The following is a 49,023-nucleotide window of genomic DNA, read 5'->3' on the forward strand; positions in this document are numbered from 1 at the left end:
GGAGGAAGCTCTGGATGGAGTGGTTGCGCACGGCGGCGCCCTTCGTCGTCGTCCCAGTGGTGGTCGTCGCGGGGGACGGCGCCCGGCCGGGTGGCCGGGCGCCGGGTCGGAGCCGGATCAGCACGCGATCCTCAACGGCGGATCCGGGCCATCTCCGGGTCCACCAGTGGCTCGGCGGCCACCGTGGCCGGGATGCGGCGGCCGAAGTACTCGATCTCGACCGCGGTGCCCGGGGTCGCGCTCGCGGGCAGCCAGGCGTAGGCGATGGGCGCTCCGACGGTGTGCCCGAACGCCGCACTCGTCACGTAGCCCGCCGGGCGGCCGTCGAGGTACACCGGCTCGTGGCCGAGCACCACGCTGCGCCGGTCGTCCACGACGAGGCACGCCAGCCGGCGGGTGACCGTGTCGGCGCTGACGCCGGCGAGCGCGTCCCGGCCGACGAAGTCGCCCTTCTGCGGCCGCACCGCGAACCCGAGGCCCGCCTCGTACGGGTTGTGCTCGGTGGTCATGTCGTGGCCCCAGGCGCGGTAGCCCTTCTCCAGCCGCAGGCTGTTGAACGCGGCCCGGCCGGCGGCGATGACACCCAGGTCCTGCCCGGCCTCCCAGAGCACGTCCCACAGCCGCAGCCCGTACTCGCCGCTGGTGTAGATCTCCCAGCCGAGCTCGCCGACGTAGGACAGCCGCATCGCGGTGACCGGGATGCCGCCGATCCGCGCCGGCATGGCCCGGAAGTACTTGAGGCCCTCGTTCGAGAAGTCCTCTCGCGACAGCGGCTGGACGAGGTCGCGGGCCAGCGGCCCCCACACCCCGATGCAGCAGGTGGCGCCGGTGATGTCGCGGACCTGGACGCTGCCGTCGGCAGGCAGTTGCCGGCGGAGGTAGTCGAGGTCGAGGTTGCCGTTGGCGCCCACCTGGAACCGGTCCGCGCCCAGCCGGGCCACGGTGAGGTCGCTGCGGACGCCGCCCGCCTCGTCGAGCGCGAGGGTGTAGGTGACCGACCCGACGGACTTGTCCATCTTCCCGGTGGTGAGCCGCTCCAGCAGTGCCAGCGCGCCCGGGCCGGTGACCTCGAGCCGCTTGAGCGGGGTCATGTCGTACATCGCCACGCCCTCGCGGGTGCGCCACGCCTCGGCGGCGGCGATGGGGGAGTGAAACTGCGCCGACCAGGCGTCGCGCTCCGGCGGCACCCACGCCTCGGGCAGCTGCGCCACCAGCGGGGCGTTCGCCTCGTACCAGTGCGGTCGCTCCCAGCCCGCGGCCTCCAGGAACACCGCCCCCAGCTCCTTCTGCCGGGCGTGGAACGGGCTGACCCGCAGGTTCCGCGGCGACTCCTTCGGCTGCAGCGGGTGCAGCACGTCGTAGATCTCCACGAAGTTCTGCTGGGAGGTCTCGCTGACGTAGTCCTCGCCGAGCTGGACCTCCTCGAAGCGGTGCACGTCGCAGCCGTGCAGGTCGACCTCGCTGCGGCCGTCCACCAGCAGCTGCGCGACGGTCCTGGCCACGCCGGCGGAGTGGGTGACCCAGACCGCCTCGGCGATCCAGAACCCCGATACCTCCGGCGACTCGCCGATCAGCGGGCCGCCGTCCGGGGTGAACGAGAAGATCCCGTTGAAGCCCTCCTCGACCTTGGCCGAGCGCAGGGCGGGCAGCAGCGCGGCGCTCTGCTCCCAGGACGGGGCGAAGTCCTCCTCGGTGAACGGCAGCATCGACGGCATCGCGGACGCGGTGATCTCCCCGTCCTCGTCGAGCTCGGAGAGGCGCACCGGCATGGGCCGGTGGGCGTAGCTGCCGATCCCGAGCCGGTCGACGTGCTCGCGGAAGTACAGGTCCTGGTCCTGGTGACGCAGGATCGGCAGGCCCGCCTCCATGCGCTCGTCGCCCCGGCCGACGAGCTCGGCGATCTGCCCGGTCTTCACGTACTGGTGGGCCAGCGGCAGCAGCGGCACGGTCATGCCCACCATGGCGCCCACGGCCTGGCCCCAGAACCCGGCGCAGCACACCACGATGTCGGCCGGGAGCACACCGTCGGCCGTGCGCACGCCGGTGACGCGCCCGCCCGACTGCTCGATGCCGGTGACGCGGGTCGACCCCTGGAACACCGCACCGCGGGCCTGCGCCCGCCGTGTGAGGGCCGCGACCACCCGCGGGGCCTTCGCGAGGCCGTCGGTGGGGATGTGGAAGCCGCCGAGCACGCGGTCGCGGTCGAGCAGCGGGTGCAGGCGGAGGCACTCGTCGGTGTCGACGATGTGGCTCTCGATGCCCCACGACGTCGCCCAGCCGTGCCTGCGCTGCAGGTCGGCCATCCGCTCCGGGGTGGTGGCGACCTCCAGCCCGCCGACCTGGTTGAAGCACCAGGCCCCGTCGAGGTCGAGGCCGGAGAACTTCTCGACGGTGTAGCGCGCGAGCTCCGTCATCGTCTTCGACGCGTTCGTCTGGAACACCAGGCCGGGCGCGTGCGAGCTGGACCCGCCGGTGAGGGGCAGGGGGCCCTGGTCGACGACGGTGACCTGGTCCCACCCGCGGGCGGTCAGCTCGTCGGCCAGGTTCGTCCCCACGATCCCGGCTCCGATGATCACGACACGTGGCGAACTGGGCATCAGGCTCCCCTCCCGGGGTCGGTCGTGCTGGTGTCGGTGCAGTACTCGGTGGCGGCGTCCAGCAGCCAGGCGGCCAGGTAGCGGGCGAACGACGAGCGGACGAGCACCTGGTAGTGCGTGCCGGTGTCGTCGAGGGCGAGCAGGACGACGCCGGCCAGACCGAGGGTCGTCTGGGCGGCGGAGCCCGGGCCGAACACGCGGGGGTGCAGGTCGAGCGCGCAGCCGGTGGCGAGCACGTCGCGGACGTGGGCGCCGCGCAGCGACAGGGTGGTGCGCTGCGCCGACACGTCGATCACGACGCCGGCATCCCCCACGGTCCCGCGCAACCCGGCGTCGAGATCCTCGGGCGTGGCGAACGGGCTGGTGACGAGCCACTCGTGAGGGCCCAGCCAGATCACCGACGCCGTGTCGCCGCGCACCCAGGTGTTCGGCGTGGTCGGCAGCGCGACGCCCAGGTGGGCGGCGACCGCCCCAGAGACAGCCCCAGCGGCCGGCCCCACCGGGTCGAGGCGCAGGTCGGCCATCGCGACGAACGGCTCCGCGACGACCTGCACGCCGTCGGGCAGGGCCGCGAAGCGCTCCGACCACCCGTGCAGGGGACTGGTTCGGGCCAGCGTCTCAGCCGTCACGGCGGGCTCCTTCCGGGTCGACGAGGACGGATCCGGTGACCTCCACGGGCACCAGTGCACCGCCCAGCGGGACGTGCAGGGTCTCCCCGATGCGGCTGCGGCCGGCCTTGACCAGCGCGAGGGCGAACGGGCGGCCCAGCTCAGCGCTGCGGTAGCTGGACGTGACGTGGCCGAGCATGGGCACCGGGGGCTCGGGCAGGGTGTCGAACTCGACGATCTGCGCGCCCTCGGGCAGCACGGTCTGCCGGTCCAGCGGCAGCAGCCCGACCAGCTGCTTGCGCAGCGGGTTCTGGTTCTCCTGCCGGCGATGAGACCGCTTGCCGATGAAGTCGGGCTTCTTCTTCGAGACCGCCCAGGCCATCCCGAGGTCGTGCGGGGTGACGGTGCCGTCGGTGTCCTGCCCGATGATCGGGTAGCCCTTCTCGGCGCGCAGCACGTGCATCGTCTCGGTGCCGTAGGGGGTGATCCCGTAGGGCTGCCCGGCCTCGACGAGCCGCTCCCACACGGCGGCGGCGTACCAGGAGCTGACGTTGACCTCGTAGGCGAGCTCGCCGGAGAAGCTCACCCGCGCGATCCGGACGGGCACTCCGTCGAGGTGGGTGTCGCGCCAGGCCATGAAGCCGAATGCGTCGTTCGAGGCGTCCACCTCGGGGAAGACGGCGGCGATCACGTCCCGGGAGCGCGGCCCGACCACGGGGAACGTGGCCCACTGCTCGGTGACCGAGGTGAGGTGCACCCGCAGGTCCGGCCACTCGGTCTGGACCCACTCCTCCATCCAGTCCAGCACCTTCGCCGCGCCACCGGTGGTGGTGTAGACGAGGAAGCGGTCCTCGGCAGCACGCAGCACGGTGCCGTCGTCGATGACCATGCCGTCGACGCCGCACATGACGCCGTAGCGGACCATCCCGACCTTCAGGCTGCTCATCAGGTTCGTGTAGATGCGATCGAGCAGCACCGCGGCGTCCGGGCCCTGGACGTCGATCTTGCCCAGGGTGGAGCCGTCGAGGATGCCGACGCCGCTGCGGGCCGCGGCGCACTCGCGCAGGACGGCTGCCTCCATGTCCTCGCCGGGCTGCGGGTAGTACCGCGGCCGCTTCCACTGCCCGACGTCCTCGAAGACCGCACCCTGCGCCACATGCCAGTCGTGCAGGGCGGTGATGCGCTCGGGGTCGAACAGCGCGCCGCGGTGGCGCCCGGCCAGCGCGGCGAACGCCACCGGCGTGTAGGGCGGGCGGAACGTGGTGGTGCCCAGCGCCTCGATCGGCGCGCCCAGCAGCTCGGCGGTGATCCCGGATGCGATGACGCCCGAGGTCTTGCCCTGGTCGTGGGCGGTGCCGATGGTCGTGTAGCGCTTGACGTGCTCCACCGAGCGCATCCCGGCGCCGACGGCGCGGGCGATGTCGGCCACCGTGGCGTCGCGCTGCAGGTCGACGAACTGCGTGGCGGTGTCGCCGTCGGGCACCCGCCACAGCACCAGCGACGGCGTGCGCTCGGGGGCGGGCTCCGGCGTCGGAAGGCGTCCGCCCTCGGCACCCGCGGCCCGCTGCCCGTCGCGCAGGCAGCCCGCCAGGTCGAACACCCCGTTCGCGGAGCCGGCGACGGTGACCCCGGGCAGCTCCTCACCGGGCACGAACGCGCCGAGGGTGGCGTCGTAGCGCAGCTTCCCGCGGGCCTGGCTGAACAGGTGCACTGCCGGGTTCCAGCCGCCGCTGACCAGCAGCAGGTCGCAGGCGATCGCCTCGTCGCCGACGAGGGCGTGGGTGATCCGGTCGCCGCCACGGGTGCCGGTGACGACCTGCCCGGCGCGCGCCGGGATACCGCGGCGCTCGCACTCCGCGCGCCAGTGCGCCGGGGCCTGTGGGGGACGGCAGCCGGCGGAGCCGGCGGGGTGGGTAAGCGCAGCGCGGGCGTCGACGACCGCGTGCACCCGGGCGCCGGCGTCGGCGAGGTCGACCGCCGCGGCGTAGGCGCTGTCGTCGGTGGTGAACACGACCGCGTCGCGCCCGGCCAGCACGCCGTAGCGGTGCAGGAACGTGCGGGCACCGGACGCCAGCATGATCCCGGGGCGGTCGTTGTCGGAGAAGACCACCGGCCGTTCGTGGGCGCCGGTCGCGACCAGCACCTGCTGGGCGCGGATCCGCCAGACCCGCTGCCGCGAGACGCTCCGCGGGGCCGCGGTATCTCCACCGAGGAGCCCCCGCCTGGCGGCGTCGGCTCCTCGGACACGCGCTGGGCCGAGGTGGTCCGTGCGGCGCTCCAGCGCGAGCACGAACCCGTCGTCGTAGTGCCCGAAGGCCGTGGTCCGCTGCAGGTGCAGCACCTCCGGGAAGCTCGCCAGCTCGGCGACGGCCGCCGCCACCCAGTCCAGCGCCGGGGCGCCGTCGAGGGTCTCGGTGGTGCCGAGCAGGCTCCCGCCCGCCTCGGACTGCTCGTCGACGAGCACCACCCGGGCGCCGGCGCGGGCCGCGGTGAGCGCCGCGACCAGGCCGGCCGGGCCGGCCCCGACGACGAGCAGGTCGGCGTGGGCGTGCTTCGCGTCGTAGCGGGCGGAGTCGGGCACGTCGGCGAGCCGGCCCTGGCCGGGGATGCCGCGGGCCGCGAGCCCGTCGGTGAGCTCGATCGTGGTGGCGAGCAGCATCGGCTCGGGGAAGGGCTCCTCGACCTGCACCAGGCCGCTCGGGTCCTCCGCCCACGCCGCGGCGATGCCACGGGGGCGGCCGAGCGCGATGCTCGTGGTGACCTGGTGGTGACCGTTCGCGAGCAGCGCCGACGCGAGCGTGTCGCCGGGGTGGCCGGTGAGGCGCTGCCCGTCGAACGTGAACTCGCAGGTGGTGCTGCGGTCGATCCGGCCACCGGTGGGAAGGCGGAACTCGGTCATGAGATCACCGGCCGGGGCTCGTCGAGGCGGTAGACGCCGTGGAAGCGGTAGGTGGCGGTGTCACGCACGGCGTTGAACCAGCGGCGGCAGCCCGCGGCATGGCTCCAACGCTCGGCGAACGGGCCCTTGGGGTTGTCGCGGTAGAACACGAAGTGGGCCCACTCCTCGTCCGAGAGCGCCTGCGGGTCCTCGGGGTAGGCCACGTGGGCCTGTCCGCCGTAGTGGAACTCGACTTCCTCGCGCGGCCCGCACCACGGGCATTCGATGAGTTGCACGGGTTTCTCCTAGTGGGCCACGGCGGCGGCGCCGTGCTCGTCGACCAGCGCACCGGTGACGAATCGGTCCAGGCTGAACGGCGCGATGAGGGGATGTGGCTCGTCGTGGGCGATCGTGTGGGCCAGGCTCCAGCCCAGCCCGGGGGTGGCCTTGAACCCGCCGGTGCCCCAGCCGCAGTTGAGGTAGACGTTCTCGTAGGGGGTGCGCCCGACGATCGGGGACGCGTCCGGGCAGGTGTCGACGATCCCGCCCCAGGTGCGCAGCAGGTGCGCCCGGGCGAACACCGGGAACAGCTCCACCGCCGCGGCCATTTGGCGCTCGATGATGTGGAACGCGCCCCGCTGGCCGTAGCCGTTGTAGGAGTCGATGCCGGCGCCCATCACCAGCTCGCCCTTGTGCGCCTGCGAGACGTAGACGTGGATGGCGTTGGACATGACGACGGTGGGGTGCACCGGCTCGAGCAGCTCCGACACCAGCGCCTGCAGCGGGTGGCTCTGGATCGGCACCCGGAAGCCGAGCATGTCGGTGAGCACCGAGGTGTGGCCCGCCGCGCAGAGCGCGACCTGTCCGGCCGCGATGTCGCCGCGCGTGGTGCGCACGCCGGTGACCCGGTTGCCGTCGGTGGTGAAGCCGGTGACCTCGCAGTCCTGGATGAGGTCGATCCCGGCCTCGTCGGCCCGGCGGGCGAAGCCCCAGGCGACGTAGTCGTGCTTCGCGATGCCGGCGCGGGGCTGGTAGGTGGCGCCCAGGACCGGGTAGCGGATCTCCTGCGAGGTGTTGACGATCGGGCAGACCTTCTTGACCTCGTCGGGCGTGAGCCACTCGGCGTCGACGCCGTTGAGCGCATTGGCCTCGACGCGCCGGACGCTGTCGCGCACGTCCTGCAGGCTGTGCGCGAGGTTGAGCACGCCGCGCTGGCTGAACAGGATCGGGTAGCCGAGGTCGTCGTCGAGGCCCTCCCACAGCTTGAGGGCGTGCTCGTAGATGCCTGCGCTCTCGTCCCAAAGGTAGTTCGAGCGGATGATCGTGGTGTTGCGGGCCATGTTGCCGCCCGCGAGCCAGCCCTTCTCCAGCACGGCCACATTGGTGATGCCGTGGTTCTTCGCCAGGTAGTGCGCGGTGGCGAGGCCGTGCCCGCCGGCGCCGACGATCACCACGTCGTAGGACTTCTTGGGCTCGGGGTTGCGCCACAGGAAGTCGGGGTGGTCCGGCAGGTGCGCGCCGGGACGGGCGGGGTCGAGCCCTGGGTCGATCACAGGGGTCATGCCTGGGCCTCCTCGAGCGCCGGGTAGAGGGGGTGGCGCGCGGCCAGTTCGGTCACGCGCTCGCGCAGCGCCCCGATGGCCGCCTCGTCGGTGGACGGGCGCAGCGCGACCGCGATGATGTCGGCGACCTCGGCGAAGTCGTCGGCACCGAACCCGCGGGCGGCCAGGGCGGGCGTGCCGATCCGGACGCCGGAGCTGACCATCGGCGGCCGCGGGTCGAACGGCACCGCGTTGCGGTTGACCGTGATCCCCGCGGCGTGCAGCCGGTCCTCGGCCTGCTTGCCGTCGAGCTCGGAGTCACGCAGGTCGACGAGCACCAGGTGGACGTCGGTGCCGCCGCTGACGACGTTGATCCCCGCGGCGCGGGAGTCCTCGGCGAGCAGCCGGTCGGCGAGCAGCTGTGCGCCCAGCAGCGTGCGCTCCTGCCGGTCCCGGAACGCCTCGCCCGCGGCCAGCTTGAACGACACCGCCTTCGCGGCGATCACGTGCTCGAGCGGGCCGCCCTGCTGGCCGGGGAACACCGCCGAGTTGAGCTTCTTGCGCAGGGCCGGGTCGTCCTCGGCCGAGAGGATCACGCCGCCGCGCGGGCCGCCGAGCGTCTTGTGGGTGGTGCTCGTGACGACGTGCGCGTGCGGCACCGGCGAGGGGTGCAGCCCGGCCGCGACGAGCCCGGCGAAGTGCGCCATGTCGACCATCAGGTAGGCGCCGACCTCGTCGGCGATGCGCCGGAACTCGGCGAAGTCGAGGTGGCGGGGGTAGGCCGACCAGCCGGCGACGATGACCTTCGGGCGGCGCTCCTTGGCCAGCCGCTCGACCTCGGCCATGTCGACGCGGTGGTCGTCCTCGCGGACGTGGTAGGCGGCGACGTCGTAGAGCAGGCCCGAGAAGTTGAGCCGCATCCCGTGGGTCAGGTGCCCGCCGTGGGCGAGGTCGAGGCCCAGGATCGTGTCGCCGGGCTGCAGGAGCGCCGCCATCGCCGCGGCGTTGGCCTGCGCGCCCGAGTGCGGCTGGACGTTCGCGAACGTGGCGCCGAACAGCTCCTTGAGCCGGTCGATGGCGAGCTGCTCGACGACGTCGACGTGCTCGCACCCGCCGTAGTACCGGCGGCCGGGGTAGCCCTCGGCGTACTTGTTGGTGAGCACCGAGCCCTGCGCCTGCATCACCGCCAGCGGGGCGAAGTTCTCGCTGGCGATCATCTCCAGCGTCGACTCCTGGCGCGCCAGCTCCGCCGAGATCGCCGCGTGGACCTCGGGGTCGGTGTCGGCGAGGCCCCGGTTCAGCACGCCGTCGGAGGCCGCCCGGCTCACGTCCTGCGTCTGCAGCATCTGGCCACCTATCTGTCGTACCAACTGCGGATTGACTGATATATCAATGTGCGGTGTACGGTAGGCGAGTAGTCGGACAGACGTCAAGGGTGCACGGTGGAGGCGAAGCGATGAGTGAGGCGATGAGTGTTGCGTCGGAGTTGTCCGGAGCGCCGCTGTCCCTCGCCGACCGCGCGTACGAGGGGATCCGGGACCGGCTGGTCATGCTCGACATCCGCCCGGGCGAGCCGCTGAACGACGACGCGCTGGCCCAGGAGCTCGGCACCGGCCGCACGCCCGTGCGGGAGGCGCTGAAGCGGCTGGAGGGCGACCGGCTCGTCGTCGCCTATCCGCGCCGCGGCACGTTCGCGACCGCGGTCGACATCACCGACCTCGCCCACATCTCCGAGATCCGCGTGGAGCTGGAGCCGCTCGCCGCCAGCAGGGCGGCGCGCACGGCGTCGGACGCGACCCGGGCCCAGCTCGCCGAGCTCGCCGTCGACATCACCGGCCTCGACGCCGTGGTCGGCGACCGGCGCGACCTGCTGCGCCGGGACGTGGAGGTCCACCGGCACATCTACCGCGCCGCCGGCAATCCCCACCTGGAGGACATCCTCGTCCGGCAGGACAACCTCGCCACCCGGATCTGGTGCCTGTTCCTGGACCGGCTGCCGGCGATCGCCGGGCACGTGGGGGAGCACGCCGCCCTCCTCGAGGCCATCGTCGAGGGGGAGGCCGAGAAGGCCGCCCGCCTGGCGCTGGAGCACGTGGTCGGCTTCGAACGCGCCGTCCGCGAGGTGCTCTGAGCTGTTGCGTATTACGCGAGCTGTGCCGTAATGCGAGAAAGTATATCGGTGGGGAGGGCCGGCGGCAAGTGCCCTGTCGGTGGGCCGGGCCGAACGGCCGGCAGGTGCGTTCCGCGGAACGCGCGGTCCGCGGGTGCCCGGCCGACCCGGGAGATCGCCGCGAGACAGCACCTTCCGTAGTCCGCACGACGGAAAGGGCGCTCTGGCGGCGATCTTCGCCGTCGTGATCGCCGCGAGCGCGCACCTGTCGCGGAACGAGCGACGACAACCGCGCTCTCGCAGCGATCACCGCCGCCCGGTTCCGCGGAACCGGTGGACGGGCGCGGTTCCGCGGAACCTGACCGGGTCGGGGTCGAGCGGGGCTGGCCGTTGTCAGGTGGCGGTGCGTTCCGCGGAACGCGGCGGCGGGGCGAACGTGGCTGTTCCGCGGGGCCGCTCGGCCGGGTCGGAGCGCGGGCCCTCTCGTGCGTGGCCACCTCGGTGTGGGTGTGTGCGTTCCGCGGAACGCCCGCCCGCGCACACCCGGCCGACCCCGAGATCGCCGCGAGGTGGCACCTTTCGCAGTCCGCAGGACGACAGCGCTGCTTTGACGGCGATCTTCGCCGTCATGATCGCCGTGAGCGCGGACCTGTCGCGGAACCAGCGACGACAACCGCGCTCTCGCAGCGATCACTGCCGCCCCGGTTCCACGGAACCTGACCGGTGCGGGGCCGAGCGGCGCCACTTGCCGGGTTTGCGGTGCGTTCCGCGGAACGCGGCGGCGGGATAGTTCTGCTCGGCGCGGCGAGCTGGGTCTGGCGGGGGTCGCGCACGTGGGCTGCCGCGGTTCGGTCGCCCCGGCCGGGCGGGGCCTGTCGTGCGCGGCCACTCCGATCTGGACGGGTGCGTTCCGCGGAACGCTCGGCCCGCGGGTACCCGGCCGACCCGGGAGATCGCCGCGAGACAGCACCTTCCGTAGTCGGCACGACGGCAAGGGCGCTCTGGCGGCGATCTTCGCTGTCATGATCGCCGCGAGCGTGCACCTTTCGCGGAACGGGTGACGATGACGCCGCTCTCGCAGCGATCATTGCCCCCGGTTCCGCCGAACTGGTGGGCGGGGCGGGTCCGCGGAACGCGCTGCCCGCGGGTATCCGGCCGACCTCGTGATCGCCGCGAGACGGCACCGTTCGTAGTTCGCACGACGACAACGCTGCTGTGGCAGCGATCTTCGCCGTCGTGATCGCCGCGAGCGCGCACCTTTCACGGAACGAGTGAGGATGACGGCGCTCTCGCAGCGATCACTGCCGCCCGGGTTCTGCCGAACCGGTGGGGGGTGCGGTTCCGCGGAACGCCCGGCCGCGGGTACCCCGACCGGCCCCGAGATCGCCGCGAGACGGCACCTTTGGCAGTCCGCACGACGGCAAGGGCGCTCTGGCGGCGATCTTCGCTGTCATGATCGCCGCGAGCGCGCACCTTTCGCGGAACGAGTGACGATGACGCGCTCTCGCGGCGATCACTGCCGCCCGGGTTCCGCCGAACCGGTGGGCGGGTGCGGTTCCGCGGAACGCCCCGCCCGCGGGTGTCCGGCCGGCCCCGAGATCGCCGCGAGACGGCACCTTTCGTAGTTCGCACGACGACAACGCTGCTGTGACGGCGATCTTCGCTGTCATGATCGCCGCGAGCGCGCACCTTTCGCGGTACGAGTGACGACGACGGCGCTCTCGCGGCGATCACTGCCGCCGGGGCGCCGCTCGCGCTACCGCTGCGCCGGGCCGAACCAGCCCAGTCGGGTGCTGATCTCGCGGGCCCCGTCCATCAGGCGGTCGGCCACCTCGGGGAAGGACTCGACCGTGAGCCGGTAGGAGGGGCCGGAGACGCCGACGGAGGCGACGACGTCGCCCGCGGCGTTGCGGACGGGGGCGGCGAGCGCGTTGAGGCCCACCTCGAACTCCTCGACGGTCGAGGCCCAGCCCTGTTCGCGGACCCTGGTCAGTTCCGCTTTGAGCGCGGAGTTGTCGGTGATCGTGCGCGGGGTGTAGCGCTCCAGGGTGGAGGCGAGCACTTCCTTCGTCTCGGCGCGGTCGCTCCAGGTCAGCAGCACCTTGCCGCTCGCGGTGGCGTGCAGGGGGGTGCGCTGGCCGATCCAGTTGCGTCCGGTGATGGCCGAGCTGCCGTACTCCTGGAGGATGTTGGTGGCCTCGCCGGTGTCGATGATGGCGAGGTTGACCGTCTCGCCCAGTTCGACGGCGAGGCGTTTGCACACCGGCCGGCTCTCGGTGGGGAGTTCGAGCTGCGCCGTGGTGGCGCCCGCGAGCCGGAGGATGCCGCGTCCGAGGTGGTACTTGCCGCGCTCCTCGACCTGTTCGACCAGGTCGCCGTTCTCCAGGGCCATGATGAGGCGGAACGCGGTCGACTTGTGCACGCCGAGCTCCGTGGCCACCTCGGTCACCCCGACGCCGTCGCGGCCCCGTTCGGCCAGCAGGTACAGGATCGCGATGGCTCGGTCCACCGACTGCACCTGGGAGGGGCCGGCGTCCCTGCCGTTGCGTACTGAACCGGTTGTCACGGTGCGACTCTACGTGCCCGATTTGCCCGGGCGCCCCGAGAGGGCTTGACGACGTCCCCGATCCACCCCCATGCTGTTCCTGATAACGCCGGTTGTTGCGGTATCCGGAACGGAGGCCTCATGATCCTCGTTGGTCGGCTGGACGACATCCCCCTCGGCGAGGCCGTGCGGATCGACGGTGACGTGCCGGTCGCCGTGTTCAACGTGGACGGCCGGCTGTTCGCGATCGACGACACGTGCACCCACCAGGACGCCTCGCTCGCCGACGGCTGGCTCGAGGGCTGCATGGTCGAGTGCCCCCTGCACGCCTCCTGCTTCGACCTACGCACGGGGATGCCGTCCGGGCCGCCGGCCAGGACGCCCGTGCGCACCCACGAGGTGGTCGTCGACGACGGGCTCGTGTACGTCCGCGTCACGGCGGCGGTCGGGGCGGGGGTCTGATGCGGACGGTCGCGGTCGTCGGGGGCTCGCTCGCCGGTCTGAGCGCCGCGCGCGCCCTGCGGGAGCAGGAGTTCGACGGGCGGGTCGTCGTGGTGGGGGCGGAGGACCGGCTCCCCTACGACCGCCCGCCGCTGTCGAAGGACTTCCTGGCCGGCAAGGTCGGTGTCGACGACCTCGCGCTCACCACGGACGACGACGCGGACCTCGACCTGGACTGGCGCCTGGGCGACCCGGCGGCCGGGCTGGACCGCGGTCGCGGGGCGGTCGTGCTGGCCTCGGGCCAGGAGATCGCGGCCGACGGCGTCGTGCTCGCCACCGGGGCGCGGGCCAGGTCACTGCCCGGCGCGCAGCTCGGCGGCGTGCACACCCTGCGCACCGTGGAGGACGCCCTCGCGTTGCGCCGGGACCTGACGCCGGGCAGCAGGCTCGTCGTGATCGGCGGCGGCTTCATCGGTGGCGAGGTGGCCTCGACCGCCCGTGAGCTGGGCGTCGAGGTCACGATGATCGAGTCCAACCCGATCCCGCTCGGCCGGGTCCTGGGTGCCGAGATCGCGTCGGCCTGCGCCGGGCTGCACGGCGACAACGGCGTCCGGCTGATCGCCGGCACCGTCGTGACCGGGCTCGTCGGCGACGCCCGGGTGCGTGAGGTCCACCTGGCCGACGGACGGGTCGAGTCGGCCGACGCGGTCGTGGTCGGCATCGGAGCGCTCCCGAACGTGGAGTGGCTCGCGGGCTCGGGCGTCGACCACGACCACCGCGGTGTGTGGACCGACGCCCGCGGTGCGACGAACGTCCCGCAGGTCGTGGCGGCGGGGGACTGCACGTTCTCCCACTGCGCCTTCGCCGGCACGGCGCTGCGCCAGGAGCACTGGACGCACGCGCTGCAGCAGCCCGCCGCCGCGGTCACGACCCTGCTCGGGCGGACCACGGTCGACGCCGCCCGGCCGCCCGCCCCGTACTTCTGGTCGGACCAGTACGGGGCGCGACTGCAGTTCGCCGGGCACCGGCTGCCCGGCGACGCGGTCGAGGTCGTCGAGGGCGACCTCGAGTCCCGCCGGTTCGTGGCCGGCTACCGGCGTGACGGCGAGCTCGTCGCGGTCTTCGCGATGAACCAGCCGAAGCTCTTCGGCAAGTGGCGCCGGCAGCTCGTGCCCCGGCACGCCACCACCGTCGCCGAACTCACCTGAACCCCACCTGTATCTCCGTAGCACGAAGAGGTGTTGTGTGTCTGCCCCGACCGAACTGTCGCCGAGCCTGATCTCCACCCTGCCCGGGCACTCCTACACGGATCCCGTGATCTTCGCCGAGGAGCAGGAGAAGATCTTCGAGGCCCGCTGGTTCGCCGCCGCCCGCAGCGCGGAGATCGACGGCACGGGCGCGTTCCGCACCGTCGACGTGGGCCGGGAGAACGTGGTCCTGGTCCGCGGCCGGGACGGGCAGCTGCGGGCGTTTCTCAACGTGTGCCGCCACCGCGGTGCGCGGGTGTGCATGGAGCAGTCCGGGGTGGCGAAGCGCAACCTGCAGTGCGGCTACCACGCCTGGACCTACGGGCTGGACGGCAAGCTGGTCGCGGCGCCGAACCTGACCAAGATGCCCGACATCGACCGCACCGAGTTCGGGTTGGTGCCGGTGCACCTGCGGGAGTGGCTGGGCTATGCGTGGGTGTGTGTGGCCGATGAGCCGCCCTCGTTCGAGGAGACCGTGATCGGGGCGGTCGCCGAACGGCTCGGCGGGGCGGATGTGATCGACGGGTGGGACATCGACAACCTGGTGGTGGGTCGGCGGATCCGCTACGAGGTGACGGCGAACTGGAAGTTGATCATCGAGAACTTCATGGAGTGCTACCACTGCGCGACGATCCACCCGGAGCTGACGGAGGTGTTGCCGGAGTTCGCCGACGGGTACGCGGCGCAGTACTTCGTGGGGCACGGGGCGGCGTTCGCCGAGGAGGCCAAGGGCTTCACGGTCGACGGCAGCGAGGGGCTGACGGCGATCCCGGGGGTGGACGAGTCGCACGACCGGAAGTACTACGCGATCACGGTGAACCCGCAGGTGTTCATCAACCTGGTGCCGGATCACGTGATCTTCCATCGGATGTACCCGGTGGCGGCGGACCGCACGGTGGTGGAGTGCGACTGGCTGTATCTGCCCGAGGTGGTGGAGGGCGGGAAGGATCTGGACCGGTCGGTGGAGTTGTTCCACCGGGTCAACCAGCAGGACTTCGACGCCTGCGAGCGCTGCCAGCTCGCGGCCACCTCCAAGGCTTACGCCGAGGGTGGGGTGCTGGTCCCGAGTGAGCACCACATCGGCGCCTTCCACACCTGGGTCACCGAGCAGCTCGCCCAGTGAGCGAGCGCCAGCGAGCGAATCATCGACACAGCGCCCGCGCGCAGCGCCGCCCGAGCGCCAGCGAGGGCGAGCGGTGAGCGACACCCCTACCAGCTCGAGAACGGGAGCGATTCGTCATGCATGAGGTCCGTGGCGTCGTGGCCGCGAAGGTCGGCGCGCCGGTGTCGGTGGAGACCGTGCTGGTGCCCGACCCGGGTCCGGGTGAGGCGCTGGTCGCGGTCCAGGCCTGCGGGGTCTGCCACACCGACCTGCACTACCGGGAAGGCGGGATCTCCGACGACTTCCCGTTCCTGCTCGGCCACGAGGCGGCCGGGGTGGTGGAGGCCGTCGGCGAGGGCGTCACCGACGTGGCTCCCGGCGACTTCGTGATCCTCAACTGGCGTGCCGTGTGCGGCCAGTGCCGGGCGTGTCGGCGCGGCCGCCCGCAGTACTGCTTCAGCACCCATAACGCCGCCCAGCCGATGACGTTGCTGGACGGCACGCCGCTGTCGCCCGCCCTGGGGATCGGCGCGTTCGTCGAGAAGACGCTGGTGCACGCCGGGCAGTGCACCAAGGTGGACCCGGAGGCCTCGCCCGCCGCCGTCGGCCTCCTCGGCTGCGGTGTCATGGCCGGCCTCGGCGCCGCGATCAACACCGGTGGCGTGACGCGCGGGGACTCGGTCGCCGTGATCCGGTGCGGCGGGGTCGGGGACGCGGCCGTCGCGGGTGCTGCGCTGGCCGGCGCCACCACGATCATCGCGGTCGATGTTGACGACCGGAAGCTGGAGTGGGCCCGCCGGTTCGGGGCCACGCACACCGTCAACAGCCGCAGCGGCGACGCGGTCGAGGCGGTCCGGGAGCTCACCGGCGGGTTCGGGGCTGATGTCGTGATCGACGCGGTGGGCCGGCCGGAGACCTGGAAGCAGGCCTTCTACGCCCGCGACCTGGCCGCCACCGTGGTGCTGGTCGGGGTCCCCACGCCGGACATGCAGATGCCCGAGATCCCGCTCATCGACGTGTTCGGCCGCGGCGGGGCGCTGAAGTCGTCCTGGTACGGAGACTGCCTGCCGTCGCGGGACTTCCCGATGCTCGTGGACCTGTACAAGCAGGGGCGCTTCGACCTCGACGCGTTCGTCACCGAGACCATCGCTCTCGACGGCGTCGAGGACGCCTTCGAGAAGATGCACCACGGTGACGTCCTCCGCTCGGTCGTGGTGTTCTGATGCAGTTCCGGGCCGACAACGTCGTCACCCGCGGGACGTTCTCGCTGGACGGGCAGACCTTCGAGGTCGAGAACAACGTGTGGGTCCTCGGTGACGACGCCGAGGTCGTCGTGATCGACGCCCCGCACGACATCGCCCCGGTCCTGGAGGTCGTGGGCGACCGGCGGGTGACGGCGATCCTCGCGACCCACGCCCACGACGACCACGTGCGGCTCGCGCCGGCGTTGGCCGACGCCACCGGAGCCCCGATCCGGCTACACCCGGCCGACGCGCGGGTGTGGGAGCTGACCCATCCCGACCGCACCCCGGACGCTCCGCTGGCCGACGGCGACCGGATCCGGGTGGGCGACGGGGTGCTCGAGGTGCTCCACACCCCGGGTCACACGCCGGGCGCGGTGAGCCTGCACGCCGCGGGCAGCGGGGTCGTCTACACCGGCGACACCCTGTTCCACGGCGGGCCGGGCGCCACCGGCCGGTCGTTCTCCGACCACGACACGATCCTCGCGTCGATCCGGCAGCGGCTGTTCGTGCTGCCCGACGATACGGTCGTGCACCCCGGGCACGGCGGTTCCACGACCGTCGGCGCCGAGCGGAGCGAACTCCAGCGCTGAGGCCGATCGTCCCGTCCCCACAGCCCGAGAAAGGTCGTCGATGACCGCCGTCCAGGAGCCGCCCACCGCGGTCCGCACCGTCACCGCCGTGATCGACGGGCACGAGGTCGAGGTCGCGGAGGGCACGACGATCTACGACGCGGCGCGGCAGGTGGGCGTCGAGATCCCGGTGCTGTGCCACGACGAGCGCTTCGACCCCGTCGGTGTCTGCCGGATGTGCGTGGTGGACACCGGCGGGCGCGCGTTCGCCGCGGCGTGCGTGCGACCGTGCGAGGACGGCATGCAGGTGCGCACCAGCACGCCGGAGGTCGAGCGCAGCCGGAAGGTGCTCACCGAGCTGCTGATGTCCGACCAGCCCGCGCCCGAGGTCGACCGGAAGCAGACGACCACGCGCGACAACCTGCTGTTCGACCTCGCCGACGGGCTGGGCGTGAACAACGGCGGGGACGGCACGGCGCTGCCGCAGGGCTCGGGCCGTGGGTTCGACCTGTCCAACCCGGTGATCGCGGTCGACCACGACGCCTGCATCCTCTGCGACCGCTGCGTGCGCGCGTGCGACGACATCCAGGGCAACGACGTGATCGGCCGCTCCGGGAAGGGCTACGCCACGCGCATCGCGTTCGACCTGGACGACCCGATGGGCAGCTCGTCCTGCGTGACGTGCGGGGAGTGCGTCGCGGCGTGCCCCACGGGGGCGTTGACGAACAAGCCGATCAACGGGATCCCGATCCGGCCGCGTGCGGAGCTGGAGCAGGTGCACTCGGTCTGCCCGTACTGCGGGGTGGGGTGCGCGCTGACCTTCAACGTGGACCGGGAGCGGGGCGCGATCGCCTTCGCCGAGGGGCGCGACCAGCCCGGCTCCCAGGGGCGGCTGTGCGTCAAGGGGCGCTACGGCTGGGACTACGCGGCCTCCCCGCAGCGGCTCACGACCCCACTGATCCGGGTGGACGCGGCCTACCCCAAGGGCCCGCTGTCGACCGAGGTCCGCGGCGAGCGGGGCGGCCGGAAGAAGCGCAAGCCGGGTGGACTGGTCGACTACGACGAGGTCCTGCCGCACTTCCGGGAGGCCACCTGGGACGAGGCGCTCGACCTCGTCGCCCGCCGGCTCGGGGAGATCCACGCGAGCGGCGGGCCGGCCGCCATCGCCGGGTTCGGGTCGGCCAAGTGCTCCAACGAGGAGGCCTACCTCTTCCAGAAGCTGATCCGCACGCGCTTCCGCACCAACAACATCGACCACTGCACGCGCCTGTGCCACGCGTCGTCGGTGGCGGCGCTGTTCGAGGGCGTCGGCTCCGGCGCGGTGTCCACGACCTACGGCGACGTGGCCAACGCCGACGTCGTGATCATCACCGGCTCGAACCCGACGGCCAACCACCCGGTGGCGTCCTCGTTCTTCAAGCAGGCCCGCCGGCGGGGGACGCGGATCATCTACATCGACCCGCGGGCCAACACCGTCTCCGAGCACGCCGACGTGTTCTGCCAGCTCAAGCCCGGCACCGACGTCGCGTTCTACAACGGCGTGATGCACGAGGTGATCCGGCTCGGGCTGATCGACCGGGAGTTCATCGCGAACCGGACGTCGAACTACGACGAGCTGGCCCGCACCGTGGCGGACTACCCGCCCGAGCGCGCTGCGCAGATCACCGGCGTGCCCGCCGAGAAGATCACCGAGGTGGCGCGGCTCTGGGGCGGGGCGACCGCCGGGGTCATCTACTGGGGGATGGGCATCTCCCAGCACACCACCGGCACCGACAACGCCCGCTGCCTCATCGCGATGTGCGCGATCACGGGCAACGTGGGCAGGCCCGGGTCGGGGCTGCACCCGCTGCGCGGGCAGAACAACGTGCAGGGTGCCTCGGACGTCGGGCTGATCCCGATGTTCTACCCCGACTACCAGAGGGCCGACGACCCCGCGGTCCGGGAGCGGTTCGAGCAGGCGTGGGGCGTGGGTGGGCTCGACCCGGCGCGGGGCCTGACCGTCACCGAGATCATCGCCTCGATCCTCGACGGCGGCGTGCGCGGGATGTACATGCTCGGCGAGAACCCGTTCCTGTCCGACCCGAACATCACCAAGGTCCGCAAGGCGCTCGGCGAGCTCGAGTTCCTCGTGGTGCAGGACATCTTCCTCACCGAGACCGCCGAGCTCGCCGACGTGATCCTCCCGGCGTCGTCCTACCTGGAGAAGGACGGCACCTACACCAACACTGACCGGCGCGTGCAGCGCGGCCGCACCGTGCTGCCGCCGCCCGGGCAGGCGCGCGTCGACTGGGAGATCGTGCAGGACCTCGCGCAGCGGCTCGGGCTGGACTGGCACTACGCCGACCCGAGCGAGGTGTTCGACGAGATGGTCGCGCTGATGCCCAGCTACGCCAACCTCTCCTACGCCAACCTCGGCCTGTCCGGGAAGCTCTACCCGAACGACGACCCGGAGCACTCCGACGGCACCGTGGTGATGTTCGACGAGCGGTTCAACACCGACGACGGCCTCGCGCACCTCGTCCCGGCCGAGTGGCTGCCGGCGAAGGAGCTACCCGACGCGGAGTTCCCGCTGGTGCTCAACACCGGCCGGTTGCTCGAGCACTGGCACACCGGGTCGATGACGCGCCGCTCCTACGCCCTCGACGCCATCTCCCCGGAGGCCGAGGTCTACCTGCACCCGAAGGACGCCGCCGACCGCGGCGTGCAGCACGGGGAGATGGTGCGCGTGCGCTCCCGGCGCGGGGAGATCGAGCTGCGGGTGCGGGTCTCGCCCCGCGAGGCGGTGGGCAACTGCTTCATCGCGTTCCACTTCCGAGAGGCGGCGGCGAACCTGCTCACCATCGACGCGGTCGACCCCCACGGGAAGATCCCCGAGTTCAAGTTCTGCGCCGTGCAGGTCGAGGGCATGGGGGCGCAGCGGTGACCGCGGCGGCGAAGGTGCCCGGCGTCGAGGCCCGCGCCGGGAAGTTCCCCGGGCCCTCGCTGATCCCGGCGCTCACCGAGATCCAGTCCCGGCTGGGCTGGCTGCCCCGGGAGGAGCTGGAGGAGCTCGCCCGGCGAACGCGCAGGCCGCGGTACGAGATCGAGGGCCTGGTCTCGTTCTACCCGCACTTCCGCACCACCCCGCCCGCCCCGGTGGCGCTGCACGTCTGCCACGACCTGCCGTGCGTCCTGCGCAGCGGGCAGGAGCGGCTCGCCGCGCTGCGGGAGCGCTACGGCGACGACGCCGACGTCGAGCTGGTGGAGGTCTCCTGCCTCGGCCGCTGCGACGTCGCCCCGGCCGTGGCCGTGAACGAGCGGCCCGCGCCGGTCGCCGACGCGGACGCGCTGGTGACGGCCGCGCGAACCGGTGATGTCGGCGAGGCGCATGCGCAGCGGCGCGCTCAGCCGTGGCCGAACGACCCCTACCCGGCCGGGTCGGGGGTCGAGCAGCGCTACGCCACCCTGCGGACACTGCTCGCCGGTGCGCTCGACCCCGAGGACGTCATCGCGGCGCTCACCGGCTCCGGGCTGCGCGGGATGGGCGGCGCGGGCTTCCCCACCGGGCAGAAGTGGGGCCTGGTGCGGAAGGCCGACAGCCCCGTCAAGTACGCGATCTGCAACGCCGACGAGTCCGAGCCCGGCACGTTCAAGGACCGGCAGATCCTCGCCGACCAGCCGCACCTGGTGCTGGAGGGCCTGCTGCTCGGCATGGCCGTGGTCGGGGCCGAGCAGGGGTGGGTGTTCCTGCGCCACGAGTACGGCCCCGAGGAGCACGTGCTGCGGGCCGAGATCGACGCGCTGCGCGCCGCGGGGGTGATCGGCGCGGACGCGTGCGGCAGCGGGCGCCGGCTGGAGCTGGACCTGTTCGTCTCCCCGGGCGGCTACATCCTCGGTGAGGAGACGGCGCTGCTGGAGTGCATGGAGGGCCACCGCGGCGAGCCGCGCAACAAGCCCCCGTTCCCCGGCGGCTACGGCCTGCACGGGCGCCCCACGCTGATCAACTCGGTGGAGACGTTCGCCGACGTGCCCGTGATCGTGCAGCGTGGCGCGCAGTGGTGGCGCGACCAGGGCGCGGGGGAGTCGGTCGGCTGGAAGTTCTTCGCCGTGTCCGGGCACGTCGAGCGGCCCGGGGTGTACTGCGTGCCGATGGGCAGCACCGTCCGCTCGTTGATCGACATGGCGGGCGCGGTGAGCGGCGGCCGCGCGGTGGGCGCGGTGCAGCCCGGCGGGGCCTCGTCGAACTTCATCGGGCCCGACCAGCTGGACCTGCAGCTCGACTTCGGCACCGCCGCCGCGGCCGGCACGATGCTCGGTTCCGGGGCGATCGTCGTGCTCGCCGAGGGCACCGACCTGCTCGCCGCGGCCACGAACGTGCTCCGATTCTTCCGCAACGAGTCCTGCGGCAAGTGCGTGCCCTGCCGCGTCGGCTCCACCAAGGCCCACGAGCTCCTCGAGGGCCGCAGCGCGATCGACGAGGCCGAGCGCGCCCGGATCGTGGAGCTCGAGGAGGCCATGCGCCGCACCTCGATCTGCGGCCTCGGCCAGGTGGCGCTCGGTCCCGTCGTCAGCGTGCTCGGATTGCAGCGCGGCGGCGCCGTCGCGCGACCCCAGCCGCGACCCGACGGCTCGCCGCCCTCCAGCGACCAGGTGTCCCGGCATCTCGCCGGTGATCAGCTCGATCCCACCGCCGCCCGCCCTCAGTGAGGAGGAAGGCCCCGCCGACACGACGGGGCCGACGCGATATGGCAGTTCAGATACCGTCCGATCCGCCCGACATCCCGACCGCAGGTGGTCGGGCAGCCGTGGACCGATGGGTCTTCGGGTCCTCGGCCGTGCTGGTCGTGGCGTTCATCGCCTGGGGTGTCCTGCACACCGAGTCGCTCGGCACGGTGACGTCCGCCGTGCTGAGCGGTGTCGTGCAGGGCGGCGGGTGGGCCTTCGTGCTCGCGGCCAGCGGCTTCGTCGTGTTCGCGCTGTGGCTGGCGGCGAGCCGCTACGGGAAGATCCCGCTGGGCCGCGACGGCGAGGGGCCGGAGTTCCGCACGGTCTCCTGGATCGCGATGATGTTCAGTGCCGGGATGGGCATCGGGCTGATGTTCTACGGCGTCGCCGAGCCGCTCGCCCACTTCTCCTCGCCACCCCCGGGCACCGCGGCCGCGGGCTCCGACCAAGCGCTCGACGTCGCGATGGCGACCACGCTGTTCCACTGGACGCTGCACCCGTGGGCGATCTACGCGGTCGTCGGGCTCGCCATCGCCTACAGCACGTTCCGCCGCGGCCGTCGCTCGCTGTTCAGCTCGGCCTTCGAGCCGCTGCTGGGCAAGCGGCACGCCGAGGGCCCGCTCGGCCGGGCCATCGACGTCATGGCGATCTTCGCCACCCTCTTCGGGTCGGCGGCGTCGCTGGGCCTCGGCGCCCTGCAGATCGGCGGGGGTCTCCAGGCGGGCGGCTTCATGGCCAGTGCACCCACCGCGTTGCTCGTGGTCGTCATCGTCGTTCTGACCATCGCGTTCGTGGCGTCCGCGGTGAGCGGCGTCGCCAAGGGCATCCAGTGGCTGTCGAACATCAACATGGTGCTCGCCGCGGTGCTGGCGGTCTTCGTGTTCGTGGCCGGACCGACGATCTTCATCCTCAACCTGCTGCCCACCGCGATCGGTGACTACTTCGGCAACCTCGCGCAGATGGCCGCCCGCACCGCCGCCACCGGCGGGGACGCGACCGACACGTGGCTGTCCGGGTGGACGGTCTTCTACTGGGCCTGGTGGATCTCCTGGACCCCGTTCGTCGGGATGTTCATCGCCCGGATCAGCCGCGGGCGCACGATCAAGCAGTTCGTCGCGGGCGTCATCCTCGTGCCGAGCGCCGTCAGCCTCGTCTGGTTCGCGATCTTCGGCGGCGCCGCGATGAGCCTCCAGCGGGCCGGGACCGACCTGGCGTCGGCGTCGACGGAGGGCCAGCTGTTCGGGGTGCTCCAGGCGTACCCGCTCGGTGCCGCGCTCGGCGTCGTCGCGATGGCCCTGGTCGCGATCTTCTTCGTGTCCGGGGCGGACGCCGCGTCGGTCGTGATGGGCACGCTGTCCGAGCGCGGCTCGATCCACCCCTCCCGCGGGGTGGTCGTGTTCTGGGGTGTGGTGATGGGCGGGATCGCCGCGGTCATGCTGCTCGTGGGCGGCGACGACGGGCTCACCGGCATCCAGAACCTCACCATCATCATGGGAGCGCCGTTCGGGCTGGTCATGGTCCTGCTGTGCGTGGCGCTGACGAGGGACCTGCGCCACGATCCCCTGGTGCGCAGGGACGACCGGTCGCAGCGGGCCGTGGAGCAGGCCGTCGACTACGGTCTCGAGACCTACGGCGACCGGTTCGTCCTCAACGTCAAGCCGACGGCACCGGAGGTGCCGCCACGGGTGCAGGTGGAGCCGGCCGGAAACGGCACCAACGGCAACGGCAGGCACCACGACGGGCAGGATGTCGTCGGCGCGGTGCAGGGCCTCGACCCGGACCACACGAGACGGACCGACCTGTCCCGGTGACCGTGCAGGCCCCGGCCGGGTCCCGAGCGCACGCGCTCCCGGGACCGGGCCGGGGCCAGGCCGCGCTCTACCCCCGGGGAGGACGCATGGATCGTCGGCAGCTGGAGTACTTCCTCGCGGTCGCGGCACACGGCAGCTTCACCAGCGCGGCGGCGGCCCTGCGCGTGGCGCAACCGTCGCTGTCGCATGCGATCAAGGCCGTCGAACGCGAGGTCGGGGCCCTGCTGTTCCACCGGCTCAGCCGCGGCGTCACGCTCACGCCGGCCGGCGAAGCGCTGCTGCGGCCCGCCCAACAGGTGCTGCGGGACTTCGCCGCGGCCCGCGCCTCCGTGCAGATGGTGTCCGACCTGACGGCAGGCCGCATCGACATCGTGGCGCAGACGACCCTGGCCGTGCACCCGTTGGCCGGTCTGGTCGGGGCGTTCCGGAGGGCTTACCCGGCGGTCACGATCGGCATCGAGGATCCCGAGCACGCGGCCGCCGTGGTGGAAATGCTCCGGACCGGACACTCCGAACTGGGGCTGACCGACTTCTCCGTCCCGGTGGGGGATCTGCGGTCCTACGAACTGCCCGATCAGCAGGTACTGGTGGTCCTCCCGCCGGATGCGGAAATCGGCCAGGGCGACTTGTTGACGGTGGCCCAGGTCGTGGCGTTCGATCTCATCGTCACCCCGCCGGGCACCGCGAGCCGCGCGCTGCTGGAGTTCGCCCTGTCCGGCGCGGGCGTGCCGCTGCGGGTCGCGGTCGAGACGCCCCACCGGGCGGCCATCGTCCCGCTGGTGCTCGCGGGCGCCGGTGTGACGCTGCTGCCTCGGTCGATGGCCGAGGACGCCGCTCGGCAAGGGGCGCGCGTCGCGCGCCTCGACCCGCCCGTCGTGCGCCGGGTACAGCTGCTCTGGCGGCGGGAGCCGCTGTCGCCCGCCGCGCGCGCGTTCGTCCGTATGGTGGTGTCGGAAACCGGCGGCGACCCTTCGGCATTCGCCGACCCGATGCGATAGAGCGGGTCTATGGCCGCGGTAGGCAATTGCTCTGGTTTCGTCGTCGCGTTTCGTTGACTCACTCTGCGAATGTGGGGATCGTCTCTCCCATCGAAGCCGATTGACCGTCATTCGGCTACCTCCGCGCCATCACGTCGATGTGGGCCACCCGGTGCGACCACGTCGTGGCTCCATTCGTCGCGCGGGAATTGGAGGGAAACCCATGTCAAGGAGACTCCTCGGGGTCGGGGCGGTCGCCGCCGCGGTGCTCGTGAGCGGCTGCAGCGGCGCGGCACCGACCGGGTTCGGCGACTCGAGCGGGGGAGAGCACAGCGCCCGGTTCGTGCAGCAGCCCTGGGCGGATCTCGTGGTGGAGACCGAGATCGCGATGCAGGTGCTGACCGAGCTCGGCTACTCGGCGAGCACGCAGGAGGTGGCCGTCCCGCTGGGGGCCGAGGCGCTCGCCACCGGCAATGCCGATGCCTACCTCGGCAACTGGTGGCCGAGCCAGCAGGACGTCTTCACCGAGCACATCGAAACCGGTGCGGTCGAGGTCGTCGGCACCGTGCTCGAGGGCACGCAGTACTCCCCGGCCGTCCCGGGGTACGTCGTCGAGGAGCTGGGCGTGCGGTCGCTCGCCGACCTCGACCGGCACGCCGACGCGTTCGGCCGCAAGATCTACGGGATCGAGCCGGGCGCCCCCGGCAACGAGACGATCAACGAGGCGATCGCGCAGGACGCGTACGGGCTGGGCGACTGGGAGCTGGTCGCGAGCAGCACCGAGGCGATGCTCGCCGAGGTGTCGCGGCGCGCGGCCGCCGGCGAGCCGATCGCCTTCCTCGGGTGGAGCCCGCACTGGATGGCCACCGAGTACGACCTGCACTTCCTCGACGACCCGCAGTCGGTGTGGCCGGGCGCGGGGGAGGTCCGCTCGCTGACCCGGGCGGGCCTCGCGGAGGGCGACCCCAACCTGGTCCGGTTCATCTCCCAGATCAGCGTCGACACCGAGACCGCGTCCGAGTTCATCCGCGCCGTCGACAAGGACGGGAAGCCGGCCGAACAGGTGGCCCGGGACTGGATCCAGGCGCATCCCGACCGGATCGAGGCCTGGCTCGAGGGCGTGACGTCGGTGAGCGGTGAGCCGGCCGCCGAGGTCGTCCTCGCCGGGACCGGGGGGTGACCGGCATGTCGAACACCGTGGGTGAGGTCATGATCGAGGCAAAGGGGCTCAGCAAGGCCTACGGGCTGTCCGCGCAGCAGGCCGAACCGATGCTCCGCGCCGATGACGCCCGCGCGGCCGTCCGGGACGCGGGGGGCTTCCTCGGCGCCGACGAGGTTGATCTCACCGTGGAACGGGGGGAGCTCTTCGTCATCATGGGCCTGTCCGGCTCGGGGAAGTCGACCGTCCTCCGGATGATCAACCGCCTGGTCGAGCCGACGAGCGGGGCGCTGTCCGTGGACGGGCAGGACGTCCTGGGCATGGACGACGACCAGCTGTACGACCTGCGCAACCAGAAGATCAGCATGGTCTTCCAGCACTTCGCCCTGTTCCCGCACCGCACCGTCCGGGAGAACGCGGCGTACGGGCTGCAGGTGCGGGGGCTCTCCGCGCGGGAGCGACTGGACCGCGCCGACCGTGCGCTGGACCGGGTCGGGCTCGGCGACCGCGGCGACGCCTACCCGCACGAGCTCTCCGGTGGCATGAAGCAGCGCGTCGGGCTGGCCCGCGCGCTCGCCACCGACGCCGACGTCCTGCTGATGGACGAGCCGTTCAGCGCGCTCGACCCGCTCATCAAGCGCGACATGCAGGAGCTGCTGCTCAAGCTGCAGGCCGAGGACCAGCGGACCATCGTGTTCGTCACCCACGACCTCAACGAGGCCATGCGCATCGGGCACCGCATCATGGTGATGAAGGACGGCCAGGTCGTGCAGTGCGGCACCGGCGAGGAGATCCTCTCCGAGCCCGCGGACGACTACGTGAGCAACTTCGTCGCCGACGTGGACCGCTCTCGGGTGCTCACCGCGGGCACCCTGCTGCGGCCCCCGCTGCTCACGGCGCGTCCCGACGAGAAGCCCGGCGACGTCCTGCGGCGCCTGGAGCACACCGAGATGAACGGGCTCTTCGTCGTGGACGACGCGGGCAGGCTGCACGGCGTCGCCCAGGACGACCTGCTGGCGGACGCGGCGCGGCGCGGCGACCCGGACGTCCGCCGGTGCCTCGTCCACGACTACGAGACGGTGTCGGCCGACGTGCCGATCGTCGACTTCTGCCATCTCGCAGGGCGGCACATCGTCCCGGTCGCCGTGGTGGACGCCGACCGCCGTCTCCTGGGCGTGGTGCCGCGCGCCGCGATCCTCTCGGCGATGGCCCGTACCGAGGAAGGTGCCCGATGATCGATCTCCCTGTCGGCGTGTGGGTCGAGGCCGTCGTCGACTTCCTCCGGGTGAACGCCGCCGCCGTCTTCGACGGCCTCGCGGCCCTGACGCTGGCGCTGGTCAACGCCATCTACCTGGCGCTCGTGCTGCCCCACCCGCTCGTGGTGATCGCGGTGCTCGCCGGGCTGACCGCGCTCGCGACCCGGCGCTGGCTGCCTCCGGTCCTCGCCGCCGTGGGCTTCCTGCTCATCCTGGCGATGCAGATGTGGGAGGCGACGCTGCAGTCGCTCGCCGTGGTCCTGCTGGCGTCCGTGGTCGCCATCGCCATCGGGGTGCCCATCGGCATCGCCGCGGCGCGGATGGACCGCGTCCGGACGGCGATCCGGCCGGTGCTGGACTTCATGCAGACCCTGCCGGTGTTCGTCTACCTGCTGCCCGCCGTGTTCTTCTTCGGGATCGGGGTCGTCCCCGGCGTCGTGGCCACCACGATCTTCGCCATCCCGCCGGCGGTGCGGCTCACCGAGCTGGGCATCCGGCAGGTCGACCAGGAGGTGGTGGAGGCCGCGGTCGCCTTCGGCTCCCGGCCGCGGCAGGTGCTGCGCGACGTGCAGCTGCCCCTGGCGATGCCGTCGATCATGGCGGGCGTCAACCAGGTGATCATGTTGGCGCTGTCGATGGTGGTCATCGCCGGCATGGTCGGCGGCGGCGGGCTCGGCGCGGTCGTCGTGCAGGCCGTCACCAAGCTCGACATCGGGCAGGGCTTCGAGGGCGGCCTCGCCGTCGTCATCGTGGCCATCTACCTCGACCGCGTCACCGCGGCCTTCGGGGCGCGCGGCATCCGCATCCGCCGGCGCCGGGCGCCCCAGCGTCGGTCGTCCCCCGACGCCGCAGGCCCCGCGGAGCAGCGGCAGGTGGCGGAGGTGGGGGCCCGGTAGCGCTACGCGAACGGCACTCTCGTCCAATAGGTTTGGACGAAAGTGCCGTTCGCGCGCCCGGGACCGCTGATCAAGGCGTACTTGTCGCTTCTGGATCGATCTAGTACGACGTCGGTGCCTTGATCGACGGGCTCCGCCACGACGCCCCCTCGCTCCTCCCACGCCGCCTCTTGACAGCGAGACGCCTGTCACGCACGCTGACTTATGTCGCCAATATGGCGACATGTCGCCGAAACGGCAACGAACAGGAGTCGGCTGTGATCGATTGCGACGTCCACAACAGCTGGAGCTCGGCCGAAGTTCTGCTGCCCTACCTGCCGCCGGCCTTCCGCGAATATCTCGAGCGCGGTGAGGTCCCGGGCCCCAAGGGCGCGTTTCCGCGCGCCGGCCGGCCCTGGCTGCACCCCGAGGGCTTCATGCGCTACGACGCGATCCCGGCCGATGGCGGTACGCCCGGCTCGAGCTACGAGCTGATGCGGGAGCAGCTCATCGACCGGTACGACATGGAGTACGTCGTGCTGACCGGCGACGAGGCCATCGAGGTCTCCACGCTGGCCAACCCCTACTACGCGCAGGCGCTGGCGAGCGCGTACAACGACTGGCTGGTCACCGAGTGGCTGCCGCGGGACGAGCGTCTCAAGGGCTCGCTGGTGGTGGCGCCGCAGAACCCGCAGCAGGCCGCGGCCGAGGTGCGGCGGCTCGGCGACCACCCCGACATCGTCCAGGTGCTCGTCTCCAGCGGGTCGCAGCGCCCCTACGGCGACCCGTTCTTCCACCCGATCTGGGAGGCGTGCGCCGAGCTCGGCCTGCCGTTCGCGCTGCACCTCGGCGGTCAGGGCGGGGTCAACCACAACCCCATCGGCTGCGGGCCCACCACGTTCTTCTGGGAGACCCACGCCCTGCTGTGCGAGACCGGGATGGCGCACCTCGGCAGCGCGATCGCGCACGGGGTGTTCGAGAAGTGGCCGGACATGAAGATGGTGATGGTCGAGTGCGGGGTCGCGTGGGTGCCGGGCATCCTGTGGCGCCTCGACGAGGACTACCGGGCGCTGCGCAAGGAGACGCCCTGGCTCACCCGGCTGCCCAGCGAGTACGCCCGCGACCACGTCCGCATGACCACCCAGCCGCTGGAGCAGCCGAACACCCCGTCGGCGCTGTGGCCGGCGCTCGCCGACATCGGCGCCCAGGACATGCTGATGTTCGCCTCGGACTACCCGCACTGGGACTTCGACGACCCGGCGTTCCTGCGGATCCCGCACGAGTGGCGCGACCGCGTCCTGTCGGAGAACGCCCGCGAGGTCTACAAGCTGCCCCAGCGGCGGCCTCAGGACGAGAAGCAGCCCGAAGGGGTGCCGGCCCGATGACGGCACCCGCCCGCACCGGGCGCCGCCACGTCGTCTGCCCCGCCTCGGAGCTCGCGCCGGGGGAGCGGCGGATCGTCGACCTCGACGGGCGCAGCATCGGGCTGTTCAACGTCGGCGGGCGGTTCTACGCGCTGCACAACGGCTGCCCGCACAAGGGCGGCACGCTCGCCGAGGGGCCGATCTGCGGTACGACGCTGCCCACGAGCGGCAGCGACTTCGTCTACGGCCGCGACGGCGCGATCGTGCGCTGTGCCTGGCACGGCTGGGAGTTCGACATCACCACCGGGCAGGCCCTCGCCGACCCGAAGTTCCACGCGCGGACCTACCGCGTCGTCGTCGAGGACGGCTTCGTCGTCGTCTTCACCTGATCCCTGGAGGTGACCCATGAGTGGCATCCGTCAGACTGCCCCACACATCACGCTCGACGAGTCGATCTGCATCGGCTCCGGAAGCTGCGTGCGCCTCGCCCCCGGCGCCTTCACCTTCGACAACGACCGGCAGGTCGCGGAGGTCGGCGACCTGTCCGCCGTCGAGCTCGAGCGGCTCCGGGTCGCCGAGCGTTCCTGCCCGACCGGGGCGATCTTCTTCGAGGAGGAGGACGACGAACCGCAGGTGTGACACGCCCGGGGCACGCCGCGCCGCGCTACTCGTCGCGCGGCGCGGCGTACCCCAGCCGCGCGCTGATCTCTGCGGCCGCGTCGGTCACGACCGCCGCGACCTCCTCCAGCCGCTCCTTCGGGAGCCGGTAGTCGGGGCCGGAGACGCTCAACGCGGCGACGCACCGGCCGAGGTGGTCGCGCACCGGGACCGCGAGGCCGTGCAGGCCCTCCTCGAGCTCGCCGAGCGACGCTGCCCACCCCTGGTGGCGGACCTGCTCGATCTCCGCGCGCAACAGATCGTCGGGCTCTGCGGCGCCGGCGAAGGCGAGGAAGACCTTGCCGTCGGAGGACGAGTGCAGCGGCGCGCGCCGTCCCCGCCACTTGCGCGTGCCAACGATGTAGGACCCGTCGGCCTGGGCGATGTCCAGAGCTTCGCCCTGGTCGAGGACCGACAGCACGACGTTCTCGCCGGTCTTGTCGGCCAGCCGTTGCATCACGGGCTGCGCGTCGGTCACCAGGTCGCGGTCGGCGATCGAGAGCATCCCGAGCCGGCCGATCTCGGGTCCGAGGCGGAACGCCTCCCCCGTCGTCGACCGCTCCAGGAAGCCCCGCTCGGCCAGGGTCGCGGCGAAGCGGGACGCATTGCTGCGGTGGATGCCCAGGGCCGCCGCCATCGCGCCGACCGTCATCTCCTGGCCGGGGTGGTCGAACAGCTGCAGCATCCGCAGAGCGCGTTCGACGGTCTCCAGAGTCCTCATGCCGCCCTGCCGATCGCGCCTTCCGCCCTCGGGTACCGGCTGGCTGAGCATGCCGCCGACCGATCGAGAGCCGAGCCTACGGCACGTGCCGGCCGTCCCGCGGGCCGTGGGGTGCACGGGGTTCCGCGGGAGCCGGGCAGGGCGGCCCGCTGGTTCGTCAGGCCTGGGTGCTCCCCGACAGGGGCGGCTGGTCGGCCGGCTGCAGGGCCGCGTCCATCTTCCGGACCATGTGCTCGGGCAGTGTCCCGACCTGGTGGCGGCCGCGCACGCGGTACCAGACCAGGCCGATCACCGCGATCAGGCCGATGAACAGGAACGCACCCCACTGCAGGTACCAGTGGTAGGGCTCGGTCGCGTTGTAGATCTCCCGGCGGGGCCACGCGAGGTTGAGCGTCATCGCCGCGCCCCACACCACGGCGATGATGTTCACCGGGAGGCCGAAGCGGCCGAGGGAGAAGTAGCGGTTCCCGGAGCCGTCGGGCTTGGGCCAGTCGCCGCGCAGCCGCGCGAACAGCATCGGCACCGTCACCAGCAGGTACGCCAGGTAGATCATGATGATCGCGATGCTGGTGATGACCGTGAAGATCTGCGGGTTGCCGACGTTGATCACCAGGATCAGCGCCGAGACCACCCCGATGATCACCGCGGGCACCACGGGCGTCTTGTAGCGCGGGTGCACCCTGGCCAGCCGGGCGCCGCCGGGGAGGGCGTTGTCGCGGGCCATCGCGAACATCATCCGGATGGCGGCGGTGTGCACGGCCAGCGCGCAGACCGTGATGGCGATGACGACGGTGACCAGGAAGACCTTGCCCATCGTGGTGCCGAGCACGGCGAGCACGATGTACTGCAGGCCGCCGGTGCCGATCTGCGGGTCGGCGAGGTCGGGGGCGGCGAGGATCGCGAAGAGCAGGATGAGCCCGCCGATGACGAACGAGGCGATGATCGCGCGCAGGATCGCGGTCGGGGCGGTCCGCCGCGGGTCCATCGTCTCCTCGCCCAGCGAGCTCGCCGTGTCGAACCCGTACATGACGTACGCGGAGGCGAGCGCGGCCACGAGGAACGCGCCGAGGTAGCCCATCGAGTGGCCCTCGCCGAGGTTCTGCGTGTCGAGCAGCACGGTCGGCGGGTTCACGATGTTCACCGCGAGCAGCACGACGAGCAGCACCGCGGCGATCAGCTCGATGAACACCCCGGCGCTGTTGATCCGGGCCATCAGCTTCACGCCGTAGGCGTTCACCGCGGTGGTGAACGCGATGAGGATCGTCCCGAGGATGACGGCGTTGACCGCGAAGTCGCTCTCCCCGGTGCCGTCACCGTAGATCTGGAAGCCGTCCCAGATCTGCGGCAGCGTGATCTGGTAGGCCAGCACCACCGCCGCGATCGTCACCACGGAGGCGGTGAACATCATCCAGCCCGCCAGCCAGGCCGTCGTGGGCCTGCCGAGCCGCTTGGCCCAGTTGTAGATCGAACCCGCGACGGGATAGCGGGCGGCGAGCTCGGCGAAGCAGAGCGCCACCATGATCTGGCCGGCGAAGACCATCGGCCACGACCACCAGTACGCCGGCCCGCCGAAGGCGAACCCGAAATAGAACAGCTGAAACGTTCCGGTGAGGATCGAGATGTAGCTGACGCCCGCCGCGAAGCTGGCGAACTTGCCGATGCTGCGCTCCAGCGTCTGGGAGTAGCCGAACTCGGCCATCCCGTCGTCGGCGCCGTCACCACCACCGGTCCGGTGTCCCTGCGTCGTGCTCATCGTTGTGCACCCGCCTCATTCATGCCGTGAACCACCGCACCGGAGCCGGCGTGGTGTTGTGCCAGACGTGCTTGGTCTCCTGGTACTCCGCGAGGCCGGTCGGACCGAGCTCGCGGCCGTTGCCGGAGCGCTTGAACCCGCCCCACTCCGCCATCGGGACGTACGGGCCGAAGTCGTTGATCCACACGGTGCCGTGCCGGAGCGCGCCCGCCACCCGCTCGGCGCGACCGATGTCGGCGGTCCACACCGCGCCCGACAGCCCGTACTCGGTGTCGTTGCCGAGCGCGATCGCCTCCTGCTCGGTCGTGAACCGCTCGACGGTGAGGATCGGGCCGAACGTCTCCTCGCGGACCACCCGCATGCCGCGGTGGACGTCGGCGAACACCGTCGGCCGGTAGAAGTAGCCCTTCTGCAGCTCCGGCTCGTCCGGGCGGTGCCCGCCCGCCACCAGCCGCGCCCCTTCGGCATGCGCGGACGCCACGAAGTCCTCGATCTTGGCGCGCTGGGCGGCCGACACCAGAGGACCGGACTCCGTGCCCTCGTCGAGGCCGTTGCCCAGCCGGATCCGCGCGGCGCGCCTGCCGATCTCGGCGACGAGGTCGTCGTACATCGGCTCCTGGACGATCAGCCGCGCGCCGGCCGAGCAGACCTGTCCGGCGTGCAGGAACACCGCCGTCAGCGCGTTGTCGACGACGGTCTCGAAGTCGCTGTCGGCGAAGACGATGTTCGGGTTCTTGCCGCCGAGCTCCACGGCCACCCGCTTGATCGTGCCCGCGGACGCCCGGATGATCGCCTGCCCGGTGGCGAGCCCGCCGGTGAACGACACCATGTCGACGGCCGGGTGCTCGGTGAGCGGGGCGCCGACGGTGCGGCCGTCGCCGAGCAGGATGTTGACCACCCCGGCCGGCACACCCGCTTCCTCCAGCAGCCGGACCAGCATGAACGACGTCAGCGGGGTGACCTCGGTCGGCTTGATCACCATCGTGTTGCCCGCCGCGAGCGCCGGGGCGACCTTCCACGACAGCTGCAGCAGCGGGTAGTTCCACGGCGTGATCAGCACGCACACCCCGAGCGGCTCGTGCACCACGCGGCTGCGCACGTGCGCCTGCCCGGTGTCGACGATCCGCCCGGCGTCCTTGTCGGCGAGGTCGGCGTAGTAGCGGAACACCGCCGTGACGTCGTCGACGTCGATGCGGCTCTCCACCAGCGTCTTGCCGGTGTCGAGGGTCTCGACGCGGGCGATCTCCTCCTTGTCGCGCACCAGCAGGTCGGCGACGCGGCGCAGCAGTGCGCCCCGCTCGGCCGCCGGGGTGCGCGGCCACGGACCGGTGTCGAACGCCTCGCGCGCCGCCCGCACGGCCGCCTCGATCTCGTCGGGCGACGCCTGGGCGGACTCGGCGAGCACGCTCGCGTCGAACGGGTTGAGCACCTCCAGGCGAGCGTCCCCGGCCGGCTCGGTCCAGCGTCCAGCGATGTACTGCTCCGGCACGGCCGGGGCCTCCTCGGAAATCGCGTTCAGGGTCAGGACGGCTGACGCTCGTGCCGGTAGAAGTCGGCGTCGGCGGGCGCGAGCGGCGTGTTGCCGAGGATGAGGTCGGCCGACTTCTCCGCGAGCATCATCACCGGGGCGTAGATGTTGCCGTTGGTGACATACGGCATCGCCGACGCGTCCACCACCCGCAGGCCCTCGACGCCGTGCACCCGCATGGTCTCCGGGTCGACCACGGACATCTCGTCGATCCCCATCTTCGCGGTGCAGGACGGGTGGTAGGCGGTCTCGGCGTCGCGGGCCACCCAGTCGAGGATCTCCTCGTCCGTGCCGACGCCGGGGCCGGGGGAGATCTCGCCGCCGTTGAACGCGTCGAACGCGGGCTGGGAGAGGATCTCCCGCGCGGTGTGGATGGCCTCCACCCACTCCCGCCGGTCCTGGTCGGTGGACAGGTAGTTGAACCGCAGGGCCGGCGCCTGCTTCGGGTTCGCCGACTTGATCTTCACGCTGCCCCGGGCGTCGGAGTACATCGGTCCGATGTGGACCTGGTAGCCGTGCTCGGCGGGCACCGGAGTTCCGTCGTAGCGCACGGCGATCGGCAGGAAGTGGAACATCAGGTTCGGGTACGCGACGTCGGCGTTGCTGCGGACGAAGCCGCCCGCCTCGAAGTGGTTGGTCGCGGCGGGGCCACGCTTGCCGAAGATCCACTGCAGGCCGATGAGCGGGCGGTTGCGCAGCTTCAGCGCGGGGTTGTACGAGATCGGCTGCGTGCACGCGTGCTGCACGTAGACCTCGAGGTGGTCCTGCAGGTTCTCCCCGACGCCGGGCAGGTGGTGCACGACGTCGACCCCGAGCGGCCGCAGCTCCTCGGCGTTCCCGACGCCCGACAGCTGCAGTAGCTGCGGGGTGTTAACCGCCCCGCCGGAGAGGATCACCTCGCCCCCGTACACCGTGCGGGGGCCGGTTCCCGGCCTGCTGTACTGCACGCCCACCGCACGCTTGCCGGTGAACAGCACGCGGTGCACCAGCGACAGGCACTGGACGGTGAGGTTCGGCCTGCTCTTCACCGGGTGGTAGTAGGCGCGCGCGGCCGAGAGGCGCCGCCCGCGCGAGATGTTGCGGTCGAAGCGCGCGAAGCCCTCCTGCTGGTACCCGTTGACGTCGTCGGTCAGCGGGTGGCCCGCCTGCTGCGCGGCCTCGAGGAAGGCGCCGAACAGGGGGTTGGTCGCGGGACCCCGTTCGAGCGCCAGCGGCCCGGAGTCGCCGCGCCAGTCGTCGCCGCCCGCGAGGCAGTTCTCCATCTTCTTGAAGTACGGCAGGCAGTGCGCGTAGTCCCAGGTCTCCATGCCGGGGTCGGCGGCCCACCGCTGCAGGTCCAGCGGGTTGCCGCGCTGGAAGATCATTCCGTTGATGCTGCTGGAGCCGCCCAGCACCTTTCCGCGACCGTGCGACACGCGCCTGCCGTTCATGTACGGCTCCGGCTCGCTCTCGTACCGCCAGTCGTAGAGCGGGTTGCCGATCACCATCGTGAGCGCGGCCGGCATGTGGATGAAGATGTCCCAGATCCAGTCCGGCCTGCCGGCCTCGAGCACGAGCACGCTGGTGCCCGGGTCCGCGCTGAGGCGGTTCGCGAGCGCGCAGCCCGCGGAGCCACCCCCGACGATGATGTAGTCGTAGCGCTGGCGATCGGTCAACGGTCCTCCTGCGGATCGGGCTGCCATCGGTGCGGTTCGCCCAGAAGCTGTTGCGTCTTACGCAGAACGTTTCGCAATGTGATGCGAGAGACTAGCTTTCGCCGGTTTCCTGGGCAAGATGTCGTTGCACGAGATGCGGTCACCGCACCTGATGCCGATGGCGTAGCCGCGGGACGGGGGCGACTTCTCGCGCCGGATGGCGGCAAGGCGGGCGGCGGAGCTACCGCAGCGACGGCAGCTACTTGCCCGGGTGGCTGCTCGCGGGACGCGCGCTCACGCGAACGGGACGTCGACGCACGCGACGCGGCCTCCCGCGGCCCCGGCCTCGCCGGCAGCGGTCGCCGTCGCCTCGGCCTCGTGGACGACGATCGACGCGGGCGCGCGGTCGGTGAACACGAAAGGCACCTCGCTGCGTGCCTCGCCGTCTCCCTCGGCGTCGGTGGTCAGATCGAGCCAGATCTCGTTGCGCGGGTTGGCGAACGCCGGGTCGGCCGAGGCCTGCTCGGGCGTCGCGGCCGGGTCCACCTCGTTCTGGTAGTGCGGCCCGGCCGCCTGGCCGGTCGGACCGCACGGGCGGGCGTGGGCGTGCACGGCGTAGCCCCGATCCGGGAGAAGGCCGTCCACCTCGAGCTCCACCTCGGTCGAGCCGTCGGACTCCTCGGCCTCGACCGAGAGCCGCGCGCCTACCGGGGCGAGTGCCGGGTCGTAGGTGAAGGCGTTCGTCGCCTGCTCGGGTGGTGCGAGCGTGCCCTCCGCGCTGATCGCCTGCGGGGCGGGCTGCTCCGTCGTCGGCTCGGTCGGTTGCTGCGCGGGGGCCTCGGTCGGCTCCGGACCGGCACAGGCCGCCAATGTCAGCAGGGTGCCGGCCGCCGCGACGGCGAGGCGGGAGGGTCGCACGGGGTCGGCTGTTGCGCGAGTCATACCACCGAAGTTCCCACCCGCCGCCCGTCCCATCCCCGACCTCCTGGTACGACGGGTGAGGCTGAGGGATCTCATCGCCTCGGGGCGAGCGAACCGGCGACCCGTTCGGGCAGCCGCGCGAGGAGCTCCTCCACTTCGCGGGCGGAGGGCATGGCCGTCTGCGCCCCCACCGCTCGGGTCGCCAGTGCGCCCGCCGCACAGGCGCGACGCACGGCCTCGCGGGCGGGGCGCTGCTCCGCGAGGCTGACGGCCAGCTCGGCGCAGAACGTGTCGCCCGCGCCCACCGCGTCGACGACGTCGACCCGGAACGCCGGCGTCCAGCCGGCCTCGCCGGCGTGGTGGACCACCGCTCCCTGCCCGCCGAGGGTGATCACGACCGTGGACGGGCCGGTCGCCGTGAGGTGACGGGCGAGATCGGTCCAGTCCTGCGGGGCCGACGGGCCGTCGTCGTCTGGCCGACCGATCAGCCCGAGCGCCTCGCTCTCGTTGACGACGAGGACATCGACGGTGCAGATCAGCTCGGTCACCGTCTCGTCGATCGGATCGGCGAGCGGCGCCGCGTTCAGCACGACGGGGACGCCGGCGGCTCGGGCCGCCCGTGCGACGTGCAGGTTCGTGGCGAGCGGGATCTCCATCTGCAGCACGACGACGTCGCTGCCGGCCAGCAGGTCGGGGTCCCTCGGCAGCGCGGCCGGGAGCAGCCTGCCGTTGGCGCCGGGGGAGACGGTGACCGTGTTCTGGCCGTCGGGTTGCACCACGATGAGCGCGGCGCCGGTCGGGACGTCGGGCAGCGCGGTGACGAGGGAGACGTCGACGTCCTCGGCCGCGGCTCCGGCCACCAGCTGCTCGCCGTGCTCGTCGTCGCCGGTCGCGGCCACCAGGCGCACGGCGGCGCCCAGGCGGCGGGCGGCGACGGCCTGGTTCGCGCCCTTGCCGCCCGCACCGCGGGTCAGGTCACCGCCGATGACGGTCGCGCCGGGCGCGGGCAGGCGGGCGACGTGGACGACGAGGTCCATGTTCATGCTGCCGACGACGAGCACCCGGGCCCTCGACGCCGCGGTCAGCACGCCGGGCCGCCCGTCGCGGCCGGGACCGGCGCGGAGGCTTCGCACAACCGTGCCGTGAGCCGGTCGGGGAACGTCCCCTCCGTCCTGAGCACGACCCGCACGTGGGCTCCCTCCTGCGACGGGAAGTTCCGGTACTGCCCGCGGGTGTCCGCGACGGTCATTCCCCGGGCGGGCCCGTCACCGGTCTCCACGTCGATCGCCACGGTCGGGGCGAGGACCACCGGGATGTCGCCGACGGCGATGGCGGCCGCGAGCGGATCGTGGCAGGCCGCGCTCCGGATGCCGAACACGTCCCGCTCGTAGAAGCCCAGGTAGTGCTCCAGAATCGCGGCCGCGAACGTGGTGACCGGGGACCCGTGCTCGCGCAGCCGCGTCGCCAGCTCCTCCGTGAGCACCTCGGTCATGGTGACGTCCAGCGGAACGAGGGTGACCTCCCAGGGCGCCTGGAACACCAGCCGGGCCGCCTCCGGGTCGTTGTAGATGTTGGCCTCGGCCGCCGGCGTGACATTGCCGGGGTGATGGATGGCGCCACCCATGACGGTCACGTGCTCGATCAAGCCGGGCAGCTCCGGGTCGAGCAACAGCGCGGTGGCCAGGTTGGTCAGTGGCCCGGTCGCGAGCAGGTGCAGCTCGCCGGGGTTCTCCCGGGCGAGGCGCACGATCAGCTCGGCGGCGGGCTCCGCCGTCGGTGTCGTCGCAGGGGCCGGCAGCAGCGAGGTGTTGCCCATGCCGTCGTCGCCGTGGACGTCCGGGGCCGGGTAGAAGGTGCCGCGCCAGTTGGTGAGTGCGCCCACGGCCACGGGGATGTCCTGCCGGCCGACCAGCTCGAGCACCTTCAGCGTGTTGTCCGCGGCGGTGGCGGCGTCGGTGTTGCCGAACACGGTCGTCACCGCGCGGATGTCGACGTCGGGATCGTGGAGGAGGTACAGCAGCGCGAGGGCGTCGTCGATGCCGGTGTCGCAGTCGACGACGAGGGACTTCTTCGGTGTCATCAGGTGCTCAGCTCTCCGGGGTCCTGCTCATCTCGACTGGCGGACGACGAGGGTCGGCGCGCCGCTGGGCAGCACGTACTTGGCCGCCAGCAAGGGGTGTCGTTCGACCGAGACGACCTGGGTGACCAGGACGACGGGGGTGTCCGGCGGCCGGTGGAACACCGTCCCCCGGCGCCGCCCCAGCACGGTCGCGGTGATGGTGCTCGTCCCGGTCAACGGCAGCCGGAGATCGGCGGCCACGACCGCGTCGAGCATCGTGTGCGGCTGGGCGACGGCGTCCTCCAGCACCTTCGGCAGGCCAGGGTCGATCGCGCCGAGTGCGTCGTCGGGGACGCACCACTCCTCCACGAGGCACGCCGCGGTGCCGTCGACGTCGACGATGCTCTCCCAGAACCGGACCTCGCAGCGCGCGGGCACCGGCAGGTGCTGCATCACCAGGTCGGTCGGCTCCTCGATGTCGCGGACGAGGGGGCGCACCTTGACGACGTCCTCCCCGAGCAGGCTCTCGACCGGCTGCAGCCGCTCGAGACCGCGCCGCGTGGGGCCGGAGCTGACGGTGCGCCCCACGCCGCGGCGCACGCTGATCCACCCGTCCTCCTGGAGCAGGATCAGTGCCTCGCGCAGCGCCGGCCTGCTGACGCCGAGCGCCGCGGCGAGCGCCGGCTCGGACGGCAGCGTCGAGCCCGGGGGATAGGTTCCCCCGCGGACGGCGTCGACGATGCGCTCGTAGAGCTCCACCACCGGACGCCGCTGCGGACGTCTGCTCACGGTCCACTCCCTTGCCTGGCACTTGTTTGACAAGCTATGCCAGCGGATCCTCGCGCGTCAACGCTTCCCGTGCCGTGTCCCGCCGATTCTCTCGGCAATTGCCCCCTTGACTTGCCGGCGCGCGCCGGTCATTCTTCCGTCCACCTTCGGTCAGCTTGTCTGACAGCAACGGGCAGCTCGCTCATCCCGCAGCCACGCCCGTTCCCCTGCACATCCCGCAGGGCGCAGCTCTGCCCCTGGTGCCCCGTGGCACCGGACCCCGACCACGAGGAGGTGACCGGCGTGCACCGCCGTGTCCCGACGCCCGACCAGATCAGGCGCGCCCCCAAGGTTCTGCTCCACGACCACCTCGACGGCGGGTTGCGCCCGCAGACCGTGCTGGAGCTGGCCGAACAGGCCGGCTACGCCGCGCTGCCCGCGACCGACGTCGACGGCATCACGAAGTGGTTCGCCGCCGCGGCCACGGCGGGGTCCCTGGAGGAGTACCTCGAACGGTTCGTGCACACCGTCGGCGTCATGCAGACGGCGTCGGCGCTGCACCGCGTGGCCGCCGAATGCGCCGAGGACCTCGCGGCCGACGGCGTCGTCTACGCCGAGGTGCGCTACGCGCCGGAGCTCAGCACCGCACACGGCCTCGGCCTCGACGAGGTCGTGGAGGCGATCCTCGACGGGTTCCGCGCCGGGACCGAGCGGGCGGCGGCCGCGGGCAACCGGATCCGGGTCGGCCTGCTGCTGTGCGCGATGCGCCAGGAGCAGCGTGCGCAGGAGATCGCCGAGCTCGCCGTGCGCCACCGCGACGCGGGCGTGGTCGGCTTCGACATCGCCGGGCCGGAGGCCGGTTTCCCGCCCACGCGGTCGCTCGGCGCCTTCGAGTACCTGCGCCGGGAGAACGTCCACTTCACCATCCACGCCGGTGAGGGCTTCGGGCTGCCGTCCATCTGGGAGGCCGTCCAGTGGTGCGGCGCGGCCCGGCTCGGCCACGGCGTCCGCATCGTCGACGACATCACGGGTCGACGGGGACGGGGTGCCGAGGCTCGGCAGGCTCGCCGCGTTCGTCCGGGACCGGCGCATCCCGCTGGAGATGTGCCCCACCTCGAACATCCACACCGGGACGGTCCCCGCACTGGCCGACCACCCGATCGACCTGCTGCGCCGGCTGCACTTCCGGGTCACGGTCAACACCGACAACCGGCTGATGAGCCAGACCTCGATGAGCCACGAGTTCAGCGAGCTGACCGCGCAGTTCGGCTACGCGCTCGACGACATGCAGTGGCTCACGGTGAACGCGATGAAGTCGGCGTTCCTCCCGTTCGACGAGCGGCTCGGGCTGATCAACGACGTGATCAAGCCCGGCTACGCCGCCCTGGCCTGACCACGGCACACGACCTCCGCCTTCCCCCTTCCCCCATGGGGCCCGTCCGGGCACCGCAACGACGCGAGACCAGGGAGCGATCGAATGGCAGATCTGAACCGCAGGGCAGTCCTGCGCGGGGGCGCCGGGGCCATCGGCGCCTTCGCCCTGAGCGGCCCGTTCCAGGGCCTGCTCGCCACCGAGGCGGCGGCGCACACCCGTCCCCCGGACCGCGCCCACCTGCGGCCGGTGCCGGACCTTGCCGACGGCGAGGTGCGGCTGTGGCTGCCCGAGGAGTTCTCGTACCGGTCGTTCAACCCCACCGGCTCGCCGCTCTCCACGGGGGGCGTCACCCCGCCGAAGCACGACGGCATGGCCTCCTTCCCCGGGCCCGACGGCACCACCGTCCTCGTGCGCAACCACGAGATCAACGGCCCGGGCCCGGCGTTCGGCAGGCCGGAGGAGGCCTACGACCGCGCGGGCCAGGGCGGGTGCGTCACGCTCGTGGTGAGCAACCGCGGTGAGGTCCAGGTCAGCGCCGAGAGCCTGACCGGCACCCAGATGAACTGCTCCGGCGGGCCGATGCCGTGGGGCAGCTGGATCTCCTGCGAGGAGACGGTCAACGGCCCGGACGTCGGCAACGACTTCACCGGGGCGGACAACTCGCTGCTCACGCAGAAGCACGGCTACCTGTTCGAGGTGCCGACCCGCGGCGCGTCCGACCGCACCCCGATCCGCGCGGCGGGACGGTTCCTGCACGAGTCGGCCGTCTACGACCCGCACACGGCGGCGCTGTACCTGACCGAGGACAACTTCGGCTTCCCGTCCGGCTTCTACCGCTACCTCCCTCCCCGGGACCCGATGAAGGTCGGCAAGGTCCTCGACGGTGGCCGGCTGCAGATGCTCGCGGTCGAGGGCGTGGACGGCGCCGAGCTCCACCTCGGGCAGGAGCCGCGCGCCGGCTACCGCGTCCGCTGGGTCGACATCGACGACCCGGACCCGACGTTCGCCCCGGGGACCACCAACGAGCAGGCCGGCACGGCCGTCGGTGACCAGGGCCGGGCGAAGGGTGCGGCGGTGTTCTCCCGGCTGGAGGGGGCCTCGTACCACGACGGGGTCGTCTACTTCGTGTCCACGCAGGGCGGCGCCACCGCGGCCGGCGAGGAGGGGCCGGACGGCTTCGGCGACGGTCGCGGCCAGGTGTGGGCCTACCACACGCGCAGCGAGCGGCTGCAGCTGATGTTCGAGTCGCCGTCGTCCTCGGTGCTCGACATGCCCGACAACGTCACGGCGAGCAAGCGCGGCACCCTCGTGCTCTGCGAGGACGGCGACGGCGAGAACTTCCTGCGCGGCCTGCGCCGCAGCGGCACGCTCGTCGACCTCGCCAGGCTGGTGCCGCCGGACGGCGACCCGGGCGCGGAGTTCGCCGGGCCGTGCTTCTCGGCCGACATGCAGACGCTGTTCGTCAACGTCCAGTCCGATGAGGGCCGCTCCTTCGCGATCTGGGGCCCCTGGCACAAGGCGGGTTTCTGATGAAGAACTCCATGAAGAAGACGGTGTGGCCGATCGCCCTCGGGGGGATCTGCGCCGTCGCCGTCGCAGCGTGCGGGCAGCCGCCGCCGGAGAACGCCGCAAGCGCCGGCGGGCCGGGTGGCGCCGACTTCCAGGCCTGCATGGTCACCGACTCCGGCGGCATCGACGACCGCTCGTTCAACGAGAGCGCGTGGGAGGGCCTGCAGCAGGCGGAGGCCGAGCTGGGCATCGAGAGCACCGTCGTGGAGTCGACCACGGAGACCGACTTCACCCCGAACGTACAGCAGATGGTCGCCGCCGACTGCGGCCTCGTCGTCACGGTCGGCTTCCTGCTGGGCGACGCGACGGCCGCGGCGGCGACCGCGAACCCCGACGAGCGCTTCGCGATCGTCGACTTCGCCCACGAGGAGCCGATCGAGAACGTCAAGCCGTTGATGTTCGACACCGCGCAGGCGTCCTTCCTCGCCGGCTACCTCGCCGCCGGCACGACCACGACGGGCACGGTGGCCACGTTCGGCGGCCTGAACATCCCCACCGTGTCGATCTTCATGGACGGGTTCGCGGCCGGCGTCGAGCACCACAACCAGGTCAAGGGCACCACCGTGCAGGTGCTGGGCTGGGACCCGGCGACGCAGAACGGCTCGTTCACGGGCGACTTCCAGAACCAGGCCAACGGGCAGAACCTCGCGAACACGTTCATCCAGCAGGGCGCCGACATCATCATGCCGGTGGCGGGCCCGGTCGGCCTGGGTGCCGCCGCGGCTGCGCAGGAGGCCGGCGACGTCGCGCTGATCTGGGTCGACACCGACGGCTACGAGTCGGCCTCCCAGTACGCCCCGCTCTTCCTCACCTCGGTGGTGAAGGAGATCGACAACGCGGTGCTGGAGACGACGAGGCAGACCGTGGACGGTGCGTTCAGCGGCGAGCCGTACGTCGGCACGCTGGCGAACGAGGGCGTCAGCCTGGCGCCCTACCACGACTTCGCCGACGACGTCCCTGTGGAGCTACAGGCCGAGGTCGAGCAGCTCCACCGGCAGATCGTCGACGGGACGCTCAGCGTGCCGTCCCCGAGTTCGCCCGCGGCGTCCTGACGATGGCCGCCCACGGAAACCGGAAGGTCGGTGCGGTGAAGCTGGAGCTGCGCGGTATCACCAAGCGCTTCGGCGCGTTCACGGCCAACGACTCCATCGACCTCGTGGTGGAGCCGGGGGAGATCCACTGCCTGCTCGGGGAGAACGGCGCGGGCAAGAGCACGTTGATGAACGTGCTCTACGGCCTGCTGCACCCGGACGACGGCGAGATCCTGGTGAACGGCGAGCCGGTGCGGTTCTCCGGACCGGGCGACGCCGTGTCGGCCGGGATCGGGATGGTGCACCAGCACTTCATGCTGGTCCCCGTCTTCACGGTCGCCGAGAACGTCATGCTCGGCCACGAGCACACCCGGGCCGGCGGGTTGCTGGACCACGAGGCCGCCCGCAGCGCCGTCCGCGAGCTGTCCGAGCGGTTCGGCCTCTCCGTCGACCCCGACGCCGTGGTCGAGGACCTGCCGGTCGGCGTGCAGCAGCGCGTCGAGATCATCAAGGCGCTCGCGAGGGACGCCGAGGTCGTGATCCTCGACGAACCCACGGCCGTGCTGACCCCGCAGGAGACCGACGAGCTCATCCGGATCATGCGGGAGCTGAAGGCAGCGGGCACGTCGATCGTCTTCATCACCCACAAGCTGCGCGAGGTGCGGGCGGTCGCCGACCGGATCACGGTGATCCGCCGCGGGCGCGTGGTCGGCACGACCGCGCCCGACGCCGGGGAGACCGAGCTGGCCGCGATGATGGTCGGGCGGGCGGTGCAGCTCGTGGTCGCCAAGGAGGCCTTCGCGCCCGGCGACGTCGCGCTCGAGGTGCGGGACCTGAGCGTGCGCGACGAGCGCGGCCGGGTCGTCGTCGACCGCGTCTGCCTCGACGTCCGGCGCGGCGAGGTCCTCGCGGTCGCCGGGGTGCAGGGCAACGGCCAGACCGAGCTCGTCGAGGCGCTCGTCGGGCTGCAGCCCGAGGTCTCGGGCTCGGTGCGCCTCTCGGGGCGGGAGCTGTCGGGCCGCCCGATCAAGGAGGTGCTCGACGCCGGCGTGGGATTCGTCCCGGAGGACCGGTCCCACGACGGGATCATCCCCTCGTTCTCGGTGGCCGAGAACCTGGTGCTGAACTCCTTCGACCGGGCCCCGTTCGCCTCGGGCCCGGCACTGTCGCCCTCGATCGTGCGCCGCCGGGCGCGCGAGCTGGTGCAGGAGTTCGACGTCCGCACCCAGGGGGTCGACGCCCCGGCGGGCTCCCTGTCCGGCGGCAACCAGCAGAAGGTCGTGATGGCCCGGGAGATGTCGCGGCCGCTGGAGCTCCTGATCGCCTCCCAGCCCACGCGCGGCGTGGACGTCGGCTCGATCGAGTTCCTGCACCGCAGGATCGTGGCCGAGCGCGACCGGGGCACCGCGGTGGTGATCGTCTCCACCGAGCTCGACGAGGTGGTCGCGCTGGCCGATCGGATCGCGGTGATGTACCGCGGCCGCGTCGTCGGGACCGTTCCGGCCGACACCGACCGCGACGTGCTCGGCCTGATGATGGCCGGGGTTGCCGAGGACGACGCCCGGCGGCAGGTCGCGGAGGCCAGCCGGGTGCAGCAGCGGGGAGGCGCAGCATGACCCCGTCCATGACCACCGTGGACCGGCCCCGACCGGCCGCGCCCGAACCGGACCGGCGGACGGCGCGGCGGCGCGGTCTGCTCGACACCGGTGTGCTGACCGCGTTGTCGATCCTCCTGGCCCTGCTCGTCGGGGCCGTGCTGATCGCCGTCGCGGACGCGGGTGTGCAGGAGAGCGCCGGGTACTTCTTCGCCCGCCCGAGCGACCTGCTCCTGGCGGCCTGGGACGCGATCGGCGAGGCCTACCTCGCCCTCGTCCAGGGCGCGGTCGTCGATCCGGGCGCCGCCGACCCGGCCGCCGCCCTGCGGCCGCTGACGGAGTCGCTGGTGTTCGCGGCCCCGCTGATCGCGGCCGGGCTGGCCGTCGGGCTGGCGTTCCGGGCCGGCCTGTTCAACATCGGCGCCGAAGGGCAGATCATCCTCGGCGCGATCGGGGCGTCCTACGTCGGCTTCGCCTGGGACCTGCCGGTCGTCGTCCACGTGCTGGTGGCGCTCGCCGCCGCGGTCCTGCTCGGTGCCCTCTGGGGCGCGATCCCCGGCGTCCTCAAGGCCCGCACGGGCGCGCACGAGGTCATCACGACGATCATGCTCAACTACGTCGCCCGGTTCCTGCTCGCGTTCCTGCTGAGCACGGCGGCCTTCCACCGCCCGGGCCGCAGCGACCCGATCAGCCCGTCGGTGGACGCCACGGCGGAGCTCCCGCTCCTGCTCGGCGGGTGGTCGCGCCTGCACGCGGGGCTGGTCCTCGCGCTGGCGGCCGCGGCGGGCGTGTGGTGGCTGCTGAACCGCAGCACGCCCGGCTTCCGGCTGCGCGCGGTCGGGGCGAACCCGGCCGCCTCCCGGACCGCGGGGATCCGGGTCGGCACGGTGACGGCCACGGCGATGGCGCTCGCCGGCGCACTGGCCGGGCTGACGGGGGCGTTCCAGATCCTCGGCACGGAGAAGGCGCTGACCGGCGGCATCTCCGCGGGGATCGGGTTCGACGCGATCACCGTCGCGCTCCTCGGGCGGGGCAACCCGTTCGGGATCGTCGGCGCGGGCCTGCTGTTCGGCGCGCTGCGCGCCGGCGGCGTGGCCATGCAGGCGCGCACGGGCACGCCGATCGACATCGTGTTCGTGGTCCAGTCGCTGATCGTGCTGTTCATCGCCGCGCCGCCGCTCGTCCGGGCGATCTCCCGGCTGCGCGCCCGCGCCGGCCTCGGCCCGATGCAGATCTCGAAGGGATGGAGCGCGTGAACGCGCCGACGACAGCCCCGCCGATGGTGGCCACCTCCGGACCGGACACCGGTCGGGACGCGACCGTGCCTCGGCCGAGCTGGAAGATGCCGACTGCGATGGGCGTCCTCGGGCTCGTCGCGCTGGTGGTCTTCGGGTTCGGCGCCGACCCCGGACACAGCAGCACCTTCGACGTCGGCACGGGAGTCGAGTTCGTCGACATCGGGTCCGTGGCCCTCCCGAGCCGGGCGACCGCGCTCGTGCTCTCCCTGGCCTGCCTGGGTCTGGCCGGGCTCGCCGCCGCTGCGGTGGCCCGGCGCCGCGCCGTGCCGCTCGCCGTGCCCATCGGTTTCGCGGCGCTGTGGCTCCTGACCTTCCTCGTGTGGGCGGTCCAGGGCGCGCAGATCTCCTTCGTCGGCCTGCTCGCCGGGGCGCTGCTGCTGTCGGTGCCGCTGGTGTTCGGCGCGCTGTCCGGGCTGCTCTGCGAGCGCGCCGGCGTGATCAACATCGCGATCGAGGGGCAGCTGCTCGCGGGTGCCTTCCTCTCGGCGGTCGTCGCCAGCGTCACCGACAGCCGGTGGGCGGGCCTCGTCATGGCGCCCGTGGCCGGCGTGCTCGTCGCCGCCGTCCTCGCCCTGTTCGCGATCCGCTACGTCGTCGACCAGATCATCGTCGGGGTCGTGCTGAACGTGCTCGTCATCGGTCTCACCGGGTTCTTCTACGGCAGGCTGCTGGCCCCGGACGCCGAGACGTTCAACCAGCCGGACACCTTCTCCGACCTGCCGATCCCGGTGCTCTCCCGGATCCCGGTGATCGGGCCGGTGCTGTTCCACCAGTCCGTCATCGTCTACCTCATGTACGTGACGGTGATCGCCGTGCACGTCGCGCTCTTCCGCACCCGGTGGGGGCTGCGGGTCCGCGCGGTCGGGGAGCACCCCGTCGCGGCCGACACCGTCGGCATCGCGGTCAACCGCATCCGCGTGCAGAACGTGCTGCTCGGCGGCGCGGTCGCCGGGCTCGGCGGCGCCTTCTTCACCCTCGGCTCGGTGGGCGCGTTCGGCCGGGAGATGACCGCAGGCCAGGGGTTCATCGCGCTCGCCGCGATGATCTTCGGGCGGTGGAGCCCGACCGGCGCGCTGTGCGCGGCCCTGTTGTTCGGCTTCGCCAACAACCTCCAGGGGGTGCTCGGCGTCATCGGGACGCCGATCCCCAGCGAGTTCATGCTCATGGCGCCCTACCTGGCGACGCTCTTCGCGGTCGCCGGGCTGGCCGGCCGGGTGCGGGCGCCGGCCGCCGACGGGAAGCCCTACGTGAAGGAGTAGCCGCGCGGAACGTGCAGCGTCGAGGCCGCGACCGACCCGCGGTAAGGTGCCCCCGATCAAGCGCTCGACCCGGGGGAGCCGCACCACCATGTCCCAGCCGCAGGACCGGCGCGCCGTCATCCTGTCGAAGTCCGCCGAGCTGTTCGCCCGCAAGGGTGTCTCCGCCACGACCGTGCGCGAGATCGCCGACGAGGTGGGGATGCTGTCCGGCAGCCTGTACCACCACTTCCCGTCGAAGGACGCGATCCTCTACCAGATCATCACGAGCTACGTGGACGACCTGCTGGCGCGGTACCGGGAGGCGGCCGGCGCCGACCTCGATCCGCGGGCCCGGATGCACGCGCTCGTCCTGGTCTCCCTGCAGACGGCGGAGGCCCGGCCGCACGCCACGCAGATCTACCAGAACGAGCTGTCCTACCTGCGCGAGCGGCCGCAGTACGAGCCCGTCTTCGCCGCGGTGTCGCAGGTGCAGCAGGCCTGGCTCGACACGATCGAGGCCGGTCGCGCCGCCGGGGTCTTCCGCCAGGACATCGCGCCGCGGATCTTCTACCGCTTCATCCGCGACGCCGTCTGGCTGTCGGTGCGGTGGCGCAAGCCCGACTCGGACTACCCGGTGGAGCAGCTCGCCGACGACTGCACGTCGATCTTCCTCGACGGGTTTGCCGTGCGGACGCCCGCGGAGGCCTCGCCGTCCACCTGAACCGGCGCCCGATCACTGGGTGACGGTCCAGCCGCCGTCGACGGGCAGGACGACGCCGTTGACGTAGGCGGCGAGCGGTGACAGCAGGAAGAGCATGGTCCAGGCGATGTCGTCCGGCGTCGCCATCCGGTGCATCGGGATCCGCTCCAGCACCCGCCTGCCCACCTCGGTGGCGGCGAAACCGGCGAGCCGCGGGGTGTCGGTCATCCCGGGCGCGACGGCGTTGCTGCGCACCTCGTCGCTCCGGTAGGCGGCGAGATGGCGGGTGTAGCCGGCGATCGCCGCCTTGGACGCGCAGTACCAGTCGGAGGCGGTGCCGACGAGGGTGCCGGCCACCGACGCGATGTTGACCAGCGACGCACCCTCGGGTGCGCCGGCGGACAGCCAGGTGTCCACCATCCGCCGCATGCTTCCGACCGCGATCCGCATGGCCTCGTCGAAGTCCAGGTCGACCGCGGACGACGGGCCGGCGTTGTTGACCAGGTGGCGCACGACGCCGAGTTCGCGGCTGCGGGCGAAGCCCGCGTCGACCTGCTCGGCGACGCTCACGTCGGCCGGCACCGCCACGGCGGTCCCGCCGCGGCTCGCGATCTCGGCCGCGGTCGCGGCGACCGCATGCGCGTCGCGGTCCCACGCGGCGACCGCGAGGCCCAGCTCGGCGGCTCGCAGCGCAACGGCCCGGCCGATGCCGCTGCCGGCGCCGGTCACGAGGACCACGTCGCCCGCCGCGAAGCCGAAATGCGGTGCACGCTCAGACTCCATAGCCACCGTCCACGTCGAGTTTCTGACCGCTGATGAACCCGGCCCGGTCCGAGGCGAGGAAGGCGACCGCCTCGGCGACGTCGGCCGCGGACCCGAACCGCCGCAGCGGGATGGTGCGGCGGGCGACTCCCAGGGCGTGGTCGTCGAGCTCCCCGGAGCTGATGAGCCGGTCCGCCATGCCGTCGGTGAGCATGCCCGGGCCGACGCAGTTGAACCGGACACCGAACCGGCCCTCCTCGGCGGCTAGAGCGTGTCCCTTGGATCATGGGACGGGGTCGCGGAGCCAGATCCTGATCGAGGCGACGTCGATGGTTCCGCGGAACATGTAGTCGCGCTTGTCGTAGCGGGTGGCGACCGCGCGGTGG

At 72.2% G+C, this 49,023-nt stretch carries 39 protein-coding genes and 1 pseudogene; 23 read left to right on the plus strand and 17 right to left on the minus strand.

The genetic code is table 11. The features are described 5' to 3' along the window. Positions 1-131: 131 nt before the first annotated feature. The 6 genes from KME75_RS11960 to glyA are packed head-to-tail and all read right to left on the minus strand — an operon-like array spanning position 132 to position 8,970. Positions 132-2,597, minus strand: a complete 2,466-nt coding sequence (locus KME75_RS11960; RefSeq protein ID WP_219414681.1) for a GcvT family protein — start codon at positions 2,595-2,597, stop codon at positions 132-134. After that, the gene (locus tag KME75_RS11965; protein ID WP_219414682.1) at positions 2,597-3,226 is read right to left on the minus strand and encodes a sarcosine oxidase subunit gamma; all 630 of its coding nucleotides are present in this window, start codon (positions 3,224-3,226) and stop codon (positions 2,597-2,599) included. Before KME75_RS11965 ends, KME75_RS11960 begins: the two co-directional genes overlap by 1 nt. Next, positions 3,216-6,104: a 2Fe-2S iron-sulfur cluster-binding protein gene (locus KME75_RS11970; protein WP_219414683.1), complete on the minus strand. Its 2,889-nt coding sequence runs from the start codon at positions 6,102-6,104 to the stop codon at positions 3,216-3,218. Before KME75_RS11970 ends, KME75_RS11965 begins: the two co-directional genes overlap by 11 nt. Next, complete coding sequence (locus KME75_RS11975) at positions 6,101-6,379, minus strand: sarcosine oxidase subunit delta (protein WP_219414684.1); 279 nt, start codon at positions 6,377-6,379, stop codon at positions 6,101-6,103. The genes KME75_RS11970 and KME75_RS11975 overlap by 4 nt, the downstream gene beginning before the upstream one ends. A 9-nt stretch (positions 6,380-6,388) precedes the next feature. Continuing rightward, positions 6,389-7,645: a sarcosine oxidase subunit beta family protein gene (locus KME75_RS11980; RefSeq protein ID WP_219414685.1), complete on the minus strand. Its 1,257-nt coding sequence runs from the start codon at positions 7,643-7,645 to the stop codon at positions 6,389-6,391. Then, positions 7,642-8,970, minus strand: coding sequence for a serine hydroxymethyltransferase (gene glyA, locus KME75_RS11985; RefSeq protein ID WP_219414686.1), 1,329 nt, complete (start codon positions 8,968-8,970; stop codon positions 7,642-7,644). Before glyA ends, KME75_RS11980 begins: the two co-directional genes overlap by 4 nt. Before the next feature lie 122 nt (positions 8,971-9,092). Between glyA and KME75_RS11990 the strand changes: the two genes are divergently transcribed. Beyond that, positions 9,093-9,755 (plus strand): GntR family transcriptional regulator, encoded by a 663-nt coding sequence (locus KME75_RS11990; RefSeq protein ID WP_219414687.1) that lies wholly within the window; start codon positions 9,093-9,095, stop codon positions 9,753-9,755. Positions 9,756-11,490: 1,735 nt separating this feature from the next. Here the strand turns inward: KME75_RS11990 and KME75_RS11995 are convergent. Then, on the minus strand, positions 11,491-12,252 hold the full coding sequence (locus tag KME75_RS11995; RefSeq protein ID WP_219414714.1) for an IclR family transcriptional regulator: 762 nt from the start codon (positions 12,250-12,252) through the stop codon (positions 11,491-11,493). Positions 12,253-12,420: 168 nt separating this feature from the next. On the opposite strand from KME75_RS11995, the gene KME75_RS12000 reads away from it, so the two are divergent. The 15 genes from KME75_RS12000 (at position 12,421) to KME75_RS12070 (ending at position 29,667) form a co-directional block, all read left to right on the plus strand. After that, complete coding sequence (locus KME75_RS12000) at positions 12,421-12,741, plus strand: bifunctional 3-phenylpropionate/cinnamic acid dioxygenase ferredoxin subunit (protein WP_219414688.1); 321 nt, start codon at positions 12,421-12,423, stop codon at positions 12,739-12,741. After that, positions 12,741-13,928, plus strand: coding sequence for an NAD(P)/FAD-dependent oxidoreductase (locus KME75_RS12005; RefSeq protein ID WP_219414689.1), 1,188 nt, complete (start codon positions 12,741-12,743; stop codon positions 13,926-13,928). The genes KME75_RS12000 and KME75_RS12005 overlap by 1 nt, the downstream gene beginning before the upstream one ends. A 37-nt stretch (positions 13,929-13,965) precedes the next feature. Next, positions 13,966-15,090: an aromatic ring-hydroxylating oxygenase subunit alpha gene (locus KME75_RS12010; RefSeq protein ID WP_219414690.1), complete on the plus strand. Its 1,125-nt coding sequence runs from the start codon at positions 13,966-13,968 to the stop codon at positions 15,088-15,090. 116 nt (positions 15,091-15,206) lie between these two features. Further along, on the plus strand, positions 15,207-16,292 hold the full coding sequence (locus tag KME75_RS12015) for an S-(hydroxymethyl)mycothiol dehydrogenase (protein ID WP_219414691.1): 1,086 nt from the start codon (positions 15,207-15,209) through the stop codon (positions 16,290-16,292). Then, entirely contained in the window at positions 16,292-16,903 is a 612-nt protein-coding gene (locus KME75_RS12020; RefSeq protein ID WP_219414692.1) for an MBL fold metallo-hydrolase, read from the plus strand. Before KME75_RS12015 ends, KME75_RS12020 begins: the two co-directional genes overlap by 1 nt. Positions 16,904-16,943: 40 nt before the next feature. Further along, complete coding sequence (gene fdhF / locus KME75_RS12025; RefSeq protein WP_219414693.1) at positions 16,944-19,805, plus strand: formate dehydrogenase subunit alpha; 2,862 nt, start codon at positions 16,944-16,946, stop codon at positions 19,803-19,805. Further along, on the plus strand, positions 19,802-21,568 hold the full coding sequence (locus tag KME75_RS12030) for an NAD(P)H-dependent oxidoreductase subunit E (RefSeq protein WP_219414694.1): 1,767 nt from the start codon (positions 19,802-19,804) through the stop codon (positions 21,566-21,568). Before fdhF ends, KME75_RS12030 begins: the two co-directional genes overlap by 4 nt. A gap of 98 nt (positions 21,569-21,666) precedes the next feature. After that, positions 21,667-23,397, plus strand: coding sequence for a BCCT family transporter (locus KME75_RS12035; RefSeq protein ID WP_308282716.1), 1,731 nt, complete (start codon positions 21,667-21,669; stop codon positions 23,395-23,397). Positions 23,398-23,483: 86 nt separating this feature from the next. Further along, positions 23,484-24,395, plus strand: a complete 912-nt coding sequence (locus tag KME75_RS12040) for a LysR family transcriptional regulator (RefSeq protein ID WP_219414696.1) — start codon at positions 23,484-23,486, stop codon at positions 24,393-24,395. 202 nt (positions 24,396-24,597) lie between these two features. Continuing rightward, complete coding sequence (locus tag KME75_RS12045) at positions 24,598-25,554, plus strand: ABC transporter substrate-binding protein (protein WP_219414697.1); 957 nt, start codon at positions 24,598-24,600, stop codon at positions 25,552-25,554. Between the two features lie 5 nt (positions 25,555-25,559). Further along, a complete protein-coding gene (locus tag KME75_RS12050; RefSeq protein WP_246631938.1) occupies positions 25,560-26,768 on the plus strand; it encodes a quaternary amine ABC transporter ATP-binding protein in 1,209 nt (402 codons plus the stop codon). Then, the gene (locus KME75_RS12055; RefSeq protein ID WP_219414698.1) at positions 26,765-27,685 is read left to right on the plus strand and encodes an ABC transporter permease; all 921 of its coding nucleotides are present in this window, start codon (positions 26,765-26,767) and stop codon (positions 27,683-27,685) included. The genes KME75_RS12050 and KME75_RS12055 overlap by 4 nt, the downstream gene beginning before the upstream one ends. 257 nt (positions 27,686-27,942) lie before the next feature. Beyond that, positions 27,943-29,049 (plus strand): amidohydrolase family protein, encoded by a 1,107-nt coding sequence (locus KME75_RS12060; protein ID WP_219414699.1) that lies wholly within the window; start codon positions 27,943-27,945, stop codon positions 29,047-29,049. Next, on the plus strand, positions 29,046-29,417 hold the full coding sequence (locus tag KME75_RS12065) for a Rieske (2Fe-2S) protein (RefSeq protein WP_219414700.1): 372 nt from the start codon (positions 29,046-29,048) through the stop codon (positions 29,415-29,417). Before KME75_RS12060 ends, KME75_RS12065 begins: the two co-directional genes overlap by 4 nt. A gap of 16 nt (positions 29,418-29,433) precedes the next feature. After that, complete coding sequence (locus KME75_RS12070) at positions 29,434-29,667, plus strand: ferredoxin (RefSeq protein WP_219414701.1); 234 nt, start codon at positions 29,434-29,436, stop codon at positions 29,665-29,667. A 25-nt stretch (positions 29,668-29,692) separates the two neighbouring features. On the opposite strand, the gene KME75_RS12075 is transcribed toward KME75_RS12070, so the two are convergent. From KME75_RS12075 to KME75_RS12110, 8 genes are all read right to left on the minus strand, one after another. After that, positions 29,693-30,406 (minus strand): IclR family transcriptional regulator, encoded by a 714-nt coding sequence (locus KME75_RS12075; RefSeq protein ID WP_219414702.1) that lies wholly within the window; start codon positions 30,404-30,406, stop codon positions 29,693-29,695. A gap of 157 nt (positions 30,407-30,563) precedes the next feature. Next, positions 30,564-32,159 (minus strand): APC family permease, encoded by a 1,596-nt coding sequence (locus KME75_RS12080; protein WP_219414703.1) that lies wholly within the window; start codon positions 32,157-32,159, stop codon positions 30,564-30,566. A 19-nt stretch (positions 32,160-32,178) separates the two neighbouring features. After that, positions 32,179-33,648 (minus strand): aldehyde dehydrogenase family protein, encoded by a 1,470-nt coding sequence (locus KME75_RS12085; protein ID WP_219414704.1) that lies wholly within the window; start codon positions 33,646-33,648, stop codon positions 32,179-32,181. A 32-nt stretch (positions 33,649-33,680) separates the two neighbouring features. After that, positions 33,681-35,342 carry a choline dehydrogenase gene (betA, locus tag KME75_RS12090; RefSeq protein WP_246631940.1) on the minus strand — a complete coding sequence of 554 codons (1,662 nt, stop codon included), beginning with the start codon at positions 35,340-35,342 and terminating at the stop codon, positions 33,681-33,683. A 273-nt stretch (positions 35,343-35,615) separates the two neighbouring features. Next, positions 35,616-36,263: a superoxide dismutase family protein gene (locus tag KME75_RS12095; RefSeq protein ID WP_219414706.1), complete on the minus strand. Its 648-nt coding sequence runs from the start codon at positions 36,261-36,263 to the stop codon at positions 35,616-35,618. A 71-nt stretch (positions 36,264-36,334) separates the two neighbouring features. After that, positions 36,335-37,375, minus strand: coding sequence for a ribokinase (locus tag KME75_RS12100; RefSeq protein WP_308282717.1), 1,041 nt, complete (start codon positions 37,373-37,375; stop codon positions 36,335-36,337). Then, positions 37,324-38,322, minus strand: a complete 999-nt coding sequence (locus KME75_RS12105) for a nucleoside hydrolase (protein ID WP_219414707.1) — start codon at positions 38,320-38,322, stop codon at positions 37,324-37,326. Before KME75_RS12105 ends, KME75_RS12100 begins: the two co-directional genes overlap by 52 nt. Positions 38,323-38,349: 27 nt before the next feature. Then, on the minus strand, positions 38,350-39,090 hold the full coding sequence (locus tag KME75_RS12110) for a GntR family transcriptional regulator (RefSeq protein WP_308282718.1): 741 nt from the start codon (positions 39,088-39,090) through the stop codon (positions 38,350-38,352). Between the two features lie 282 nt (positions 39,091-39,372). Here KME75_RS12110 and KME75_RS12115 point away from each other — a divergent pair. From KME75_RS12115 to KME75_RS12145, 7 genes and pseudogenes are all read left to right on the plus strand, one after another. Then, positions 39,373-40,462, plus strand: a pseudogene (locus KME75_RS12115) (adenosine deaminase). An 84-nt stretch (positions 40,463-40,546) separates the two neighbouring features. Further along, positions 40,547-41,974 (plus strand): PhoX family protein, encoded by a 1,428-nt coding sequence (locus tag KME75_RS12120; protein ID WP_219414708.1) that lies wholly within the window; start codon positions 40,547-40,549, stop codon positions 41,972-41,974. Continuing rightward, entirely contained in the window at positions 41,974-43,065 is a 1,092-nt protein-coding gene (locus KME75_RS12125) for a BMP family lipoprotein (RefSeq protein WP_219414709.1), read from the plus strand. The genes KME75_RS12120 and KME75_RS12125 overlap by 1 nt, the downstream gene beginning before the upstream one ends. 2 nt (positions 43,066-43,067) lie before the next feature. Further along, entirely contained in the window at positions 43,068-44,660 is a 1,593-nt protein-coding gene (locus tag KME75_RS12130; protein ID WP_246631942.1) for an ABC transporter ATP-binding protein, read from the plus strand. Continuing rightward, positions 44,657-45,895 (plus strand): ABC transporter permease, encoded by a 1,239-nt coding sequence (locus tag KME75_RS12135; RefSeq protein ID WP_219414710.1) that lies wholly within the window; start codon positions 44,657-44,659, stop codon positions 45,893-45,895. The genes KME75_RS12130 and KME75_RS12135 overlap by 4 nt, the downstream gene beginning before the upstream one ends. Positions 45,896-45,981: 86 nt before the next feature. Beyond that, positions 45,982-47,196 (plus strand): ABC transporter permease, encoded by a 1,215-nt coding sequence (locus tag KME75_RS12140; RefSeq protein ID WP_219414711.1) that lies wholly within the window; start codon positions 45,982-45,984, stop codon positions 47,194-47,196. Between the two features lie 88 nt (positions 47,197-47,284). Then, on the plus strand, positions 47,285-47,896 hold the full coding sequence (locus KME75_RS12145; RefSeq protein ID WP_219414712.1) for a TetR/AcrR family transcriptional regulator: 612 nt from the start codon (positions 47,285-47,287) through the stop codon (positions 47,894-47,896). Positions 47,897-47,908: 12 nt separating this feature from the next. Here KME75_RS12145 and KME75_RS12150 read toward each other — a convergent pair whose 3' ends face one another. Both KME75_RS12150 and KME75_RS12155 read right to left on the minus strand, forming a co-directional pair. Beyond that, positions 47,909-48,658: an SDR family NAD(P)-dependent oxidoreductase gene (locus KME75_RS12150; RefSeq protein ID WP_219414713.1), complete on the minus strand. Its 750-nt coding sequence runs from the start codon at positions 48,656-48,658 to the stop codon at positions 47,909-47,911. Continuing rightward, a complete protein-coding gene (locus tag KME75_RS12155; RefSeq protein ID WP_246631943.1) occupies positions 48,648-48,851 on the minus strand; it encodes an SDR family oxidoreductase in 204 nt (67 codons plus the stop codon). Before KME75_RS12155 ends, KME75_RS12150 begins: the two co-directional genes overlap by 11 nt. Between the last annotated feature and the right edge of the window lie 172 nt (positions 48,852-49,023).

The organism is Pseudonocardia nigra (assembly GCF_019396355.1).
GTDB lineage: Bacteria > Actinomycetota > Actinomycetes > Mycobacteriales > Pseudonocardiaceae > Pseudonocardia > Pseudonocardia nigra.

Excerpts from the sequence above, each read along its gene's own strand:
- KME75_RS11960 (WP_219414681.1), bottom strand. The coding sequence starts at position 2,597 with ATGCCCAGTTCGCCACGTGTCGTGATCATCGGAGCCGGGATCGTGGGG.
- KME75_RS11970 (WP_219414683.1), bottom strand. The coding sequence starts at position 6,104 with ATGACCGAGTTCCGCCTTCCCACCGGTGGCCGGATCGACCGCAGCACC.
- KME75_RS11980 (WP_219414685.1), bottom strand. The coding sequence starts at position 7,645 with ATGACCCCTGTGATCGACCCAGGGCTCGACCCCGCCCGTCCCGGCGCG.
- glyA (WP_219414686.1), bottom strand. The coding sequence starts at position 8,970 with ATGCTGCAGACGCAGGACGTGAGCCGGGCGGCCTCCGACGGCGTGCTG.
- KME75_RS11990 (WP_219414687.1), top strand. The coding sequence starts at position 9,093 with ATGAGTGTTGCGTCGGAGTTGTCCGGAGCGCCGCTGTCCCTCGCCGAC.
- KME75_RS12000 (WP_219414688.1), top strand. The coding sequence starts at position 12,421 with ATGATCCTCGTTGGTCGGCTGGACGACATCCCCCTCGGCGAGGCCGTG.
- KME75_RS12005 (WP_219414689.1), top strand. The coding sequence starts at position 12,741 with ATGCGGACGGTCGCGGTCGTCGGGGGCTCGCTCGCCGGTCTGAGCGCC.
- KME75_RS12015 (WP_219414691.1), top strand. The coding sequence starts at position 15,207 with ATGCATGAGGTCCGTGGCGTCGTGGCCGCGAAGGTCGGCGCGCCGGTG.
- KME75_RS12020 (WP_219414692.1), top strand. The coding sequence starts at position 16,292 with ATGCAGTTCCGGGCCGACAACGTCGTCACCCGCGGGACGTTCTCGCTG.
- fdhF (WP_219414693.1), top strand. The coding sequence starts at position 16,944 with ATGACCGCCGTCCAGGAGCCGCCCACCGCGGTCCGCACCGTCACCGCC.
- KME75_RS12040 (WP_219414696.1), top strand. The coding sequence starts at position 23,484 with ATGGATCGTCGGCAGCTGGAGTACTTCCTCGCGGTCGCGGCACACGGC.
- KME75_RS12045 (WP_219414697.1), top strand. The coding sequence starts at position 24,598 with ATGTCAAGGAGACTCCTCGGGGTCGGGGCGGTCGCCGCCGCGGTGCTC.
- KME75_RS12050 (WP_246631938.1), top strand. The coding sequence starts at position 25,560 with ATGTCGAACACCGTGGGTGAGGTCATGATCGAGGCAAAGGGGCTCAGC.
- KME75_RS12055 (WP_219414698.1), top strand. The coding sequence starts at position 26,765 with ATGATCGATCTCCCTGTCGGCGTGTGGGTCGAGGCCGTCGTCGACTTC.
- KME75_RS12065 (WP_219414700.1), top strand. The coding sequence starts at position 29,046 with ATGACGGCACCCGCCCGCACCGGGCGCCGCCACGTCGTCTGCCCCGCC.
- KME75_RS12070 (WP_219414701.1), top strand. The coding sequence starts at position 29,434 with ATGAGTGGCATCCGTCAGACTGCCCCACACATCACGCTCGACGAGTCG.
- KME75_RS12075 (WP_219414702.1), bottom strand. The coding sequence starts at position 30,406 with ATGAGGACTCTGGAGACCGTCGAACGCGCTCTGCGGATGCTGCAGCTG.
- KME75_RS12080 (WP_219414703.1), bottom strand. The coding sequence starts at position 32,159 with ATGAGCACGACGCAGGGACACCGGACCGGTGGTGGTGACGGCGCCGAC.
- KME75_RS12095 (WP_219414706.1), bottom strand. The coding sequence starts at position 36,263 with ATGACTCGCGCAACAGCCGACCCCGTGCGACCCTCCCGCCTCGCCGTC.
- KME75_RS12105 (WP_219414707.1), bottom strand. The coding sequence starts at position 38,322 with ATGACACCGAAGAAGTCCCTCGTCGTCGACTGCGACACCGGCATCGAC.
- KME75_RS12120 (WP_219414708.1), top strand. The coding sequence starts at position 40,547 with ATGGCAGATCTGAACCGCAGGGCAGTCCTGCGCGGGGGCGCCGGGGCC.
- KME75_RS12125 (WP_219414709.1), top strand. The coding sequence starts at position 41,974 with ATGAAGAACTCCATGAAGAAGACGGTGTGGCCGATCGCCCTCGGGGGG.
- KME75_RS12130 (WP_246631942.1), top strand. The coding sequence starts at position 43,068 with ATGGCCGCCCACGGAAACCGGAAGGTCGGTGCGGTGAAGCTGGAGCTG.
- KME75_RS12135 (WP_219414710.1), top strand. The coding sequence starts at position 44,657 with ATGACCCCGTCCATGACCACCGTGGACCGGCCCCGACCGGCCGCGCCC.
- KME75_RS12140 (WP_219414711.1), top strand. The coding sequence starts at position 45,982 with ATGCCGACTGCGATGGGCGTCCTCGGGCTCGTCGCGCTGGTGGTCTTC.
- KME75_RS12145 (WP_219414712.1), top strand. The coding sequence starts at position 47,285 with ATGTCCCAGCCGCAGGACCGGCGCGCCGTCATCCTGTCGAAGTCCGCC.
- KME75_RS12150 (WP_219414713.1), bottom strand. The coding sequence starts at position 48,658 with ATGGAGTCTGAGCGTGCACCGCATTTCGGCTTCGCGGCGGGCGACGTG.
- KME75_RS12155 (WP_246631943.1), bottom strand. The coding sequence starts at position 48,851 with ATGCTCACCGACGGCATGGCGGACCGGCTCATCAGCTCCGGGGAGCTC.